The following is a 57,671-nucleotide window of genomic DNA, read 5'->3' on the forward strand; positions in this document are numbered from 1 at the left end:
GACGTCGTACTCGGCGGTCTCCGCCGAGGCGGCCGGGGTGGTCGCGGCGAGGGCCTCGGCCGCCGTCGGGGCGCCGGGCAGCAGCAGGGCGAGCAGCAGCACGAGCGCCCGCAGCCAGGTGTGTCCTGGCTGCGGGCGCCACGAGTTGGAACCGCTGCTCATGGCGGTCATCTCCCCACGCGGCGGACGGTGTTCATCACACCCGGCACGAGATCCGCTCGCCCGGCGTACCGGCGGGGCGCGAGGTCGACGCCGCTCACAGGGCCTGCGGGATGTGCTTGGCCCGGCTGCGGATGCCGAACGAGGAGATGATCTCCACGATGCCGACGACCACCAGCCAGATGCCGGCGACCAGCGTCAGCACGGCGACCGACTCGAACGGCGAGACGATCAGCACGATGCCGGCGATGAAGGTGACGATCCCGAGGAAGACCATCCAGCCGCGGGCGGGCATCCCGGGGTCGTGCACGGCGGCGATCGTCTGGGTGATCCCGCGGATCAGCCAGCCGATCCCGATCCACAGGGCGAGCAGCAGGATCGACTCCAGCGGGCCGCGGAAGCAGAACAGGCCCAGCAGGATCGACAGCGCGCCGCTGATGAAGGCCAGCACGCGCAGCGAGGTCGTCTTGTGCGTGCCGAACGCGGCGACCAGCTGGAAGACGCCGCTGATCAGCAGGTAGATGCCGAAGAGCACACCGGCGGCGAGCAGCGAGGCGCCCGGCCAGACGAGGACCAGGATGCCCAGGATCAGGGAGGCGATCCCGGTGACCAGTACGGTCTGCCAGGCCGCCTTCGAGAGGGCGTGCAGGGGCCCCTCGAAGGGCGGTTCGGGCTCATGCCGGTAGGCGGGCGTGGGCGCGGGCGCGGAGACTGACGCGGATGCAGATGCGGACGCCGGAACCGAGGCCGGGGCCGTGGCCGGGGCGGTGTGAGCCGTGCGGTCGTCGTCGGCGGGGCCGGTGCTGGGAGGCTCGCTCATGCCTCCAGCTGAAACCGGCGGGAGCGGCCCTGCCAGCAGGGCGGGGCTGATCGAGTGACAGCGCCCTCACTGGGCCGGCTGCTTTTCCCGTTTTCCCGGCCGCTTTCTCCGGGTGCTTTTCCCGCTGCTTGCTTGCCATGCTTGCGCAGCCTTGGCCGCGGTCCGCCGCCCACTTCTCCGGGCTGCTTCTTCGGGCTGCTTCTCCGGGCTCCGACCCCCGGCTGTTTACTTCTCCCCGGCCTTCGCCGCCTTCGCCGCCGCCTTCATCTCCTGCTTGTGTGCCCGCACCTTCGCGAGTGACTCGGGTCCCGTGATGTCGGCCACCGACCGGAACGACTCCGCCTCCCCGTACGCACCCGCCGCCTCCCGCCACCCCTTCGGCCGTACCCCCAGCTGCTTGCCCAGCAGGGCGAGGAAGATCTGCGCCTTCTGCTTGCCGAAACCGGGCAGTTCCTGGAGCCGCTTCAGCAGTTCCGCGCCACTGTCGACGTCGCGCCAGATGCCCTCGGCGTCACCGTCGTAGTGGTCGACGAGGTACTGACACAGCTGCTGGATCCTCTTGGCCATGGAGCCGGGGTAGCGGTGCACCGCCGGCTTCTCGGAGAGCAACGCGGCGAAGGCCTCGGGGTCCTGGGCGGCGATCTCGTGCGCGTCCAGGTCGTCCGTCCCCATCCGCCGGGCGATGGTCGCCGGCCCCTTGAACGCCCACTCCATCGGGACCTGCTGGTCGAGCAGCATGCCGGTGAGCGCGGCGAGTCTGCTGCGGCTGAGGAGTCCGTCGGCCTCGGGGTCCTGGGCGAGATGCAGAGTCGTGGCGTCGGCCCCGGTGTCGGGCCTGGCGTTGGCGTTGGCGTCCATGGCTCGATGATCCCGCGCGGGCATCCGCCCCGCGCGCCCGCGGTGGGGCGGCCTCCGCCGCTCCCGCATCCCTCGCGTACGATTCCCCCACGATTCAACTTAGGCAAGGCTAACCTTAGGCAAGAGGTGTCGCAGGGTGACCATCAAGACGTACCGAGACCCCTGGGGCATCCCGCACCTGCGGGCGCCCGACGCCCGTGAACTCGCCCGTGCGCAGGGCCGGGTGACCGCCCACGACCGGGCCTGGCAGCTGGAGGTCGAACGGCACCGGGCCCAGGGCACGTCGGCGTCCTTCCTCGGCTCCCCGGCCGTCGCCTGGGACGTGTTCGCCCGCCGGGCCCGCCTGGCGGATACCGCGAGACGCTGTTTCGAGGCGCTGGAGAGACAGGACCCGGAGACGGCGGAGTGGGTGCGCGCGTACGTGGCCGGGGTGAACGAGGGCCTGGCGAGCGGAGCCGCCCGCACGCCCGAGTTCGCCCGCACCGGCCTCGCCCCCGGCGTCTGGGAGCCCTGGCATCCCCTCGGCGTCTGGCTGGCCACCCACATCCTGTTCGCCGGCTTCCCGGCCAAGCTGTGGCGCGAGGAGGCGATACGGCACCTGGGGGAGGACGCGGTCCCCTTGTTCGCCACGGACGGGCCGGGCACCTTCGGCAGCAACGGCTGGCTGCTCGCGGGCCCCCGCACGACCACCGGCCAGGCACTGCTCGCCGGCGACCCGCACCGCTTCATCGAGGCACCCGGCGTCTACCAGCAGATCCGCCTCTCCTGCCCGGAGTTCGACGTGATCGGCCTGGCCGTCCCCGGGGTCCCCGGCATCGCCCACTTCGCCCACACGGGCACGGTCGCCTGGTCCATCACCAACGCGATGGCCGACTACCAGGACCTCTACCGCGAACGCCTGCGCTTCACGGAGACCGACGTGGAGGCCCTGAGTCCGGACGGGACCTGGCACCGGGCCGAACGGCACACGGAGACGGTGGAGGTGGCAGGAGAGCCACCGGTGCGCATCGAGCTGCTCGAGACCGAACGCGGCCCACTGATCAGCCCACCCACACCCACCCCACCCCCCGCTCCGACAGCCACCGACGGCGGTCAACAGGGGCCACCCGCACCCGCGCCCGACGACGGATCCCGCATCCGGCCCGGGTCACCCGCGCCCGACGACGGATCCCGCATCCGGCCCGGGTCACCCGCACCCGACGACGGATCCCGCATCCGGCCCGGGTCACCCGCACCCGACGACGGATCCCGCATCCGGCCCGGGGCTCCCGCGCCCGCCGCCGGTGGTCAGCCCCCGCAGGGGCCACCCGCACCCGACTGCGAAAGCCGCACGGGTGGTGCGGCTGGGGAGACATACGCCGATGGCGAAGCCGAGGCGTTGGCGTTGCGCTACCCGCCCCGCGTCACCGCCGACCTCGGCTTCAGCGCCCTCCTCCCCCTCCTCCGGGCCCGCCGCGTCGCCGACGTCGACCGTGCCCTCGACGCCTGGACCGAGCCCGTCAACGTCGTGCACGCCGCCGACACCGACGGAGGCCTCCTGCACCGCGTCGCCGGCCGCGTCCCCGTCCGCTCCCACACCAACCGCACCCGCGTCGCCCCGGCCTGGCTCCCCGGCCACGCCTGGCAGGGCTGGCACGAGATGCCGTACGGCGACCTCACCGACGGCGTGGCCGTGATGGCGAACCAGCGTGGCCCGGCCGCCCCTCTCGGCGTCGAGTTCGCCCCGCCCCACCGCGCCGACCGCATCCGCGCCCTCCTCGACGAGCGCCGCACCTGGTCCGCCGCCGACCTGCCCGCGATCCACACCGACACCCACCTCGCGTCCGCCGCCCCCCTCCTCGACCACCTGGCCGCCCTCGACGGCCTCACCCCCGGGGCCGCCGGACTCCGCGACCGGCTCCTCGCCTGGGACCGCCGGATGGACGCCGACAGCACCGGCGCCGCCGCCTACGCGGCCGTACGCACCGCGGTCGTACGACACCTCGCCGCCCACCCCGCCTTCGCCGCCCTCGCCGAACCCCCCGCCCACCCCGAGGTCCTGCTCCCCTGGCTGGCCCTCACCCCCCGCATCGCCTTCGCCCTGGAACACCTTCTGAGGGCGGAGGAGCTGTACGGCATCGACCGTCCCGCCGTCGTCCGTACGGCAGTCGAGGAGGTCGCCGCCGGCGGATCCGCCGGTACCGACACCGGCACCTGGGGCGACACCCACCGCCTCGCCCCCTGGCAGGCGCTGCCCGAGCCGTCGTACGACGGACCGGCCCTGTCCGGTGACCACGACTGCGTGCTGTGCACCTCGGCCGTTCCCGGTCTCACCGACCTCTCCGCGCGCGGCCCGGCCGCCCGGTACGTCTGGGACCTGGCGGACCGCGACAACAGCCTCTGGGTGGTGCCGCTCGGCGCCGACGGCGTCCCCGGCGCGCCGCACCACACCGACCAACTCGCCTTGTGGCTCAAGGGCGATCTGGCCCCGGTCAGTACCGACTGGGACCGACTGGAACTCGTAGAGGAAACCGATGTCTGAGCAACTGATCTCCGAGCAACTGATCTCCGAGCGGCAGAACGCCCCCGTCACCGCCCCCGTCTCCGCCCAAGTCCCCGTCTCCGACTCAGTCTCCGGCTCCGGCTCCGTCTCGGAACACCCCGTCGACGGCTTCGGCACCGTCTGTCTGCGTCCCCTCGACCCCGAGCGGGACGCGGACGTCGTCCACACCTGGGTCAGCGAGGAACGCGCCGCGTTCTGGGGCATGACCGGCCTCACCCGCGCCGAGGTCACCGAGATCTACGCCCATATGGCCACCCTCGACACCCACCACGCCTACCTCGCCGAGAGGGACGGCACCCCGGTCGCGCTCCTCCAGACGTACGAGCCGGAGGCCGATCGCGTGAGCGAGTGCTACGACGTCCGCCCCGGAGACATCGGTATGCACGTCCTCCTCGCCCCGGCCGGACCGGAAGGCCCCCGCCCCGGCTGGACGGACGTCCTCCTCTCCGCCTTCACGGAGTTCGCCCTGCACACCCTCGACCGCCACCGCATCGTCGTCGACCCGGACGTCCGCAACGTGAAGGCGATCGCCCGCTTCACCCGACAGGGCTTCACGCCCGGCCCGGCCGTCGTGCTCCCCGAGATCGACCTCCCCGACGTCCACCTGCCCGAAAAGCACGCTCAACTGGCTTTTCTCACCCGGTCGGTAGCCTTCCCGGACGCGCTCCCCGACGCTGACCCCCGATGACCTGATCGCCCACTACGGCCGGGGGTGCGCCGATGGCAGGAGGCGGTGCCGACGGGTCGCCCGGGCCGCCCCGAGGGCGTGGCGGACGCGGTGGTCTTCCTGGCCTCCCCGCCGGCGTCGTGGATCACCGGCCACGACCTGGTGGTGGACGGAGGGGTGTCCGCCCGGCCGACGCGGTGACGGCGCCCTTCAGCACAATGAGTGCTGCACGCCCCCCATCCGTATGACCCATGAACGCCTGCTTCCGAACTCAGGACGGTGACGTGAGCGAAGAACACGGCCGGCGGTGCACGACAACCCCCCACAAGGCGGCCCCACGCGGAACGTTGCGCACCCTCGCCCTCCTCGGCACCCTCCTCACCGCGCTCTTTCTCGCGTCGGCCGCCCCCGCCTCCGCGCACGCGGCCCTGCGCGGCAGCGACCCCGCCGACGGCGCCGTACTGAAGTCGTCGCCCGGGTCCGTCACCCTGACCTTCACCGAGTCCGTCGGACTGCTCGACGACTCGTTCCGGGTGTACGACCCCACCAACCACCGGGTGACCACCGGCGACCCCGAACACGGCCCCGCCGGCTCGGACACCGCCCGGATCACCTTCCCGAAGGAGCTCGGCACCGGCACGTTCACCGTGGCGTGGCGGGTCGTGTCGGCGGACAGCCACCCCGTCTCCGGTGCCCTCACCTTCTCCGTGGGCAAACCGTCGGCGACCACGGCGGCCGTCCCCACCGGCCCGGTCGAGAACCCGGCCACCGGCAGCCTCTACAACATCGGCCGCTATGTCGCGTACCTCGCCGTGGCTCTGCTGATAGGCACCGTCGCCTTCATAGCCGTCTGCCGTCCGCCGGACGCGGCCCCGCTGCGCAAACCGATCCGGACGGCCTGGTGGGCCCTGCTGGCCGCCACCCTCTTCCTCTTCGTCCTCCGCTCCCCGTACGAGGAGGGCACCTCCCCGGCGACGGCCTTCGACCTCTCCGCGCTCGCCAGGACCGCGACGGGCCGCCCGGGCCTGGTCCTGCTGGCGAGGGTCGCCCTCCTGGCGGTCACGGCAGGCCTGTACGCCTTCTTCCGCCGCGGGCGTGCGGACCGGCTCCGCCCGTCGTCCCGCCCGTTCCTGGTCACAGCCGCCGTACTCGCCGTCGCCCTGGCCCTCACCTGGGCGACGGCCGAACACGCCTCGGCCGGTATCCAGGTGCCCCTGGCGATGACGTCCTCCGTGCTGCACCTCCTGGCGATGTCGCTCTGGCTGGGCGGCCTCACGGCCCTCCTCACCACCCTCTACCGGGCCACCGCCACCCCCCTCCCGGCCGTCGTCGTCACCCGCTTCTCCCGGGTGGCCTTCGCCTCGGTGACGGTCCTCGTGGTCACCGGCGTGTACCAGTCCTGGCGCGGCCTGGGCTCCTGGCAGGCGCTCACCGACACGACGTACGGCCGTCTCCTGCTCGTGAAACTCGGTGCCGTGACCCTGCTGCTGGCGGCGGCCTCCCAGTCCCGCCGCTGGACCGCGAAGCCGGCGAGCGTCCCGGCCGCGGCCGCGGCGACGACCCGCGACCGCGTCCCGCAGACTGTCGGCGCACCGCTCACGGAGACCCCACCGGCCGCGGCGGAGCCGGCCCCCACGCCGGACCACCGGGCCCTGCGCCGTTCGGTCCTCGCCGAAGTCGCCATCGGCGTCGCCGTCCTGGTCATCACCACGATCCTGACCGGCACGCTGCCCGGCCGCGCGGCCGCCGAGGCGGCCGAGTCGGGCACGGGAACGGCAGCGGCCGGCGGCATCCCGGCGGCCTCCGTCGCGATGGTCCCCTTCGACGTCGGCACCCCGAACGGCCACGGCAAGGTGCAGATCACCCTGGACCCGGGCCGGGTCGGCGACAACTCCGTACAGGCGGTCGTCTTCGGCCCCGACAACGGAATCTCCGCCGTCCCCGAACTCCGCCTCTCCTTCACCCTCACCGCCCAGAAGATCGGCCCCCTCCCCGCCGACCTCACCGACCGGGGCGGCTACTGGGCCACCGACTCCGTCAACCTCCCCATCGCGGGCGAGTGGACGATGAACCTGACGGTCCGGGTGTCGGACCTGGACCAGGTGACGGTGGCGAAGAAGATCCGAATCACCGGGTGACCGAGACAGACGCGGGCCACGAGTGCGGCGGCTGCTCCACGAGGTCGTCGAGGGGCACATGGTGAAGCGGGACGTCCTCGCGGTCGCGGCCTGGGCGGAGTCGGTCGTCACCAAGGAGAGCGCCCCTGGTTGGTACTCCGCAGAAGCCGACTGAGACGGACGACGTCGAAGGGCCCCACCACGAACGGTGGGGCCCTTCGGCATCCGGAACTGCAGTCACAGGAGTGCAGCCATTGCTCACGCCCTGCGCCAGGCGCTGAGCAGTTCCTCGGGGCCGTACACCGCTTGAAGGCCGGAACAACCGACCCCGCTTCGGGAGACCGCGACGAGCGGTACGGGCTCGTCGGTGATCGCCGCCCGGTGCTTCTGCAGTGCGGCCAGGTCGTGGCTGTCGAACGCGGAGTTCTCCAGCCACTTGACCGAGCCGAGGAAGAGCAACTGTTTGGCCACCGGCTGCCGGTCGGCGCCCACCAGGTCGATTTCGACGTCGTTGCTGCGGGTCCAGTACCCGCCGATCGCTGGGGCCGCGGGTAGGAGCCCGTCCGGCAGGAGGCGGGCGAGGGATTCCCGGACGAGGGGTTCGATTCCACGGCCCCGCCAGCTCGTCCACTGTTCCTTGATCCGGCTCAGGGTGAGATCTCCCCGCATCCGCTCGATCTCCGCCATGTGTGGATCCAGAAACGCGAGCCAGAACCGGAGGTAGGGGTCGGCCACGCGGTAGCGGCGTTCCTTCGACGGCCTCAATGAGAGCGGCAGCTCGGCTGCCACCACCCGTTTCTCGGTCAGGACGTCCGTGGCTCGGGTGAGAGTGGTGTGGGCGATGCCGCCGGCCGCGCGCGCGATGTTGGTGAAGGTCCGCTCCCCGCTTCCGATGGCCCGCAGAACCTCCCTGCTCATCGCCTGCGGTGGAAACTCCGCGGCCAGTGAGCGCTCGGCGGAGACCAGCAGCGCAGAGATCGGGTTGTCCAGCGAGTCGCGGAGGAACTCCCAGATGTCGGCTCCGGCCTGCCACTCCGCGCAGATCAGCGGAAGACCGCCCGTGATCAGGGCGGCGTCGAACGCGGCTGCCGGCGACAGGTCGAGCATCTCGCCGATGTCGGCCGGGTTCAGCGGCCCCACGACCATTTCCCGGCCCCGCTGATGGAAGGGGCGGTCGTAGCTGTTCAGCGCCTCCATCATGGAGAGGTCGGATCCGACCAGGAGGAGGAGTACCGGCTTGCGGCTGAGCAGGCGGTCCCACGCCCGCTGGAGCATGCCCTCGAAGGCGTCGATGCGGTCCATGAGATAGGGAACTTCGTCGATGACGATCACGCTCGGGCTGTCGTCGGGAAGGATCTCCGCGAGCAGCCTGAACGCCGCGTTCCACTGTCCCGGCGCCTCCTCCGTGAACAGTTCCCGTTCCGGGAGTGTGGACCTGGCGACGGCGTCGAGCAGTTCCGTCAGCTCGTCCTCCGCGGTGCCGCCCGCCGCGGTGAAGAAGAGGTATGGCATCTCGGTACGCCGGAGGAACTCCTCGACGAGGCTGGACTTGCCGACCCGCCGCCTTCCCCGCATGAGGACGCACTGCCCCGGTTTCGCCGACCCGACGGCAGAGCGAACCGCTTGCAGGGCGTTGCCGAGCACGCTCAGTTCGCGATCCCGCCCGATGAAACGACGCACACAAGCCTCCCGACGGCAATAGTCTCTCCAGAGATACTATTGCCGTCGATACTATCCTGCCCCAGTTGGGCATGAGGCTCATGACGCCTTGGGTGCGAGAGAGGGTGACAGATGGTTCGCGTACCCGGCGTCGATCGATGCCCGTTGCGGAAGGCATCCGATGTCGAACGGGGTCGGCTTCCGATGCGCGCCCGCTACCCGCACGTGACCGGGACCACGCTCCGAAAGGTCGCGCCGCAAGTTGGCGATGCGCTCTGGGAGCTCCCGGAAACGAACTGAGACGGAAAGTGAGACGGACAACGTCGAAGGGCCCCACCGCAAGCGGTGGGGCCCTTCGACATCGTGCCCGGTGAGGCACTGGCGGAGGATACGAGATTCGAACTCGTGAGGGGTTGCCCCCAACACGCTTTCCAAGCGTGCGCCCTAGGCCTCTAGGCGAATCCTCCGCTCGGAACATTACATGACCGAGAGGAGTGCTCGCGAACTCGTTCCCACCCCCTGACGTCGGGTACTCTGTGCAGAGCCCCTCACGCGGCGCTATCTGACTGAACTCCCCCAGGGCCGGAAGGCAGCAAGGGTAGGTTGGCTCTGGCGGGTGCGTGGGGGGCGCTTGCGTTTGCCGGCGGGGCTGGTTGTCAGTGGGCGCCTATAACCTCGTATGCGTGTCGTCTCTCGCGCTGTACCGCCGCTATCGCCCGGAGTCGTTCGCCGAGGTCATCGGGCAGGAGCATGTCACCGGCCCGTTGCAGCAGGCGCTGCGGAACAACCGGGTCAATCACGCGTACCTGTTCAGCGGGCCGCGTGGGTGCGGGAAGACGACCAGCGCACGGATCCTCGCCCGCTGCCTGAACTGCGAGAAGGGGCCGACGCCGACCCCCTGCGGCGAGTGCCGGTCATGCCAGGACCTCGCCCGCAACGGGCCCGGATCCATCGACGTCATCGAGATCGACGCGGCCTCTCACGGTGGTGTGGACGACGCCCGTGAGCTGCGCGAGAAGGCGTTCTTCGGGCCCGCGGGCAGCCGCTACAAGATCTACATCATCGACGAGGCCCACATGGTCACGTCGGCCGGCTTCAACGCGCTGCTCAAGGTCGTCGAGGAGCCCCCGGAGCATCTGAAGTTCATCTTCGCCACCACGGAGCCCGAGAAGGTCATCGGGACCATCCGGTCGCGGACCCATCACTATCCCTTCCGGCTGGTGCCGCCGGGCACGCTGCGGGACTACCTCGGCGAGGTGTGCGGCCAGGAGAACATCCCCGTCGAGGAGGGCGTGCTGCCCCTCGTCGTCCGCGCCGGCGCCGGTTCCGTGCGTGACTCGATGTCCGTCATGGACCAGCTGCTCGCCGGAGCGGGAGCGGAGGGTGTGACCTATGCCATGGCCACCTCCCTGCTCGGCTACACCGACGGGTCCCTGCTCGACTCCGTCGTCGGGGCCTTCGCGACCGGGGACGGCGCCGCCGCCTTCGAGGTCGTCGACCGCATCATCGAGGGCGGCAACGACCCGCGCCGCTTCGTCGCCGACCTGCTGGAGCGGCTGCGGGACCTGGTGATCCTCGCCGCCGTCCCGGACGCCGCGGAGAAGGGGCTGTTCGACGCCCCCGCCGACGTTCTGGAACGTATGCAGGCCCAGGCCGGCACGTTCGGCGCCGCCGAGCTCAGCCGCGCCGCCGACCTCGTCAACGAGGGCCTGACCGAGATGCGCGGCGCCACCTCCCCCCGCCTCCAGCTGGAGCTGATCTGCGCGCGCGTGCTGCTGCCGGCCGCCTACGGCGACGAGCGGTCCGTGATGGCCCGCCTGGACCGGCTGGAGCGGGGCGTCAACTTCTCGGGCGGGGGCGGTGCGCCCGCGATGGGGTACGTCCCCGGACCCGAGGCACACCTGGCGGCGGCTCCGGCCCCGGTTTCCCCGGCTTCGGCCGCGGTTCCCCCGGCTCCGGTCCCGCAGGGTGGCGGGCCCGCGGCGGCCCGTGCGGCGGTACGAGGGGGAGCGGCACCCGAGCCGGCACCCGCGCCGGCCCCCGCACCTGCGCCGGTACAGGCATCCGCGCCGGTACAGGCACCCGCACCGGTACAGACCCCGGCCCCGGCCGCCCCTCAGCCGCCCGCCCCCACGCCGACCGCCCCGCCGGCTCCTCCTGCCGCCACGCCCGGTGCCTGGCCGACTGCTGCCCCCGCGGGTGGCGGCGCCGCCCGGCGTCCCGGCGGCTGGCCCACGGCCACCGCCACGGGTACGGCCACAGGCGCCCCGGCGGCCGGCCCGGCGCCGGCTGCCCAAGCCTCCGCCCCCGCCGCCCCCGCCCCCGTCTCCGCCCCCACCGGCGGCCCGGACCCCCGTGCCCTCTGGCCGAACATCCTGGAAGCGGTCAAGAACCGCCGCCGCTTCACCTGGATCCTGCTCAGCCAGAACGCCCAGGTGGTCGGTTTCGACGGCACCACCCTGCAGCTCGGCTTCGTCAACGCCGGCGCCCGCGACAACTTCGCGAGCAGCGGCAGCGAGGACGTGCTGCGGCAGGCGCTGACCGAGCAGTTCGGCGTGCAGTGGCGGATCGAGGCCGTCGTCGACCCGACGGGCGGCGGCGGCTCGGCCCCGGCCGGCCCCGGGTACGGCGGCGGACAGCCCGGCGGCGGTTACGGCGGCGCACCCGCGCCGTCGTCCGGGTACGGCGGCTCCGCCCCGGCGGCCCCGGCCCGCCCGGCGTCGTCCCAGCCCGGGCCGCCCACGGCCACACCCCAGGGTTCCCCCGCGTCCGCCTCGAGGACAGCGGCTGCCACTCCGCCGCCCGCGGCCTCCGAGCCGCCCCCGGTGTCCCCCGAGGACGACATCCCCGAGGAGGACGACCCCGACCTCGACGAGTCGGCCCTCTCCGGCCATGAACTGATCGTGCGGGAGCTGGGGGCGACGGTGGTGGACGAGTTCCAGAACGAGTGACGTGGGGGTGAGCGCGGGGGCGTCGCGACCGTGGGCCGTCGTGGGCCGTCGTGGGCCGGTCGTGGGCCGGTCGTGGGCCGGTCGCGCGGTTCCCCGCGCCCCTGGGTTTCTCGGCGCATCCGGCGTTGGAGAGCGACGGCGCCCAGCCGCATGAATCAGCCCGTCCGGCTGCTTGAGGGCGAGGCCGTCCAGGCTGAAGCGGGGTTTTCTGGGGCGGCAGCCCCCCAAGGGCGAGCGTTTCGACAGACGGCCACCCCTCAGCTGAGCCCCCTTGGAGGATCCTCCAGTCGGTGCATCCGGCTACGCTGGCCCCCGTGAAGGTCCTCGTCATCGGCAGCGGCGCCCGCGAACACGCCCTGTGCCGCTCTCTGTCCCTCGATTCCGACGTCACCGCGCTGTACTGCGCCCCCGGCAACGCCGGTATCGGCGAGGTCGCCGAGCTGCACCGGGTCGACGCCCTGGACGGTGCTGCCGTCACCGCCCTGGCCCAGGAGCTCGGCGCCGAGCTCGTCGTCGTGGGCCCGGAGGCCCCGCTCGTCGCGGGGGTCGCCGACGCCGTGCGCGAGGCGGGTGTCCCGGTCTTCGGCCCCTCCGGGGAGGCCGCGCAGATCGAAGGGTCCAAGGCGTTCGCCAAGGCCGTGATGGCCGCGGCCGGAGTGCCCACCGCCCGTTCGTACGTTTGCACAGACGCCGACGAGGTCGCCGAGGCCCTCGACGCCTTCGGGGCGCCGTACGTCGTGAAGGACGACGGACTCGCCGCCGGCAAGGGCGTCGTCGTCACCGACGACCTGGCCGCCGCCACGGCGCACGCCGCCGAGTGCGACCGCGTCGTCATCGAGGAGTTCCTCGACGGCCCCGAGGTCTCCCTCTTCGCGATCACCGACGGTGTGACGGTCCTCCCGCTGCAGCCCGCCCAGGACTTCAAGCGCGCCCTGGACGGGGACCAGGGGCCGAACACCGGCGGCATGGGGGCCTACTCCCCGCTGCCCTGGGCCGACCCCAAGCTGGTCGACGAGGTCATGGAGACCGTTCTCCAGCCGACCGTCGACGAGATGCGGCGGCGCGGCACCCCGTTCTCCGGTCTCCTCTACGCCGGCCTCGCGATCACCTCGCGCGGTGTCCGGGTCATCGAGTTCAACGCCCGCTTCGGCGACCCCGAGACCCAGGTGGTCCTCGCCCGCCTGAAGACCCCGCTGGCCGGCGTCCTGCTCGCCGCCGCGAACGGCACCCTCGACGACCTCCCGCCGCTGCGCTGGCGTGACGACGCCGCGGTCACCGTGGTGGTCGCCTCCCACAACTACCCGGGCACCCCGCGTACCGGTGACCCCATCACCGGTCTCGACACGGTGGCCGCCGAGGACGCCCCGCACGCCTATGTCCTGCACGCGGGGACGAAGCGGGACGGCGACGCGGTGGTCAGCGCCGGTGGCCGCGTTCTCTCCGTGACCGCGACCGGTCAGGATCTGACCCAGGCGCGCGAGCGGGCGTATGCGGCCGTGGCGCGGATCGGGCTCGACGGCTCCCAGCACCGTACGGACATCGCGGCGAAGGCGGCGGCCGAGGCGGTCGAGACGGCCGAGGCCTGAGCGCCCTCCCAGCGTGCTCGAAGCTGCACCACTCCTGTTCAGGCCCCGGATCCCGAAAATCCGGGGCCTGATCGTTGCTGTCTGTCGATCACCTCTGACCAAAGCCATTCCATCGAGTGACCGATGCCCCAACCGGCTGACGGGGGCCGAGGCCCCAACTAGGGTGCGGCGCAAGCGTTCCGGCACTTGGCCCACCGGCATTGCGATGTCAGTGGCGGGTGCCACAGTGGGGGAGTGAGCAACAGCCAGGACGGCACCAGGACAGCAGGGAGGGGGTGAGGTCCGGACGTGACCAGTACCGGTATCGGTGTGGAGGCGGGAGCGCAGGCAGCGCGTACCCGGGCCCTCGCCGTGCTGCGCATCCGCGGCCGGGCCCTGGCCGTGGCGCTGCTGCCCGCGGCGGCCACGGTGATCCTGCTGTCCGGCGGTTCCACCGGTCACTTCGTGGGCCGGGGCTGGGACACGGCCCGCTGGGTCGTCGGCGTGCTCGCCGTCGTCGTCCTGCTGGCCGCCGCCGGTATCGCCCTGGTCGTGGCCCGCGCCCGGCCGGCCGTGAGCCCGACGGTCCCGATCCCCGAGAACTCCGCCCCGGACCTCTACCGGATGGTGCGCGACCTCGCCGACCGCCTCGACGTCCCGGTGCCCTCCGCCATAGCGCTCACCCCGGACTGCGACAGCTGGCTGGAGGACCGCACCCATCCGGCGCACGGGCCGCCCGCGGCCAAGGGCGGCGACGAGCTCGGCAACCCGGGCCCGCACCGCCGTGTCCCGGCCGCCCCCGTGCTCGTCATCGGCTCCCCGTTCCTGTGGTGGATGCGCGTCGGCGAGCTGCGTGCGGTCCTCGCCCCGGTCGTCGCCGGTACCGGACCCTCGGCGCAACCGGACATAGCCGCCGCCCGCCGCTTCGTGCGCGGGCTGGACGCGGCGGTCGCCGTCTCCTCCACGACCGGCCGATGTCCGGCCACCCGCCTGGTCTGCGCGGGCCTCGGCTGGGTGGCCCGGGTGCTGCTGCGAGGCTGCCGGGAGCACGCGGCGCTGATGGAGCGCGGGGTCGCGGCCGCGGCCGCCGAGCGCGCCCAGGCCGTGGACTACGGACTGCGGATCGTCGCCCAGGAGCAGGTCGGCCTCGCCTACGCCGGCTGGGACCGCCTTCTCACCCGGGTCGCGCTGCCCGCCTGGCGGATGGGCCGCTGGCCGTCCCGGCTGGACGCGGGCGTGGTCGCGGCGCTCACCGAGCTGTCCCGGCGCGACCGGCTGGCCGAGGGCTTCGCCTCCCGGCTCGGTGAGCGGCCCGCCTGCGACCTGCTGGAGGAGCCGGGCCTGGTGGACGAGGCCGCCTCGCTGCTCGCCGCCCGCCTCTTCCACGGCGGCCCCGCCGAGCCGGGCCCGGACTGGTCGCCGGTGGCCTGGCAGGAGTATCCGGACGAGGTCGTCGACCGCACCTGGCGCACCGAGGCGGCCCGGCTGCACCGCGTCCTGGACTCCCTCGGTGTCCGCGCCACCCTCGACCCCGCCGCTCCCGACCCCGGCGGCCCCACCCTGGCCCGGGTCATGGACCACCTGACCGACCCGGCCGCCCACCGCAGGCCCAAGGAGCTCCCGGCCTACGACGAGGACGCCGAGGAAGCCACCGGTACCGAGCGCGGTGCTGCCCTGGCCGCCGGCCTCACCGCGGCCCTCGCCCGCGAGGAGGCCGCCGTGGTCCCCCCGGACCCCGGCGCGCCCGCAGCCGCCGGGCAGGGCCCCGACAGCGCGCTCTGGGACGACTGCGCGCTGCCCCTCTTCCCCCTCCAGCCCCCGCGCACCGCCCGCGAACTGCTCGCCGACCACGTCCGCGCGATGGTGTGCTGCGCGGCCGTGGACACCGCCGGAGCCACTCCCGGCCTGGACTGGCTCGACGGCCCGTCCCTGCTGGTCGACGGCGAGCGGGCCGCCGACCTGACGCCCAGAGTCCTCAGCCTCGTCGAGGAAGGAGACCCGGCCCCGCTGCGGGCCTGGCTGGTCGAGTCCGGGATACGTCCCGAGAAGCCCGTACGGCTGGTCTGACCTCGGCGTTTCGACGCTTTAGCGGAGTGAACTGTTCCACTTCAGGCAAATTCGCAACGAACCGTGACCGTACGCGTGCGTTATGTGATGTGCTGGGACCGTTCGGTGGGAATGGCAAGCGCATCCGACATAAGACAGACGCCACAGTCGCAGCGCAGGCAGCACTTCGACCGAGACCGAAACCACGCACGGACCAGGCACGAACCACGCACGAACCAGGCTCGACCAGAACAGAACAAGCTCGGCCACGAGCAACCGCGTCACCGCGTCACCGCGTCACTGCACCACCGCTTCACCGCACAGCGACTCGTATCAGCACACTTCACGGGGGCATGAGGGAGGGGAGCCACCATGGCATCGGACCACATCCGCCGCTGGGAGTCGGGAGCACTCGCGCACGCCGTCACGGACCCCTTCGGCCTGGGTCCCGTCCCCTGGCTGCGTGGCAGCGAGACCTATTTCGACGACACCGGTCATGTCGTCCCCTGGTACGTCGACCCGAGCCGGGCGCAGCCCACCGGCGAGAACCCGCGGATCCCCGCACCCCGCAGTGCGGTCGGCCCCCGCTCGGCGGACGACGTGCACCGGCAGATCAAAGGTTTCACCTCGACCGGCGCGGTCTCCCCGGGCGAGGCCGTGGACTTCCACATCACCGTCGACCCGCCGCAGGAATTCAGCGTCGACATCTACCGCATCGGCCACTACGGCGGCGACGGCGCCGCCAAGATCACCACCAGCCCGCGGCTGTCCGGCATCGTGCAGCCGCCGCCGCTGGCCGCCGACCGTACGGTCTCCTGCCACCACTGGTGGCTGTCCTGGCGGTTGCAGGTCCCCTCGTACTGGAGCAACGGCGCGTACGTCGCCGTGCTCACCACGGCCGACGGCTACCGCTCCCACGTGCCCTTCACGATCCGCGACAACCATCCGGCCGACCTGCTCCTGCTGCTGCCGGACATCACCTGGCAGGCCTACAACCTCTACCCCGAGGACGGCCGCAGCGGCGCCAGCCTCTACCACGCCTGGGACGAGCGGGGCCGGCTGCTCGGTGAGGCCGACGCGGCGACCACCGTCTCCTTCGACCGGCCGTACGCGGGCGCGGGCCTGCCCCTGCACGTCGGCCACGCCTACGACTTCATCCGCTGGGCCGAGCGCTACGGCTACGACCTCGCCTACGCCGACGCCCGCGACCTGCACGCCGGCCGCGTCGACCCGGCCCGCTACCGGGGCCTGGTCTTCCCGGGCCACGACGAGTACTGGTCCCCGCGGATGCGCCGCACGGTCGACCTGGCCCGGGACAGCGGCACCTCGCTGGTCTTCCTCTCCGCCAACACCATGTACTGGCAGGTGGAGTTGGGGCCGTCCCCGTCCGGGGTCGCGGACCGCCTGCTCACCTGCCGAAAACGCAAGGGCCCGGGCAAACCCGTGCTCTGGCGCGAGATCGACCGGCCCGAGCAGCAGACGGTCGGCATCCAGTACGCGGGCCGGGTGCCCGAGCCGCGTCCCCTGATCGTGCGCAACGCGGGTCACTGGCTCTGGGAGGCCACCGGAGCGCAGGAGGGCGACGAACTGCCGGGCCTGGTGGCCGGGGAGGCCGACCGCTACTTCCCGCGCACCACGCTGCCCGAGCACGAGGAGCGCATCCTGCTGGCGCACTCCCCCTACACCGACAGCGACGGCGCTCTGCGCCACCAGGAGACCTCCCTCTACCGCGCCCCTTCCGGCGCCCTGGTCTTCGCCTCCGGGACCTTCGCCTGGTCGCCGGCCCTGGACCGGCCCGGCCATGTCGACCCCCGTGTCCAGCGCGCCACCGCCAACCTCCTGGACCGCATCTGCAAACGGGACTGACCCCGTGTCCGACGGCAACCCGGCATACGGGAGAATCGGGGGCACCTGTACAGAACCACGGGGAGGAACCGTGTCCGGATTCGTCGAAAAGCCCGAGCCCGTCGAGGTGCCGGGCCTGGTGCATCTGCACACCGGCAAGGTGCGCGAGCTGTACCAGAACGCGGCCGGGGACCTCGTGATGGTCGCCAGCGATCGCATCTCCGCGTACGACTGGGTGCTGCCGACCGAGATCCCCGACAAGGGCCGGGTGCTCACCCAGCTCTCCCTGTGGTGGTTCGACAAGCTCGCCGACCTCGCCCCCAACCACGTCATCAGCACCGAGCTGCCCGAGGGCGCCCCCGCCGACTGGGCGGGCCGCACCCTGGTCTGCAAGTCGCTGAAGATGCTCCCGGTCGAGTGCGTGGCCCGCGGCTACCTCACCGGCTCGGGCCTGGCCGAGTACCAGGAGTCCCGTACGGTCTGCGGCCTCGCCCTGCCCGAGGGCCTGGTCGACGGCTCCGAGCTGCCCGCCCCGATCTTCACCCCGGCCACCAAGGCCGAGGTCGGCGAGCACGACGAGAACGTGTCGTACGAGGAGGTCGCCCGGCAGGTCGGTGCCGAGACGGCCGCCCAGCTGCGCCAGGCCACCCTCGCGGTGTACGGGCGGGCCCGGGACATCGCCCGCGACCGGGGCATCGTGCTGGCCGACACCAAGTTCGAGTTCGGCCTGGAGCGGGGCGCCGACGGCGACCTCTCCCTGGTCCTCGCCGACGAGGTCCTCACCCCGGACTCCTCCCGCTTCTGGCCGGCCGACGAGTGGGAGCCGGGCCGGGCCCAGCCGTCGTTCGACAAGCAGTTCGTGCGCGACTGGCTGACCTCGGCCGAGTCCGGCTGGGACCGAAAGAGCGAGCAGCCCCCGCCGGCGCTGCCGCAGCGAGTGGTCGAGGCGACCCGGGCGAAGTACATCGAGGCGTACGAGCGGCTGACCGGCCAGAGCTGGAGCTGACCGCACAAAGAGCCGCACGGAGAGCCGCACGAAGAGCCGCACGAAGAGCTGCACAAACGGTCACACAATGAGTCGTACGAAGGGTCGTACAAAGGCCGTACAAAGGACCGCGTAAAGGCGAGGGGGCCCTGCACCGCAGGGTCCACGCGAAAGGCCCCCGGTGGAAACCGGGGGCCTTTTTCGGAGCGGACGACGAGGCTCGAACTCGCGACCTCAACCTTGGCAAGGTTGCGCTCTACCAACTGAGCTACGTCCGCATGCGCCGTGGCGCGAGAGCAACTATACCCAACCTCGCTCCCGAGCGAGACGCACTGCCGTATGACGGTTCTCCGCACCGAGCTTGGTGACGGCCGAGGAGAGGTAGTTCCGTACGGTTCCCGGTGACAGTGCGGCCCGCTCGGCGATCTCCGCGACCGGCGCCCCGTCGGCCGCCAGTTCCAGCACCTCGGCCTCCCGGGCGGTCAGCGGCGAGTCCCCGGCGGAGATCGCGTCGGCGGCCAACTCGGGGTCGACGTAGCGGTTTCCCGCATGCACGGTACGGATGATCTCCGCGAGCCGCTGGGCACTGACCGTCTTCGGGACGAACCCCCGCACACCGGCGGCCAGGGCCCGCTTCAGGTGCCCGGGGCGGCCGTGACCGGTCACGATCAACACCTGGCAGCCGGGCAGTTCGGCCCGCAGTGATGTGGCGACCTTCACACCGTCCGCCCCCGGCATCTGCAGATCCAGTACCGCCACGTCCGGCCGATGGGCCCGCGCCATGGCGAGCGCCTCGGGCCCGGTGGCCGCCTCCGCGACCACCACGAGGTCGTCCTCGAGGCCGAGCAGGGCGGCGAGCGCGCCCCGGATCAGATGCTCGTCGTCGGCGAGCAACAGCCGTACCGGAGAGGTCATGAGGTGACTCCGCTCACATTCGCATCGACCGTACGGCCGGTCAGCGGCACCGAAGCCACCACCCGGAACCCGTCCGCCCCCACCGGCCCCGCCTCCAACGTCCCCTCCACCATCGCGAGCCGTTCCCGCAGCCCGGCGATCCCGGACCCGCCACCCCCGGTGTTGCCGCCGGCCCGCACAGCGACCCCGTCGTTCTCCACCGTCAGCACCACGCGCCCCTCCAGTACCCGCAGGCCCACCGTGCACTGTCCCGCTTCTCCGTGCCGCAGGACGTTGGTGGTCGTCTCCCGCACCACCCAGCCGAGGGCCGACTGCACCTCGGCGGGCAGGCCCGCGGTGTCGCCGGTCACCGTGCAGTCGATGCCCGCCGCCGCCAACACGCCCTGTGCGCCGGCGAGTTCGGTCGCGAGGTCGGCGTCCCGGTAGCCCCGTACGACGGCCCGTACCTCCCGCTGCGACTCCTGGGCGATCCGCTGCACCTCGATCATCTGCTCCACGGCCTCGGGTCGTTCGCGGCGGGCCAGCTGCACGGCCAGTTCGCTCTTGAGGGCGATGACGGCGAGGTTGCGGCCGAGCACGTCGTGCAGATCGCGGCCGAACCGCAGCCGTTCCTCGGCGACGGCGAGCCGGGCACGGGTCTCCCGGGCCTCGTCGAGTTCGTAGACGGCGTTCAGCAGCCAGACGGAGAAGACCGAGGTGGCGGCGAGGCCGCCGCCGCCCATGAACACCGCGACCGCCGTGACCAGCGCGGCGATCCCGGGCACGCCCAGCGGGACGGAGACCACGGCCGCCCCGCACGCGAAGCCCGCGATCAACGCCACCGCCCGCCGCCGGTCGCGGACGCCGAGCGCCGTGGTGCCGGTCCCGAACGCCAGGATCCCCACGAAGACGGTGGCCGCCGCGCTGTGCGTGTCGTCGCCCGGCCCACCGTGCTCGCGCAGCACCAGGGCGGTGACGGCGAAGACGTACGTGGCCGCGCCGAGCGCCCACAGCAGCCGCACCGGCTGCTCCCGGCGGCCCCGCGTCCAGTCCAGCGTCCGGGAGGCGGTCAGCGCGCAGAGCACCGCGTGGACGACGACCATCGTGATCAGCCAGCCGGAGAGCGCCGTCCCCGTCTCCCCGAACACCGGGAGTCCGATCGCGGTGACCTCGATCACCGCGAAGAAGTGGAACGACCAGCGCGTGTACGTCTCGACCTTGGCGGGCGTGGTCTTCGCCCGCCACCAGCCACCTGCCCCGCTCATCCCCGGTCCCGTCCCGTCCTGTCTGTGCCGTTCTGGCCCGTCCGTACTCAGCGCCGGGGTTCCCAGCGGAACCAACGCCGTACAGCAAACACCGCGACCACGGTCCAGGCCAGCGCGGTGAGGACCGCGCCCGTCGCCTGGTAGGCGCCGAGCTCGCCGGTCCAGCCCGCGCGGACCAGCCGGACGGCCGGGGAGAGCGGGAGGAGTTCACAGACCGAGGCGACCCGGTCGGGCAGGACGTCCGTGGGTACGGCGATGCCCGAGCCCAGCATCGAGACGAAGACCAGCGGCAGCGCGGTGACCTGGGCGCTCTCGGTGGTCCGGGTGACAACCGAGGTGAGCGCGGCGAGCGCGGCGCTGAGCAGCAGGCCCAGGAGCAGCCCGAGCAGGGCGAGATACGGCGCCTTCGGCGGGCCGGCGTCGAGGAGCACCGCGCAGCCGACGGCGAGCACCAGCGCCTGGGCCAGCCCCAGACAGAGGGCCGGCAGGGCGGTGCCGGCCAGGATCTCGGCGTCGGCCGCCTCGCCGCCGCGCAGCCGCTTGAGGACGAGCTCCTCGCGGCGGGCCACGTACGCGCTCACCAGGGACGTGTACACGGCGAAGAGGAAGGAGAACCCGGTCGCCGCGGTCAGCATCAGCGTGCCGACGTTCAGCCCGTGGGTCTTCAGGTCGATCTGGTCGATGGCGGGCCGCACACTGAACGGCAGTGCGAGCGGCACCAGCAGTGCGGTGAGCACCGCACCGCGGTTGCGGCCGAGGAGCAGCAACTCGGCGCGGCCGAGCGCACCCAGCCGGCGCCGGGACGCGGCGCGCGCCGCCCGGCGCCGGGCGGTGGCGGGCATCGCGTCCCGGCGCCCGCCGAGGTCCACCGTGCTCATACGACCGCCTCCTTCGCGATGCCCAGGAAGGCCTCCTCCAGCGAGGCCGACCGCACCTCCAGCCGGTCCAGCTCGACCCCGGTCCGCTGGGCCCAGGTCAGCACCCCGGTGGCGGTCCGCTGCACCTCGCGGGTCCGCAGCCGTACGGCCCTGCCGTCGGTCTCGTGACCGCACACGCCCAGGGCGGCGAGCGGCGGCAGGTCGCCCACGAAGTAGCCGAGCGGCAGTTCGAAGGAGATCCGTGCGGGCCGGTCCGCGGTCACCTCGCCCGGTGTTCCGGTGGCCGCGATCCGTCCCTCGTGCAGGATGGCGAGCCGGTCGGCGAGGTCCTCGGCCTCTTCCAGGTAGTGCGTGGTGAGCAGGACGGCCGTTCCGGCGTCGCGCAGGGATCGCACCAACTCCCAGGTGTCCCGGCGTCCTTCGGCGTCGAGGCCGGTCGTCGGCTCGTCCAGGAACAGCACCTCGGGCCGGCCGAGCAGCGCGAGCGCCAGGTCGAGGCGGCGCCGCTCACCGCCGGAGAGCTGCTTGACCCGGACGTCCGCCTTGCCGGCGAGCCCGACCAGGCCGAGCGCCTCGGCCGTGGGCCGGGCTCCGGTCGTACAGCCGGCCCACATCCGGACGGTCTCGCCGACGGTCAGCTCGGACGGGAAGCCGCCCTCCTGGAGCATCACGCCGGTCCGCGGCCGTACGGCGGCCCGCTCCCGGTGCGGATCGTGGCCCAGCACCCGGACCCGGCCCCCGGTCGGCGGTGCGAGGCCCTCCAGCAGTTCGACCGTGGAGGTCTTGCCGGCGCCGTTGGTGCCGAGGAGCGCGAAGATCTCCGCACGGCCCACGGAGAAGGTGATTCCACGGACCGCCTCGAAACCGCCCCCGTAGGCACGCCGGAGGTCTGTGACCTCAATCACGTGTTCGTTGTCTTCGATGGCTTCCATGGAATGAGCGTCCCCGGGGACCGGTCCCGGCAGCAGTGCGTGGTGTCATCACTCCCCATGACAAATGTCAGAGCGCGCGTGACGGGGACCGAAGGCGCACGAAAAAACCCCAGTCGCATGACTGGGGTTTCTCCTACTGGCTGGAGCGGACGACGAGGCTCGAACTCGCGACCTCAACCTTGGCAAGGTTGCGCTCTACCAACTGAGCTACGTCCGCACTGCCCCCGACCGGCTCCCACCGATCGGTGCGAGCACCAGCCTACCTGATCCACAAGCATGACCAGGACCGGCGGTGCAGAGCGGGTGACAGGAATTGCACACTGCGCCTTCCCCCTGGAAGGGGGATGTTCTGCTACTGAACTACACCCGCATGTACTCCGTGGGTTTCGACCTTTCGGCCGCGCCCCTCGGCGTGCTCCAGACATTAGCTGATCAGCAGGGGGGTAGCGCAAGTCGGTTGCCCTCGGGGGCCGGTGACGGTCCCTGAGGGCAACCCGGGCCGCGCCTCACTGCGCGGCGCTGAACGCCTCGTAGACCTTCTTCGGGATGCGACCGCGTGCCGGGACATCCATCTTGTTCGCCTGCGCCCAGGCGCGGACGGCCGCCGGGTCGGGGGCGACCTCCGTCTGCTTGTACGCCTTGCCCGACTTCGACCGCTTGCGGCCGGCCGTCACGTACGGCTCCAGGGCCTTGCGCAGTTCCTTGGCGTTGGCTTGATTCAGATCGATCTCGTACGACTTGCCGTCGAGTCCGAAGGCGATCGTTTCCGCCGCTTCCGAGCCGTCGATGTCGTCAAAGAGAGTGACCACGACCTTCTGCGCCACGAATATCGGTCCCTTCGTGTGGCACGTCTATACAGCTCACCGGCGATGACGCGATGGCGGAGATGACGTGCCGAGTATCGGCTATTGCCAATTCATTTGTACAGTGCCTGGCAATACAAAGTGAAGCCCGACTAAATCCGTCCGCGTGTCCCGGACGCAATAGATGTCATGGGCGAACCCGGGGAACTTTCCCAGAACTTTTCGTGTGGATCCCCCGCTGTCACCCGATCGTGATGCGGCTCACGTAGTTTCCTACAACTCTACCCGCGTAGAAATTTTGTGCGGGTAGTCTGAAGACGCCTGTCGGAGACACCGCCGGGTATCTGCTCAGCAGCCAGCACCACAACACCGGGAGTGCCAGTGGCACGCGTCGTAGTCGACGTCATGCTCAAGCCGGAGATCCTCGACCCCCAGGGCCAGGCGGTCCAGCGTGCGCTGCCGCGCCTGGGTTTCGAAGGCATCTCCGATGTACGTCAGGGAAAGCGATTCGAACTGGAAGTTGACGGGCCCGTCGACGAGGCCACGCTCGCCCGCATCCACGATCTTGCGGAATCCTTCCTCGCCAACACGGTGATCGAGGACTTCACCGTTCGGGTGGATGAAGTCGCGGAGGCGGCCAAGTGACCGCTCGTATTGGCGTCGTCACTTTCCCGGGAAGTCTCGACGACCGGGACACCCAGCGTGCGATCCGGCTCGCGGGTGCCGAACCGGTGGCCCTCTGGCACAAGGACAAGGACCTCCACCAGGTCGACGCGGTGGTCCTCCCCGGTGGTTTCTCCTACGGTGACTATCTGCGGGCCGGTGCCATCTCCCGTTTCTCGCCGGTGATGGAGACCGTCATCGAGCAGGCGAAGGCCGGCCTCCCGGTCCTCGGTATCTGCAACGGCTTCCAGGTCCTCACCGAGGCCCATCTGCTCCCGGGCGCGATGCTCGGCAACAACCACCTCCACTTCATCTGCCGCGACCAGAAGCTGCGGGTGGAGAACGCGGGGACCGCCTGGACCAGCGACTACCGCGAGGGCCAGGAGATCCACATTCCGCTGAAGAACATGGACGGCCGGTACGTCGCCGACGAGTACACGCTCGACAAGCTGGAGGCCGAGGGCCGGGTGGTCTTCCGTTACCTCGACCTCAACCCCAACGGCAGCCTCCGCGACATCGCCGGCATCACCAACGAGGCCGGGAACGTCGTGGGCCTGATGCCGCACCCGGAGCACGCCGTCGAGCCGCTCATCGGCAGCGGCCGCACCGACGGTCTGCCCTTCTTCACGTCGATCCTCAAGAAGCTGGTCAACGCATGAGCCGGACGCCTCTGGACACGGTCGAGCACGCGGCCGCGACCCCCGACGTCGAGCTGCCCTGGGCCGAACTCGGCCTGAAGAAGGACGAGTACGAGCGGGTGGTGGAGATCCTCGGCCGCCGTCCGACCGGCGCCGAACTCGCCATGTACTCGGTCATGTGGTCCGAGCACTGCTCGTACAAGTCCTCCAAGGTCCACCTCCGCCAGTTCGGCGAGAAGGCCCCGCAGAGCGACGCGCTGCTCGTCGGCATCGGTGAGAACGCGGGCGTCGTCGACGTCGGCCAGGGCTACGCGGTCACCTTCAAGGTCGAGTCGCACAACCACCCGTCGTACGTCGAGCCCTACCAGGGCGCCGCGACCGGTGTCGGCGGCATCGTCCGCGACATCATCGCGATGGGCGCCCGCCCGGTGGCCGTGGTCGACCCGCTGCGCTTCGGCGCCGCCGACCACCCCGACACCAAGCGCGTCCTCCCGGGCGTCGTCGCCGGCATCGGCGGCTACGGCAACTGCCTGGGCCTGCCCAACATCGGCGGCGAGGTCGTCTTCGACGCCTGCTACCAGGGCAACCCGCTGGTCAACGCCGGTGCCATCGGTGTGATGCGGCACGAGGACATCCACCTCGCCAAGGCCTCCGGCGCGGGCAACCAGGTCATCCTGTACGGCGCCAGGACCGGCGGCGACGGCATCGGCGGCGCGTCGATCCTGGCCAGCGAGACCTTCGACGACGCGAAGCCCTCCAAGCGCCCCGCCGTCCAGGTCGGCGACCCGTTCCAGGAGAAGCTGCTCATCGAGTGCACGCTCGAAGCCTTCGCCGAGAAGCTGGTCGTCGGCATCCAGGACCTGGGCGCGGCCGGCCTGTCCTGCGCCACCTCCGAGCTGGCCTCGAACGGCTCCGGCGGCATGACCGTCACCCTCGACGACGTACCGCTGCGTGACTCGACCCTCTCGCCCGAGGAAATCCTCATGAGCGAGTCGCAGGAACGCATGTGCGCGGTGGTCGAGCCGGCGAAGGTCGACCGCTTCCTGGAGATCTGCGAGAAGTGGGACGTCATCGCCACGGTCATCGGTGAAGTGACCGACGGCGACCGGCTTGAGATCTTCTGGCACGGCGAGAAGATCGTCGACGTCGACCCGCGCACGGTCGCGCACGACGGCCCGGTCTACGAGCGCCCGTACGCCCGTCCGTCCTGGCAGGACGCCCTCCAGGCGGACGACGCGAACAGGCTGGCCCGGCCGGCCACCGCCGAGGAGCTGAAGGACCAGGTCCTCAGGCTGGTCGGCTCCCCCAACCAGGCCTCCAAGAAGTGGATCACCTCGCAGTACGACCACTTCGTGCAGGGCAACACCGTCCTCGCCCAGCCGGAGGACTCCGGCATGATCCGTGTGGACGAGGAGACCGGCCTCGGTGTCGCCATCGCGACGGACGGCAACGGCCGCTTCGCCAAGCTGGACCCGTACGCGGGCGCGCAGCTGGCGCTGGCCGAGGCCTACCGGAACGTGGCGACGACGGGCGCCAAGCCCCTCGCCGTCTCCGACTGCCTGAACTTCGGTTCGCCGGAGGACCCGGCGGTGATGTGGCAGTTCGCCGAGGCGGTGCGCGGTCTGGCCGACGGCTGTCTGCAGCTGGGCACCCCGGTGACCGGCGGCAACGTCTCGCTCTACAACCAGACCGGCGAGGCGGCCATCCACCCCACCCCGGTGGTCGCCGTCCTCGGCGTGATCGACGACGTCGCCCGGCGCACGCCGGTCGCCTTCCAGGAGGAGGGGCAGCTGCTCTACCTCCTCGGTGACACCCGTGAGGAGTTCGGCGGTTCGGCCTGGTCCCAGGTCGTCCACGACCACCTGGGCGGCCTGCCCCCGAAGGTCGACCTGGAGCGCGAGCGCCTCCTGGCCGAGATCCTGATCTCCGCCTCCCGCGACGGCATGATCGACTCGGCGCACGACCTGTCCGACGGCGGTCTGATCCAGGCGGTCGTGGAATCGGCGCTGCTCGGCGGCAAGGGCGCGCGTCTGGTCGTACCCGACGGGCTCGACGCCTTCACGTTCCTCCTCTCCGAGTCGGCCGGGCGCGCGATCGTCGCGGTGCCGCGCTCGGAGGAGGTCCGCTTCAACGACATGTGCGGCGCGCGCGGCCTGCCGGTGTCCCGCATCGGTGTCGTGGACGGCGAGTCGGTGGAGATCCAGGGCGAGTTCGAGCTCTCGCTGACGGAACTCCGCGAGGCTCACGAGGGCACGATCGAGGCGCTGCTCGCGTAGTCGAGGTCCGGTCGTACGGCCCTGCCCGTTCCTTGCGGACGGGCAGGGCCGTTTTCCATGTACGACGTCCTCGGGCACCTCATCCTTCTGACATGTACTTGCGTGATGTCACCCCGGACGACGTGGCCGCCTATGTCCGCATGCGCTGCGATCCCGTCATGATGAAGGACCTCGGCGGGCCGTTGCCCAGCGACGGCATGAAGGACAAGGTGCGCCGGGACGCCGAGGCGGCGGCGGCCGGTACCTCCTGGATCAAGATGATCGTCCCCGATCCGGGTGCCCCCGAGGTCGTCGCGGGCCATGTGTGCGTCTGGGCGCACGACGAGGACGGGCAGCCGATCTCGGAGATCGGCTGGATGGTCCTCCCCGAGTTCCAGGGCCGCGGCCTCGGCAAGCAGGCCACCCGCGCCCTCCTCCGACAGGCCCGGGACGAGGACCGCTGGGGAGACATCCACGCCTTCCCGGCGACGGCCAACGGCCCCTCGAACGGCATCTGCCGGTCCCTCGGCTTCCGGCTTCTCGGCGAGGTCGACGTCGACTTCGCGGACCGGGTCATCCACAGCAACCACTGGGTGATCACCCCGGCTGCCGACCTCGCCCCCACCACCGGGGTCTGACAAGTGTTCCTTCGTCAGACCGGGGGAATACGCTCACCGCCATGCCTCCCGCCAAGAAGCGCACCAGGACGTACGACCCGGCCAGAACCCGTACGGCGGTCCTCGCCCAGTTCGCGCACGTGCGGGACGCCGTCCGTACGCTCACCCCCGAGCAGCTCGCGCTCCCCACCCGGCTCGGCGAGTGGACCGTACGGGACCTCGTCGCCCATATCGGGATGGCGGTCACCGCCGTCCACCGGGCCCTGGCCGAGCCCGCGCCGGCCGCGGCGGACGCGGCTCCTCTCGACTGGCCCTTCCGGACCGCCGCCAACTCCTCGGCGATCTCCGACTTCACCCGGCGGCTCGCCGACGGCCACCCCGACCTCGACGCCTACCTCGCCGAGGCCGACGACAGCCTCCGCGCCCTGCTCGCCGCCCACCCCGGCACCCGGCTGCTCGCCACCAGCGCCGGCGCGATGTCCCTGGACGACTACCTGGTCACCCGGACCGTCGAACTGGTCGTCCACACCGACGACCTCAACGCGGCCGTCGCGGGACCGGAGGTGCCGTTCGACCGGCAGGCGCTGGCCGCCTGCACCCGGCTGCTCGCCGACGCGCTCGCGGTCAAGGCGCCCGGCGGCTCCACCGAGGTGCGGGTGCCGCCGTACGCCGTGGTGCAGTGCGTCGAAGGCCCCCGGCACACCCGCGGCACCCCGCCGAACGTCGTCGAGACCGATCCGCTCACCTGGATCCGGCTGGCCACCGGACGGCTGGGGTGGCAGGACGCTCTGGCGGACGCCAAGGTCAGCGCCAGCGGGGAGCGGGCGGACATCGGGGCCCTGCTGCCCCTGATGAGCTGAGGGAACCGATCACCCGGGGTGTTCCGTCGAACCGGCATGTACGGGTACAAGCAGCGCACGCAGCGCAGGACCCTGACCATGACGGCGGCCGCCGTGCTCGTCCCGCTCGCGGTGGCCTGCGGCGGTGAGAAAGCCGGTGTCTCCGTGGGATCCCAGCCACCGGTGACGGGGGTCGCGTGGACCGTCGACAGCGTCACCGTGGACGGCACCACCCGGCGCGCCCCGGCCTCTGCCCACGTGAAGATCGACGACGGCAAGGCCGCCGGCAGCTTCGGGTGCAACCAGTTCAGCGCCACGGCGCAGGTCACGGACGACCGGATCCGGCTGAGCAACGCCCGCACCACCCGCATGGCCTGCGACAACGCCCGCATGACCTTCGAGCGCGCCCTCGCCCGCACCCTCACCGCGGGGCCGCTCACCACCCGGGCCGACGGCAGGGAACTCACCCTCACCACGGCCGACGGCGACCGGGTCGAGCTGTCCAGGAAGTGACCTCCGGCGCCCCGAATGATGTGCGACACCTCACTCAGAGATACGGTGTGAGGGGGTTGCGCGGGCGCGGGTCCGCACGAACGTGCCCCGGCTGGAGATTCCTCTCACCGCGTTGACCAGCGGAAATGGAGAAACCCACAACCGCGTCCGGGGTCGTAGATCCATTACGGCCGGGTATCCCCAATTCGGACCAGTGGTCGATCTCGCCTACACTCGGTGCCGTGCCACGTGGTGACGGTCTCCTCAATCACGATCTGCTCCCCGGTGAGAAGGGCCCCCAGGACGCTTGCGGCGTCTTCGGTGTCTGGGCTCCGGGCGAAGAGGTCGCCAAGCTCACGTACTTCGGGCTGTACGCCCTCCAGCATCGGGGCCAGGAATCCGCGGGTATCGCGGTCAGCAACGGCTCCCAGATCCTCGTCTTCAAGGACATGGGGCTGGTCTCCCAGGTCTTCGACGAGACCTCCCTCGGTTCGCTCCAGGGACATATCGCGGTCGGTCACGCCCGCTACTCGACCACCGGTGCCTCCGTGTGGGAGAACGCCCAGCCGACGTTCCGTGCCACCGCGCACGGCTCGATCGCGCTCGGCCACAACGGCAACCTCGTCAACACGGCGCAGCTCGCCGAGATGGTCGCCGACCTCCCCAAGGACACCCACGGCCGGTCCACCCGGGTCGCCGCCACCAACGACACCGACCTGCTCACCGCGCTCCTCGCGGCCCAGGTCGACGCCGACGGCAAGCCGCTGACCATCGAGGAGGCCGCGCACGCGGTCCTTCCGAAGGTCCGGGGCGCCTTCTCCCTCGTCTTCATGGACGAGCACACCCTCTACGCCGCCCGCGACCCGCAGGGCATCCGCCCGCTGGTCCTCGGCCGCCTGGAGCGCGGCTGGGTCATCGCCTCGGAGTCCGCCGCCCTCGACATCTGCGGCGCCAGCTTCGTGCGCGAGATCGAGCCGGGCGAGTTCGTCGCCATCGACGAGAACGGTCTGCGCACCTCGCGATTCGCGGATGCGAAGCCCAAGGGCTGTGTCTTCGAATACGTGTACCTGGCCCGCCCCGACACCGACATCGCCGGCCGGAACGTCTACCTCTCCCGGGTGGAGATGGGCCGGAAGCTGGCCAAGGAAGCCCCGGTCGACGCCGATCTGGTGATAGCGACCCCGGAGTCCGGTACTCCCGCCGCCGTCGGATACGCGGAGGCCTCGGGTATCCCGTTCGGCAACGGTCTGGTCAAGAACGCCTATGTCGGCCGGACCTTCATCCAGCCCTCACAGACCATCCGGCAGCTCGGCATCCGACTGAAGCTGAACCCGCTGAAGGAAGTCATCAGGGGCAAGCGGCTGGTCGTCGTGGACGATTCGATCGTGCGCGGCAACACCCAGCGGGCCCTGGTGCGCATGCTGCGCGAGGCGGGCGCGGCCGAGGTCCACATCCGGATCTCCTCGCCGCCCGTGAAGTGGCCCTGCTTCTTCGGCATCGACTTCGCCACCCGCGCCGAGCTCATCGCCAACGGCATGACCATCGACGAGATCGGCACCTCGCTCGGCGCCGACTCCCTGGCCTACATCTCCATCGACGGCATGATCGAGGCGACCACCATCGCCAAGCCGAACCTCTGCCGTGCCTGCTTCGACGGCGAGTACCCGATGGAGCTCCCGGACCCCGAGCTGCTGGGCAAGCAGCTCCTGGAGACCGAACTGGCCGCCGGTCCGGCAGCCACGGCCGCGGCCGACGCGATCCGTCGCCCGTAAGCCCCGTAGCAACCAACCCGAAAGATCCCAGGCAATGTCTGCTGCAGACAATCAGTCACCTCCGGCGACGGGTGCAGTTCCCGGTGCTTCCTACGCGGCTGCCGGCGTCGACATCGAAGCGGGCGACCGCGCCGTCGAGTTGATGAAGGAGTGGGTGAAGAAGACCCGGCGTCCCGAGGTCCTCGGCGGCATCGGCGGCTTCGCCGGCCTCTTCGACGCCTCCGCCCTCAAGCACTACGAGCGCCCGCTGCTCGCCTCCGCCACGGACGGCGTGGGCACCAAGGTCGACATCGCCCGGCAGCTGGGCGTGTACGACACCATCGGCCACGACCTGGTCGCCATGGTCATGGACGACATCGTGGTGTGCGGCGCGGAGCCGCTCTTCATGACCGACTACATCTGCGTCGGGAAGGTCCACCCCGAGCGGGTCGCCGCGATCGTCAAGGGCATCGCGGAGGGCTGTGTGCTGGCCGGCTGCTCCCTGGTGGGCGGCGAGACCGCGGAGCACCCGGGTCTGCTCGGCGCGGACGACTTCGACGTGGCCGGCGCCGGTACGGGCGTGGTGGAGGCCGACCTGCTGCTCGGCGCGGATCGTATCCGTACGGGTGACGCGGTGATCGCCATGGCGTCCTCCGGGCTTCACTCCAACGGGTACTCCCTGGTCCGGCATGTTCTGCTGAACCAGGCGGGGCTCGCGCTCGACGCGCACGTCGAGGAACTCGGCCGCACGCTCGGAGAGGAGCTGCTGGAGCCGACCAAGATCTACTCGCTGGACTGCCTGGCCCTGATCCGCACCACCGAGGTGCACGCCTTCAGCCATGTGACCGGCGGTGGACTCGCCGCGAACCTGGCCCGGGTCATCCCGGACCACCTGCACGCGACCGTCGACCGGGCCACCTGGACGCCGGGTGCGATCTTCGACCTGGTCGGCCGGACCGGCAAGGTCGAGCGGCTCGAGCTGGAGAAGACGCTCAACATGGGCGTCGGCATGATCGCGATGGTCCCGCAGGAATCGGTGGACGTGGCGCTGGCCACACTGGCCGACCGCGGGGTCGATGCCTGGGTGGCCGGCGAGATCACCGAGCGCGGCGAGCACACCACGGGCGCCGAGCTGGTCGGCGACTACGCGCCGAACTAGCCCCTCCGCGTGCGAGGAGCGGGGTCCGGGGCCGCGCCCTGTGAGACCAGCACAAAACCCGGTCCGGCGTCAGAACCCCGGACCGGGTATGTGAACGGCTAAGCAGCCGCAGGCGTTACGCACCGCGACGATGTTGAGACTGGGGACCGGACTGGTCGTCCTCGTCCTCGTCGTCATCGTTGTAGAGATCCGCGTACTGGGCGTACGGGTCGTCATCCTCGTCATCGTCCTCGAACGGCTCGCCATTCGGCGGCTGGCTCGAAGTCGAAGCGCCCAGCTCGCTGGCCAGACGTGACAGGTCAGTCCCACCGCTGTTGTACTTCAGCTGGCGGGCGACCTTCGTCTGCTTGGCCTTGGCCCGGCCGCGCCCCATGGCTCGACCCCCTCGGTGACGGGGCTCGACGGCCCCAGAGTCTGACACGCGTTCATGATCCGGAACGGACTCTCCTCGGAGAGACCGGTCCGTAGGGCTTCCACGGTACCTGAGCCCGCGCCCATACGGTACGTCGCCCGCACCACGCGCCTGGCTGCACGACCCGCGGGGCGCCCCGTCCCCGCTGGTCAACGACGATTTTAACCACTTCCTGGCGAGCGACCCGCCGACGAACGTGAGAGTTCTCTCCAACTGCCCGCCGGCGGGTACCGGAAATCCGTGCGGAAACCCGGCGTTCGGTCAGCGTGTACCCGCCGTTGCCGCTTCGTGCATCCGCTGTTCGGCGATCCGGTCGGCCGCCGCGGCAGGCGGAATCCCGTCATCCTTCGCACGAGCGAATATGGCCAGCGTGGTGTCGAAGATCTTCGCCGCCTTGGCCTTGCACCGGTCGAAGTCGAACCCGTGCAGCTCGTCGGCGACCTGGATGACCCCGCCGGCGTTCACCACGTAGTCCGGCGCGTAGAGGATCCCGCGGTCGGCGAGGTCCTTCTCGACGCCGGGGTGGGCGAGCTGGTTGTTGGCCGCGCCGCACACCACCTTGGCGGTCAGCGCCGGCACCGACGTGTCGCTGAGGGCGCCGCCGAGCGCGCAGGGCGCGTAGATGTCGAGGCCCTCGACCCGGATCAGGGCCTCGGTGTCGGCGGCGACCTGGACCTGGGCGTGCCGGTCGGAGATCCGGCCGACGGCCTCCCGGCGCACGTCGGTGATCACCACCCGGGCGCCTTCCTCCAGCAGGTGCTCCACCAGGTGGTGGCCGACCTTGCCGACGCCCGCGATGCCGACGGTGCGGCCCCGCAGCGACGGGTCGCCCCAAAGGTGCTGGGCACTGGCCCGCATGCCCTGGTAGACGCCGTACGCGGTGAGCACGGAGGAGTCGCCGGCGCCGCCGTTCTGCGGGGAGCGCCCGGTGGTCCACCGGCACTCGCGCGCCACGACGTCCATGTCGGCGACATAGGTACCGACGTCGCAGGCGGTGACGTAGCGGCCGCCGAGCGAGGCCACGAACCGCCCGTAGGCGAGCAGCAGCTCCTCGGTCTTGTCGCGGTCGGGGTCGCCGATGATCACGGCCTTGCCGCCGCCGTGGTCCAGACCGGCCATGGCGTTCTTGTACGACATCCCGCGCGCGAGGTTGAGGGCGTCGGCGACGGCCTCCTCCTCGTTGGCGTACGGGTAGAAGCGGGTGCCGCCGAGGGCGGGGCCCAGCGCGGTGGAGTGGATGGCGATGACGGCCTTGAGGCCGCTCTTGCGGTCCTGGCAGAGCACGACTTGCTCGTGACCGCCCTGGTCCGAGTGGAACAGGGTGTGCAGGACGCCGGTGGAAACGTCGGTCACTGTGGTGACTCCCGGTTGTGTTCGCGGCGAGTGGAAGCGGGGGCTCCCGTACGGGTGGCGGGAGCCTGGCATGAGCGTAGAGCTATTGCCCGCCCACCATCCGCGCCGTGTTCAGGATCACTCTCCCGCGCCGTGTGCGCACGTATGAGCGTGGGACGATTTGCTGTGGTTTCGCGGCTGCTCCGTAGTGGCTTCCGCTGGTTTCGAGCCCGGTCCGATGGGGAGGGAGCAGGCGTGCCCAAGGTGTCCTCGGTGGTCGTCCCCTACGCGACGTACCTGCGTGTGTACGAGCCGCTGGCCGCCTTCCCGGAGCCCGAGCGCGGCCACTGGACGCGCTACGCCCGCCGCTCCGACCGGCCCTCGTATCAGGACGAACTCCGGCGCGCACTGGCCGACTTGCTGCCCACCCCGCCGATCCCGGTGCCGGTGCAGGAGAGCGCCGACGCCTTCGTCCTGGAGGTCGACGGTGTCGTGTGCGTGTGCCCGTGGCGGACCCGGCTGCGCGGCTGGCAGGCCCTGCAGGAGCTGCCCGACGAACTGCCGAACACGGTCCTGGACGCGATGCTGCCCCCGGTCGTCCGCCGACAGGCCGCGATGGACTACGAGCGGTGGCTGGCCCGCAACCCCGACTCCCGGCCCTGGATCCGGACGGCGACCTGGCAGGTGCCGCTGAACTGGTTCGTGCTGGTCTCCGACGAGGAGCGCCGGTACGAGAAGGGCACCGGCGAGATCCCGCCGATGCTGCGCTACCGCACGCCGATGGTGCAGGCCCGGCGCCGGGTGGCCCGGGCGCTGCGCACGCTCAAGGACACCATCGACGAAGGGCCGCTGATCGACGGCCTGGTGGACGTCGGACGCTGGCTGGAGGAGTTCCATCCCCGCTCGCTGGTCGAGCTGGACTACGGCGGCCTGGTGCACGCCGTTCCGGCCGGCGCCCTGGAGGACGACCATTCGGCGGCCGACGTGGCGGCCGGCATCGAGGCGCTGCGGCAGGGCGACGGGGCCGCGGCCGGGGAGGCGTACGGGCGGCTGGTGGAGCGCTGGCGGGCGGTACGGGACCGGCGGTCCGCGAACTGAGCACGGTTGCCGACTGCTCCGTACTGAGTGTCAGGTCATCTGATGGTGTGACAGTCGGATGACACCTCGGTGACGTATGGGTGCTGAGTGATGTAGGTCACGGCCCAGATGCCATGAAACAACGTACGTTGACGGCACTTCAGTGAACGCACGGGACGTTGGTCCCGATCCGGGCTTTTGCGTCAAGGGTGACGGACCGCACTTACACGGCTCTTGCGCCTCTTGCCACTCCTCGTGCCAAAATAGGACAAGGAGTCCGGGGAGGGCTCCTTCCGTCCACTTGTGGTGCACTGTGGGCGGAATCTCAGCATTGCACTCGCTTTGGGGGGTCTGACGACTCCTGATCGCCATGTGACTGATCGTCACAGTGGCGTGACTGTCCGCTATGGCATGGTCCATCGGCTTCCGCGGCTGATGACTACCTGGGAGGGCAATTCCATCGGTTTGGCCGACGCGGCTGGACGGATGGTGTAGTTGTAGTGCCGAGGACAAGCCGTTCGTCCTATAACCGACTCGACTCGCGTCCGCCATTTCGGGCAACGCGGGTCAAGGTGCAGAATTTAGAGGAAAGAACCGAGAAGGTTCGGTTCTCCCGAGGAGGCCGCTCATGACCGCTCGCACCCCTGATGCCGAGCCGCTGCTGACCCCGGCTGAGGTCGCCACGATGTTCCGCGTCGACCCCAAGACGGTCACGCGGTGGGCGAAGGCCGGCAAGCTCACGTCGATCCGCACGCTGGGCGGACACCGACGCTACCGCGAGGCTGAGGTCCGCGCGCTGCTCGCGGGTATCCCGCAGCAGCGCAGCGAGGCCTGACCAACTGAATAGCGGGCAAACCGACCGGTCCCCCAACTGGCCGAGATGCTCGCAAACCCTAGCTCCGAGCGACGCGGGACCTGCCCCAACAGGGCCCACGCCCAAGCCGACAGAACTTCTCAGGCAGCGACACAGGGTGCGTCGTAGATCGCGCTGGACTCCGCCGGGTTCAGCGCGATCTTTTTTGTGCGTCCATGGGGCCCGATCGACCATGACCGGCGACTCTGTGAGCAGCCTTGTCGGAGTCTGGGGAGGCCTGTCGGATCTGCTGTGAACGCGCGCGGAGAGCGGGCGGGAGCGGGTCCGGGGGGAGCTCGCGGGCGTGCCGCGGGAGGTGTCTCAGGGTGGTGCAATTGCACATATTAAATTGACTTGTTGTAGGCGGGGTGTAAGTACCGTTGTTTCAGGAACTTATGCGGTGACTCCCGTCACATACCGCACGGGTTGTTTGTACTGCCCCGGGTGCGCTAATGGAGCCGGAGGCTCCACCGTCCCACAGGGGAACGGCCGTTGGGGCCGGCACCGCTCAGGCGCCGACGGGGTCTTCGTCCTCCGTGGCTTCCTCGGGGGCCTCCGCGGCGCACGGGGCGGAGGCCATGGCCAGCCGCAGCAGCCGATGGCAGACCGGGCAGTGGCGGGTCAGGTGCCGGTACGACGAGGCGGCCGCCAGGTGGGCCCGCAACAGGGCTCGCGTCTCATGCCGCACCGAAGCCGCCATGCGCCACCTCCAGAAGGGGTCCGAGGGGAAGCGAGCCCTGTCTTCTGGGTACCGACCGAATGTGACCCCGTCAAGAGCGCACCCTCCGCACCCGGCCAACGTCGAGGAGGGCGGTCCTGGCGGGATTTGCCGCATCCGATCGCGGCCGCGCCGCGGGCGCGGCCTCCGCTGCGACGGGTTGACGTGCGAGAGGCCCGCATCCCTTGAAGGGTTGCGGGCCTCTCGCTTGTGCGGTCCTGACGGGATTTGAACCCGCGGCCTCCACCTTGACAGGGTGGCGAGCACTCCAAACTGCTCCACAGGACCAGGTTTTGCGGCACTTTGTCTTCGCTGTGCTGCGAGAAGGACTGTACAGGAGGGTGAGGGTCCTGGTCGAACTCACGCAGCGTGCCCGGTCGGTTACGGTAGTGCGGAGTCGATCGCCTTCACGATCCGCTTGTCGGAGATCGGATACGCCGTGCCCAGCGCGTGCGCGAAGTAGCTGACCCGCAGCTCCTCCAGCATCCAGCGGATGTCCAGCACCTGCTGCGGCACCGGCCGCCCCTTGGGGAGCTGCTCCAGGAGCCAGGCGTACTCGTCCTGCATCTCGTGGACCTTCTCCATCCGGGTGGTGTCCCGCTGGACGTTGGTCGGCATCTGCTGGAGGCGCCGGTCGGCGGCCACCAGGTAGCGCATGAGGTCGGGGAGCCGTCGTATACCGGCCCACGTCACGAAGCCCGGCTTCACCAGGGCGTCCAGCTGCTTGCGGACGTCCGTCAGGTTTGCCAGCAGCGCGGGGCTCCCCACGGCCTTCAGACGGCGCTCACAGGCCTGCCAGGCGGCCAGTACCTGCTGCACCTGACCGACCGTACGGACCGTCGTGTCGACGATCTCGGCGCGCACCTTGTCGTACAGCTTCCGGTACGACTCCTCGTCCCACACCGGCCCCCCGAAGTCGGCGATCAGCTTGTCCGCCGCCGCCATCGCGCAGTCGTCGAACAGGGCCTGGATCGTGCCGTGCGGGTTGGCGGACAGTGCCAGCTTCTGGGCGTTGGTGAGCTTCTCCGAGGCGAACTTCGCGGGATTGACCGGGATGTTGCGGAGGATCAGCCTGCGCGTGCCCTTCCACATCGCCTCGGCCTGCTCCTCCTCGGTGTCGAAGAGGCGGACCGAGACCGTGTCGCCGTCGTCGACGAGCGCCGGATACGCCTTCACCGGCTGGCCGGCCCGGCGGGTCTCGAAGACGCGCGTGAGGGAGCCGATCGACCAGTCCGTGAGGCCAGTGCGCTCCAGCGACTCGCCGCCCTCGCGCTCCGCGGTGGCCGCGGCGGCCTGCGAGATGGCCTGGCGGGCCTTCGGCTTCAGCCGGAGCTTCAGCGCCTCCAGGTCCTTGTCCTCGGCCAGCTTCCGGCGCCGTTCGTCGACGATCCTGAAGGTGATCTTCAGATGGTCCGGGACCTTCGCCCAGTCGAAGTCCTCGGCCTCGAAGGGCACCCCGACCATCCGCTTCAGCTCGCGGGCCATGGTCGTGGCCAGGGGCTCCTGGAGGGGGACCGCCGTGTCCAGGAAGCGCTTGGCGAAGTTCGGTGCCGGGACGTAGTTGCGGCGGATCGGCTTGGGCAGGGACCGGATCAGTTCCGTGACGACCTCTTCCCTGAGGCCCGGGATCTGCCAGTCGAAGCCCTCGTCCCTGACCTGGTTGAGGACCTGGAGCGGGATGTGCAGGGTCACACCGTCGGCGTCCGCGCCCGGCTCGAACTGGTACGTCACCCGGAACTTGAGCTGCCCCTGCTGCCAGGAGTCCGGATAGTCGGCCTTGGTGACCGCCTCCGCCGACTCCCGGATGAGCATCTCGCGCTCGAAGTCGAGGTACTCCGGCTGCTCCTGGCGCTTGTGCTTCCACCAGGAGTCGAAGTGTGCGCCGGAGACGACGTGTTCGGGCACCCGCTGCTCGTAGAAGTCGAAGAGCGTGTCGTCGTCCACGACGATGTCCCGGCGCCGGGCCCGGTGCTCCAGCTCCTCGACCTCGCTGAGGAGTCTTCGGTTGTCCGCGAAGAACTTGTGGTGGGTCCGCCAGTCGCCCTCGACCAGCGCGTTGCGAATGAAAAGCTCGCGGCTGGTCTCGGGGTCGATCCGGCCGTAGTTGACCTTCCGCTGGGCGATGATCGGCACGCCGTACAGCGTGACCTTCTCGAACGCCAGCACGGCCGCCTGGTCCTTCTCCCAGTGCGGTTCGCTGTAGGTCCGCTTGAGGAGGTGCTCGGCGAGGGGTTCGACCCATTCGGGCTCGATCTTGGCGTTGACCCGGGCCCAGAGGCGCGAGGTCTCCACCAGCTCGGCCGACATCACAAACCGGGGAGTCTTTTTGAAGAGCGCCGAGCCGGGGAAGATCGCGAACTTGGCGCTGCGGGCGCCGAGGTACTCGTTCTTCGCGCCGTCCTTCACGTCCTTCATGCCGATGTGCGAGAGCAGACCCGCGAGCAGCGAGACATGGACGCGGTCGCCGGGGGCGTCCTCCTCGTTGAGGTGGATGCCCATCTGCTTGGCGACCGTGCGCAGCTGGGTGTAGATGTCCTGCCACTCCCGGATGCGCAGGAAGTTCAGGAACTCCTGCTTGCACATCCGCCGGAAGGACGACGAGCCGCGTTCGCGCTGCTGTTCGCGGATGTACTTCCAGAGGTTGAGGAAGGCGAGGAAGTCGCTGGTCTCGTCGCGGAAGCGGGCGTGCTGCTGGTCTGCCTGGGTCTGCTTGTCGGCAGGGCGTTCGCGCGGATCCTGGATGGAGAGCGCGGCGGCGATGACCATGACCTCACGGACGCAGCCGTTCTTGTCGGCCTCCAGGACCATGCGTGCCAGGCGCGGGTCGACGGGCAGCTGGGCGAGCTTGCGGCCGGAGTCGGTGAGCCGCTTGCGGGTGTCCTTCTCGTCCGGGTTCAGGGCGCCCAGTTCCTGGAGCAGCTGCACACCGTCGCGGATGTTGCGGTGGTCCGGCGGGTCGATGAAGGGGAACTTCTCGATGTCGCCGAGGCCGGCCGCGGTCATCTGCAGGATGACGGAGGCGAGGTTGGTCCGCAGGATCTCGGCGTCGGTGAACTCCGGGCGGGCGAGGAAGTCGTCCTCGTCGTACAGCCGGATGCAGACACCGTCACTGGTACGGCCACAGCGGCCCTTGCGCTGGTTGGCGCTGGCCTGGCTGATCGGCTCGATGGGCAGCCGCTGCACCTTGGTGCGGTGGCTGTAGCGGCTGATCCGGGCGAAGCCGGGGTCGATGACGTACTTGATGCCCGGGACGGTCAGCGAGGTCTCGGCGACGTTGGTCGCCAGAACGATCCTGCGACCGGTGTGCGGCTGGAAGACGCGGTGCTGCTCGGCGTGCGAGAGCCGGGCGTACAGCGGCAGCACCTCGGTGAACCGGTAGTTCTTCTTCTCCAGTGCGTCCGCGGTGTCCCGGATCTCCCGCTCGCCGGAGAGGAAGACCAGGATGTCGCCCTTGCCCTCGGTCTGGAGCTCCTCGACCGCGTCGCAGATCGCGGTGATCTGGTCCCGGTCGGCGTCCTCGGCGTCCTCTTCGAGGAGCGGCCGGTAACGCACCTCCACGGGGTACGTCCGGCCGCTGACCTCGACGATCGGGGCGTCTCCGAAGTGCCGGGAGAACCGCTCGGGGTCGATGGTCGCGGAGGTGATGACCACCTTCAGGTCCGGCCGCTTGGGCAGCAGCTGGGCCAGGTAGCCGAGCAGGAAGTCGATGTTGAGGGACCGCTCGTGGGCCTCGTCGATGATGATCGTGTCGTAGGCGCGCAGCTCGCGGTCGGTCTGGATCTCGGCGAGCAGGATGCCGTCCGTCATCAGCTTGACGAAGGTGGCGTCCGGGTTCACCTGGTCGGTGAAGCGGACCTTCCAGCCGACGGCCTCCCCGAGGGGCGTGCGCAGCTCCTCGGCGACCCGCTCGGCGACGGTGCGGGCGGCGATCCGGCGGGGCTGGGTGTGACCGATCATTCCCCGGACACCGCGCCCGAGTTCCAGACAGATCTTCGGGATCTGGGTGGTCTTCCCGGACCCGGTCTCACCGGCGACGATCACGACCTGGTGATCGCGTATCGCCTCCGCGATCTCGTCCTTCTTCTGACTGACGGGCAGCTGCTCGGGGTACGACACGGCGGGCACGACAGCGCGTCGGCCGGCCATCCGTTCCTCGGCCCTGGCCACCTCGGCCTCGATCTCCGCGAGGACGGCGGCCCGGGCCTCCGGCTTACGGATCTTGCGTGCACCTTCCAGCCTGCGCCCGAGCCGGTGCGCGTCGCGCAGCGAAAGCTCGGTCAGGCGGGGGGCGAGAGCGCCGAGGGCGGGGGCGGGATGCGTAGACATACGCGGTCCAGGATCTCACCTCGGGGAAATTCATGGCGAACGCTTTTGCCTCCGGCGGTTCGGCCGGGGTTCGGCTACTGGCCGCGCTGGGCGGGAGGGGCGCCGGCCGGGGTGGGACCGGCGTCGGCCGTGGAGGTCGCCGGGGTGGTGGAAGGGGCCGTGGTGGCCGGGTCCGGGGCGGCGGACGTGACCGGTGCTGCCGGGGCCGCGGAAGCGGCGGGGGCCGGAGCGGCGGGGGCCGGAGCGGCGGGGGCCTGGGTGGCCGCGGCTTGGGTGGCCGCGGCTTGGGTGGCCGCGGCTTGGGCCGCCGTGGACGATGCGATCGACTGCGCCGTGTTCGATACGGCCTTGATCCCCAGGTATGCCGTGGTCATGCTGCTCACCGCCGTGAAGGCCGCGGTCAGGACGCCGATGATCACGGATTCGTTGCCGTTGAGCCGCCAGACGCCGAAGACCGCGACCGAGGCGATCGCGAGGTTGCTGACGACGACGGCGAGGAGGCCGTATCGCGCACGGTCCTTCTCCAGCTGTATGTCCTGATCCCGGCTCATCTTCCCCACCCTGGTGACGTGTCGACCCGCCAGAACCTAGCGTCGGCGGGCCGCGCCGCCAAGGAGATTCAGGAGTGTCCGCCGGCCGCTGTCGGCCCGGCCAGCCGGGTATCGACCTGGGCCCGGTCGTATCCGCGGCGCACGATGTCGAAGACGGGCGGCGCGTCCGGGGCCGTACCCGCGGCCAGGAGTGCGAGGTAGGCGTCGACCTGGGCGCGGTCGTAGCCGCGCCGGACGATCTCGAATCCGTGGTTCTCGGGTGTCATCCTGTCCCCCTGTCGGGTCAGCCCGCCGGGAAGACGTCGTAATCGCCCAGCAGGTCGGCGTAGACGTCCACCGGGCCGGTGCCGGCGTTGTAGAGGTCGATCCTGCCGTCGGTGCCGACCTTGACCAGTGCGCGGTTGGCCGCGGTGTGTCCCTTGGTGAAGTTCAGGGAGTACACGCCGGGGCGCGGTGTGCCGTCGGCGTAGGCGACAAGGTAGCCGTTGCCGGACGGGGAGGGCACCGTGAGGTTCAGTTCGACGGCGGTCACCCCGGTCGCCGGGACGCCGTGGGCACCGGTGACCTTGAGCTTGAGGGTGGCGTGGGCGGCGAGCCTGGCGACCTTGCCGGTGCCGGTACGGGTGTTGAGGACGCGGGCGGGTGCGGTGGGCAGGAACTCCGAGCCGCCCGCGGTGGTGCCGTACCAGCCGACGAGGTCCGCGACGAGGTTCGCCGAACCCTTGCCGGCGTTGCGCAGTACGACCTTGCCGTCCTTCAGGGGGAGCACGATCTGGGCGGAGGCGGTCTGCCCGGTGGTCCAGTACGGGCCGGTCAGGCTGGAGCCGGTGGTGCCGTGCGTGGAGAGGACGAGGCTGCCGGCCGACTTGGTGGTGGTCGCGGTGACATCGAGGACCACCGCCTCCGCTCCCGCGGGGACGCCGTGGGCGCCGGCGACCGTGAGCGTGACCGAGTGGTTGCCGGCCACCGGGCCGGTGACGCCGCCGGTGTGGTTGCGGGTGTCGAGCAGCCGGGCCGGAGTGGCCGGGTGGTAGGTGTCGGCGTACTGGCCGTGCGACTGGAGGCCGACGGTGGCGACATTGACCGTCACCGCGCCGGAACCGCTGTTGTAGAGGTCGACCGCACCGGTCGGGGTGACCTTCACGGTCGCCTCGTTGAGGGCCGTCCTGCCCTTCTCGAAGGTGATGGTGGAGGTGCCCGGACGGGTGGTGCCGGCGGTGTAGAGGGTGAGCGAGCCGTTCGCCTTGGCGTCGCTGGTGACGATCTGGAGCTGGGCGGCGTCGACACCGTCGGAGTCGGCGCGCAGGGTGGCCGCCGACAGCTTCAGGACCCCGTGGGCGGCGATGGTCTTCTCGGTGTCGTGCTGCGGGGTCGTCGCGACGTAGGTGTCCGCGGCGTGGAAGGCCGTCGTGGCGGTGGTGGTGCGGCCCAGGCGGTCCGTCTGCGTCAGCGTGGCGGTGTAGGTGCCGGGGGCCGGGTACTGGTGCAGCGTCCGTTCGACGCCGTCGCCCAGGTTCTCCTGGCTGCCGTCGCCGAAGGTGAGGACCCGGCTGAGAACCTCCCACGAGTCGGCCGGTTCCGGAACGGTGAACTGCGCGGACCCCGCGTTGATCTCGCCGTCGTTCGTGGTGTCGGCGGCTGCGGACAGTGCCGCGGCCGGCGGCGTGGTCGTACCTGCCGTCGTCCAGTTGGCGCCGAGCGCACTTGTCCCGTCGCTGTCGGTGACCGTGATGCGGGTGAGGTACCGACCCGGTGTGGTGTAGGTGTGGGTGATCGGGGCGCCCTTTGCGCCGGTGGCCGGGGTGCTGCCGTCCCCGAAGTCGACGGAGTACGTGAGTGCCTTGGCCCAGTTGCTGACGGCGTCCGTCTTCACCGAGGTGTCGAACGGTGCGACGCCACTCGACGGGTAGGCGTCGGCGGGAATCGTGATGACGTCCTGCCGCTCGGTGGCGCCCCGGTCGGGAGCGGGCGTGCCGGTGCCGGTGTTGTCGACGATGGGGTCGTCGGCCCGCGGGTGACCCGCGGCGTCGGTGGTGAGTTCGCCGGGCGCGGCGGCGTCGGCGGAGTCGACGAGGGGGGAGTGCTCGGGCGGTTGGTTCCCGGGGGTCACCCAGAACCCGCCGATGTCGTGCGTGCCCTGCCCGGTCCCGGCCCGGAACGCCGCGCTGGTGGTGTACGAGGTGCCGGCCCAGGAGTACTCGGTGCGCGCCGGGGCGGACGGGCCCGCGTCGTTCGCCGCCACGTTGTAGTCGGCGGTGACCTGGCCCGCGGAGTCGGCCGACACCGCGTAGAGCGGAGCGGTCGGCGTCGGGCAGGTGCTGCTCTGCGCCGACCCCGCGGTGATGGCTATGTTGTTCTCCACCACCCCGGAGCTTCCGCCGTCCAGCGAGATTCCGGTGGCACACGGCGCCAGGACGGTGTTGCTCGTCACGTCCGCGTCGGACGTTCCCGTGACCACGATGCCGCCCTGCCGCATCGTGGTGATCACGTTGGTCGTCACGGTGACCTGCGCGGCTCCCGGTTCCGTCCGCACGCCGTACGCGTACGAGGGGCCTATCGAGCTCCGTGACACGGTCACGCCCGAGGACGTGCCGTCCACGCTGACCGCGGTCCCCGTGGCGGGGACCGACAGGGCCGGGTGGTTGATCGCCAGCCGGTCGAGGGTGACGTCCTTGGACCCCGTCACCGCCACGCTGTTCTCGCCGCCGTTGGTGAAGGCCAGTGATTCCACGTGCACGTCGTGGACCGCGTCCAGCGCCAGTGCGGGTGCGGAGCCGGGCCACGAGAGCACCGCCCGCGAACTGGCCGAACCGGGTTGCACCCCCGTGAACGTGATCGGCGCGGCACTGGTCCCTGACCGTGTCAGGGTCACCGCTCCGGAGTACGGGTCGTCGTCCGGCGACAGGATCCGCACCGTGTCCCCCGGCTCCACCACATCCGCCGCGGCCTGCACGGTGCAGAAGGGCAGGCTCTGCGTCCCTGTCCCGCTGTCGCTGCACGCGACGTCATGGTTCACGTACAGCGTCCAGCCGGCCCCTGGCTCCGCCACCGCAGGCCCGCTGCCCAGGCCGCTCATCACCCCCGCCACGACGACCACGGCGAGGGACAGCCCGACGGCGGGGCGGGGTCTGTGCATCAGGTCTCCACGGAGCGTTCGCGGGTGCGGTCACCAGAACGCCGGAGGGGGCGAACAGCCCGGGGGACACGACCGATTGGGGCCTGGGGCGATTCAGCTCAGCGTTGGCATGCAGCCGTCATGTTCGCAGCCCGATCCTAAAGGAACGCCATGTTCCACCCCGGTCTTGCCCAAACCGGAGCCGGTCGGAAGAGCACCGGATCGGCGAGGCCGTGGGGCATGAAAACAGCCCCTCCGGAATCCCGGAGGGGCTGTTCATTGTGGCTGGGGCCGGGGTCGAACCGGCGACCTATCGCTTTTCAGGCGATCGCTCGTACCAACTGAGCTACCCAGCCACGAGGTTTCACGTGAAACCCCAGCGGTCCTGACGGGATTTGAACCCGCGGCCTCCACCTTGACAGGGTGGCGAGCACTCCAAACTGCTCCACAGGACCAAGCTTTGCGTGCAACAGTGTCGCACACGATCTTGCGTGCCCCCAACGGGATTCGAACCCGTGCTACCGCCTTGAAAGGGCGGCGTCCTAGGCCGCTAGACGATGAGGGCTATCGGCCCGCCTGGGCGCTTCTCAGCGCGTCGGGGACGTGAGAAGCATATGGGATGGCGGGGAGTATCGCCAAAACGGTTTACGGCCCCGAGGGCGTCGCGGTGTCCGGTGTGCTCCCTGAGGGTGACGGGCTCTCCGAGGGGGAGGGAGTGGCGCCGGGTTGGTTCTCTTCGGGGAGGTGACGGCTGACCTCGGCCGTCGTCTCGCCCAGACCGCCCAGTCTGATCTCGTCCCAGGCCTGGAGTCGGCGGGTCTCGCGGTCGAAGTAGAGGATCGAGGCCTCGATGGGGTCCGGGTACTTGCCCTCGACCGCGCGCAGACCGCTGCCGCCCGTGGAGCCCTCCACCCGCAGACGGGTGCCGTGCGGCAGGACCTCGGTCTGTTCGTGGTGGATGTGGCCCGCCAGGACCAGGGGCACCTCGCCGTCCGTCATCCGCGCGGCCGTCGGTTCATGGGCGATGGCCACGTCCACCGGGGTGTCGGCCGCCCGCTGCTCCCGCAGGGCCGTGGACAGACGGTCCCCGGCCTGTTCCTCGGCCGTGTCGCCGCCCGGCACGGCCGAGCGGTCGGGCGTGAACTGGGGATCACCGATCCCGGCGAAGCGCAGCCCGGCGATCGTCTCGGCGTGGCCGTCGTCCAGGACGTGCACGTTCTTCATCCGGGACAGATAGCGCTGGGTGAGGTTCGAGTCATGGTTGCCCCGGACCCAGACGTACGGCACGCCCAGGTCGGCGATCGGATCCAGGAAGCCGTTCTCGGCCGCGGTGCCGTGGTCCATGGTGTCGCCGGAGTCCACGATCACATTCACCTTGTACTGCTCCACCAGCGAGGCGATGATCTTCCAGCTCGCCGGGTTGAGATGGATGTCGGAGACATGCAGGACGCGCAGGGTGGTCGGGTCCGGTGTGTAGGCGGGGAGCGTGGAGGTGGCGTCGTACAGCTTCGTCACATTGGTCACCAGGCGCGCCAGTTCCTTCTGGTAGACGTCGAATTCGGTGACGATGCTGCGCGCGTTGCCGACCAGGGCGGGGGCCGAGGAGAGCAGGCCGGAGAACCTCGGTTCCAGGACCGACTCGGGGTTCCAGGTGGCGTACGCGGTCACGCCGGAGGTGGCGAGCAGGGCGAGGGCGAGGCCGCCGGCGGTCAGGGCACGGCGCGGGCGGCGGTAGACGGCTAGCCCGAGGGCGGTGGCGCCGCAGACGACGGCCACGCAGGAGCGTACGGCCACGTCGAGGGTGCCGTGCGCGACGTCCTGGGCGACCTCGTCCTGGAGACCGGCGAGGCGCTCGGGGTGGTCGACGAGCGCCTGGGAGCGGACCGGGTCGAGCTGGTCGACGTTGACGTCCAGGCGGACCGGCGCGGAGTGGGTGTCCAGGTAGAGGGCGCCCAGCGGGGAGACGTTGATCTTCGTGCCGCCGTGGAGGGACGGGCGCAGGGTCATCGTCGTGTCCATCGGGCCGACCTGGGCCCGGACGTTCCCGACGACCAGCAGGCCGAGCCAGGCGCCGACGACCACGACGGTTATCAGGCCGAGGACGCGGATCCAGACGGGCGGTGCGTGCGCGTCGGGGGCGAGTTCCAGATCGGGCAGGCGGGCATGGGCACGGGCTCGGACGCGGGCCATTGGTGCCGTATGCCCAGGATTGCGGGCGCGTATGCGACGGTGGTTGGCCGGATGTCGGCGGCCCGCGGCTCGCCTGTCGGGGGTTCGTGGCCCGGATGCCAGGGGGTTCGTGGCCCGCCTGGCGGGGGCCCGCGGCCCGGATGCCGGATGGTTCGTGACTCTCGTACGGGCGTTCTGTGCCGGACAATGGGCCTGTGCTGGAGATGACGCGCGAGGAGTTCGAGGAACTGGTCGCCGAGGCGCTCGACCGGATCCCGCCGGAGCTGACCCGGCTGATGGACAACGTGGCGGTGTTCGTCGAGGACGAGCCCGACGACCCGTCCGACCCTGAGCTGCTCGGGCTGTACGAGGGGACTCCGCTGACCGACCGCGGGGAGTGGTACGCGGGCGTGCTGCCGGACCGGATCACCATCTACCGCGGGCCGACGCTGCGGATGTGCACGTCGCGCGAGGAGGTCGTCGCGGAGACCGAGGTGACCGTGGTCCACGAGATCGCCCATCACTTCGGCATCGACGACGCGCGGCTGCATGCGCTGGGGTACGGGTGAGGGGTGAACCGGGGGCGGCGGGGCCGGTGCGCGCCCTTGTGCGCGGGTGACGCCTCGACGCGGGTGATGCACCGGTGCGGGTGACGCCTCGGTTGCGTGTCCTCTTGTGGGCGGCGGGAGTTGGGGAGGTTGACTCCTTTCTTCGCCCCCGGAGGTGGCCGCAGTGCGCCCCTTGTACGTACCCGTCCGTCTGGCCGTCACCGTGATGGCCGTCGCGGCCGCCGCGGGCTGTGTGAACGTCGGGGACGACGCGGGGAAGGCCAAGCCGTCGCACTCCGCAGGGCACCGGGACGGCGACGAGGCCGACGGCGGTTCCGGGGTGTCCGGCGAGGGCGGCGCGGGGTACGGCGGTGAGATGGCCGACGGGAAGCGGGGGCATGGGGGGAAGCCGAAGCCGGGGGAGTCCGGGTCGGCGTCCGCCAAGCCGACGAAGGGCGCGAGTGCGGGGCCGACGGTGCCGGTGAAGCCGGGGAAGAGCGTGGCGCCGGGGGTGCCGGCCGGACCTTCGGGGGCGCCGGCGTCGCCCACGCCGCCGGCGGCCTCCCCCACGCCACCGCCGGACTCACCGACACCGCCACCGCCGGCCACAGATCCGCCGTCCGCCGAGCCGTCCTCGTCGGCGCACGAGGACACGGGGCCGCAGCTGGTGCAACGGGAACCGGCACCGCAGGCCGGCACACCGGCGTAGGTCGCCGTCGGCCTGCAGAGCGCCGGTGGCTCAGCCGCGACAAGCGACCGCTTGGCCTTGGCCGCGACCAGCACCGGTGGGTCCGGCACCGCCGGAGAGCGCCGTGGGGGCCGAGCGCCGTCGCGGCGGGCAAGAAATCAAGAAACTGGGCGGCGGAGGAAGAGCTGCGCAAGAAGCCGCCGAGGGAAGAGGCCGAGGGAAGAGGCCGGGGGAACGGGCCGAGGGAGTGGCCAGGGAAGGGATCGGGGGCGGGTCCGGGGGCGGGTCCGGGGGAGGGGCCGGCGGAGGGGTGTGGGGGTGTGTGAGCTGCGGGTTTGGGGGGCGGTTTGCCTTGAGGGGTGTTGGGTGCGTATGGTGGTAGATCGTTTGATCCCATTTGCCCGGCGCCACCGCAGAGCGCGCCGTGTGGCGCGTACTCTCCCTTGCCGTGGCGGACCGCATTGAGGCGGTCGTGAGCGAATCACGGAGTTGACGGGCGCGTGCCGAAGAGACTCCGGAAGGTTTCGCATTCGCATGTCCGTGTCCAGTACTGATCAGTTCGTCGTGTCCGAGAACAACGAGGACAACGAGCTGGTGACCCAGGTCTCCGAGGAGACCGCTGACACCACCGACACCACTGACACCACCGACACCCCTCAGATCACCTTCGCCGACCTCGGTCTCCCCGAGGGCGTCGTGCGCAAGCTCGCGCAGAACGGTGTGACGACCCCCTTCCCCATCCAGGCCGCGACCATCCCGGACGCCCTGGTCGGCAAGGACATCCTCGGCCGTGGCCGCACCGGCTCCGGCAAGACCCTCTCCTTCGGTCTGCCCACCCTGGCCACGCTGGCCGGCGGCCGTACCGAGAAGAAGCGGCCCCGCGCCGTCATCCTCACCCCGACCCGTGAGCTGGCCATGCAGGTCGCGGACGCCCTCCAGCCGTACGGCGACGTTCTCGGCCTGAAGATGAAGGTCGTCTGCGGCGGTACGTCCATGGGCAACCAGATCTACGCCCTGGAGCGCGGCGTCGACATCCTCGTCGCCACCCCCGGCCGTCTCCGCGACATCATCAACCGCGGCGCCTGCTCCCTGGAGGACGTGCAGATCGCCGTCCTCGACGAGGCCGACCAGATGTCCGACCTGGGCTTCCTGCCCGAGGTCACGGAACTGCTCGACCAGATCCCGGCCGGCGGCCAGCGCATGCTGTTCTCGGCCACGATGGAGAACGAGATCTCCACGCTGGTCAAGCGCTACCTGACCGACCCGGTCACGCACGAGGTCGACAGCGCCCAGGGCAACGTCACGACGATGTCCCACCACATCCTCATCGTGAAGCCCAAGGACAAGGCGCCGGTCACCGCCGCGATCGCCTCCCGCAAGGGCCGCACGATCATCTTCGTCCGCACCCAGCTGGGCGCCGACCGGATCGCCGAGCAGCTGCGCGACGCCGGTGTGAAGGCCGACGCGCTGCACGGCGGCATGACCCAGGGCGCCCGCACCCGGACGCTGGCCGACTTCAAGGACGGCTACGTCAACGCGCTCGTCGCCACCGACGTCGCCGCCCGCGGCATCCACGTCGACGGCATCGACCTGGTCCTGAACGTCGACCCGGCCGGCGACCACAAGGACTACCTGCACCGCGCCGGCCGCACGGCCCGCGCCGGCCGCACCGGAACCGTCGTCTCCCTCTCCCTCCCGCACCAGCGCCGGCAGATCTTCCGGCTGATGGAGGACGCGGGCGTCGACGCCGGCCGTCACATCATCAACTCCGGTACGGCCTTCGAGCCCGAGGTCGCCGAGATCACCGGCGCCCGTTCGATGACCGAGGTCCAGGCCGAGTCCGCGGGCAACGCGGCGCAGCAGGCCGAGCGCGAGGTCACCCAGCTCACCAAGGAGCTGGAGCGGGCGCAGCGCCGGGCCGCGGAGCTGCGCGAGGAGGCCGACCGTCTGGTCGCCCGTGCCGCCCGCGAGCGTGGCGAGGACCCGGAGACCGCGGTGGCCGAGGCCGCTGCCGTCGCCGAGGCCGTCGCCGAGGCCGAGGTGGCGGAGCAGGCGGCCGTCGAGGCGCCGGCCCGTCAGGAGTCCTCGTCGTACGAGCGTCCGCGTCAGCAGCGCGACGAGCGGGGCAACTACGAGCGCCGTGACCGCCGTGACGAGCGTCCCTCCGGTGGCTTCCGCCGGGACGACCGTCGTGACGGTGACCGTGGTGGCCGTTCCTTCGAGCGTCGTGACGAGCGTCCGTCGGGTGGTTTCCGCCGGGACGACCGTCGTGACGGCGGTGACCGTGGCGGCTTCCGCCGCGACGACCGTCCGTCGGGCGGCTTCCGCCGGGACGACCGCCGCGACGACCGCGGTGCCCGTTCCTTCGAGCGTCGTGACGAGCGTCCGTCGGGTGGCTTCCGCCGGGACGACCGCCGGGACGACCGTCGTGACGGTGACCGTGGTGGCCGTTCCTTCGAGCGTCGTGACGAGCGTCCGTCGGGTGGTTTCCGCCGGGACGACCGTCGTGACGGCGGCGACCGTGGCGGCTTCCGCCGCGACGACCGTCCGTCCGGCCACCGGGGCAGCGACCGTCCCTTCAACCGCGACCACCGCGACGACCGTCCGGGCTTCCGCAGCGGCGGCCACGACCGCCCCTACGGCCGCCGTGACGACCACCGCGGCACCGGCTCCGGCTCCAGCTCCTTCCGCCGCGACGACAAGCCGCGCTGGAAGCGCAACGGCTGACACCGAGTGAGCTGAGGAAGGGCCCGTACGACGACCTGTCGTACGGGCCCTTCGCCATGACGCGTCCGGAATGGCTGGGTGCGAACCTGTGAAGCGCCTGTAAGATCAGCACACTTGTGTGACGGGTGGGTAGGCCGGGGGGCCGAGGGCGTCGGAGTGAGCGGCGCCGAACCCGTCTCCGTTCCTGGGGAGGGACTCTTCGTGGTGCGTCATGCCCCTGCACGCCTGCGCCTCATCGCCGCGACCGCCGTACTGGCGGCAGCCCTGAGCCCACTGCTGCCGGCCCCGTCGGCGACGGCCGGCACCGCACAGGAGACGGTCGTACCGCCGACGCTGCGCGGCACGTACACGTCCGGGGCGCTCTACGGGAAGTCGACGTACGGCGGCCACGACGGCGCCGGTGACCAGGGCGTGTTCCACAGTCTGGAGGGCGCCGGGCTGGTCTGGACGCGCTACTCCACCGGCGTCTCGGTGCCGGTGGTCCACCCGTCCGGCTACACCAGTTACTCGACCGCCGGCGGCGACGTCCTCGCGTACAGGTACGCCGACGGCCGGGTCGACCTGTGGAACGCGGCCGACGGCACCACCCGGACGATCCACACCCCCGAGGGGCTCTCGCTGCTCACCGCCTACGCCGACCTGGCGGTCGCCTACCGGCAGGTGCCCGACGGGAACGGCACGGTGACCCGCGAGATGCATCTGCTGCTGCCGCAGGACGACGGCAGCACGCGTGACGTGCCGGTGACCGGGGTGCCCGACGGATACGTGCTCGGGCAGCCCAAGGGCGGCGACGCGGACGGGCTGCTCTTCCTCGCCGGACGGACCGGCGGCGGGTCGTACACCTCGGTCATGGTCGACCGGCACACGGGGCAGGTGCGGGCGTGGACCCCGCCCACCGCCAAGGTCTACCTCAACGCGCAAGTCACCCCCGCCCATGTCGTCCTCTTCAACACGAACGACCCCACGGTCCAGGTGTACTCCCGCACCGACCTGTCCGCCGCCCCGGTCGCGGTGACGCTCGGCGGTAGCGGCATGCTGCCCGCGACGGGCCTCGCGGTCGTCGGCGACTGGCTGCTGACCCAGCCCGGTACGGCGGTGATCGCCAAGCCGATCGCCGGCGGTCCTTCGAGGACCCTGCTGCCCGCGTCGAACGGCGGCGTCGCCGCCGCCTCCGACGGCGGTGCCCTGGTGGTCGGCCGTACCGGCGCCGCCGCGGACGACTGGGGTGTCCAGCGCATCCAGCCGGGCCCGGGCGGCGAGCCGACGGTGACCCAGGTCAAGGCGCTGCCCAAGCCGCCGTACAAGATCCAGGGGCTGTCCCTGGACCAGGGGACGCTGGTCGTCGGCGACGCGAGTGTCCTCGAAGTCCGGGACGCCTTCGCCCGGACCGTCGCCGCGACCGGGACGCCGACGTTCGGGGCGCGCACCTCGCTCGACGGGATCACCACCCGGCTGGGTACCTGCGCGGAGACGGACCTCGGCTGCTCGCAGCTGTTCGGCATGCCGGGCGGGCGGGTCGCGTCGCTCCAGCGCGGTGCGAGCGGGTCGGACCGGATCACGGTCGCCGAACCCCGTCAGCACTGGGAGACCCAGGTCCCGGCCGGCGGACGGATCACCGACGCCTCCGGCACGTACCTGATCCACACGACGTCCGACCGGCAGTCCGTCTACGGGATCGTCGGCGGCAGCCTCACCCCGGTTCTCACCCGCACCCCCGGCCCCGCCGCCCTCTCCGGGGACACGCTGTGGACGCCGGGCGCGACCCCCGGCACCGTCACGGCGTACGACCTGACGCAGCGGAAGACGGTCGAGACCATCACCACCGATGCCGGCTGCGCGCCCACCGAACTCCAGGCGCTGGGCCGCTGGCTGTACTGGAACTGCGGGGACAGAGCCGGGGTGTACGACCGTACGGCGAAGAAGTCCGTGTCCGTCCCGGCCGACGAGGCCAAGCTCGGCGACGGGTATGTCGTCACGCACGACAAGGCGGCCGGGAAGCTGGTGTCGACGACCGTCGCCGACGGGACCCCCGTCAGCCGGGTGATCGGCGACCTGCCCGACACCGGGGTCTCGCAGCGGGACGTGCGCTGGACGGTCGACGAGTCCGGCGCCAACGCGGCCTATGTGGACGCCAGGGAGCAGGTGCGTCTCGTACCGTCCGGGGTGCCCCAGCAGCCCCTGCGGCTGCTCTCGCCCGCTCGGAGCGCGACGACCGTCGCCCCGCGCACGGTCGACACGACGCCGGACACGCTGACGAGCGTGCTGTTGTCGAAGCCGGCGTCCGGCTGGAAGCTCACCGTGCGTTCCAAGGCGACCGGCGAGGTCGTCGACACGGCGGACGGCGGTGAGACGCGAGGCGCGCTGACGGTGGGCTGGTCCGCGATGGACCGGAAGGCGCCCGGGGATGTGCCGGTGGCGAACGGGGCGTACGAGTGGACGCTGTCCGTCACCCCCGCCGACGGCGCCGGGGCGCCGCTCCAGGCGACCGGCTCGGTGCGGGTCAAGATGGGGACTCCGGTGCAGCACGACCACGTGGGCGCCGATGGCTTCGGTGATCTGCTCACGCTCAACTCCTCGGGCACGATGACCTTCCAGAAGGGGACGGGCAAGGGCGGTTTCGCCGGGAAGGTCTCCGGGAACGGCTGGTCGACGAAAACGGTCGCCGTGCCGTTCGGTGACCTGAACGAGGAGCGCTGCAACGATGTACTGGTGCGCCTGCCCAGCGGTGCGCTGCGCGCCTACTTGCCCGACTGCGGCGCGGCACTCACCCCGTCGACGGGGTCCTGGAGCCTCGGCACGAGCGGCTGGAACCAGTACGACGTCCTCACCTCGCCCGGCGACCTGAACAAGGACGGCCGCCCCGACCTGATCGCCCGCAACTCCGCGACCGGCGCGGTGTACCTGTACAAGGCGACCAGCACCGGCAAGCTCTCCGCCCGCGTGAAGCTGTACGACAACTGGAAGACGTACAAGAAGGTCGTCGGCGCCGGGGACCTGAACGGCGACGGGGTCGGGGACCTGGTCGCGCAGGACAAGGCCGACAACCTGTACCGGTACTACGGCACCGGCAAGGGCGGCTTCGGCGGCCGGGTGAAGATCGCAACCGGGTGGGGCTCGTCGTACAACGCGGTCGTGGGCGTCGGGGACATCACCGGGGACGGCAGGAACGACCTGGTCATGCGGGACACCGCGGGCAACCTGTACCGGCAGACCGGGACCGGCAAGGGGTCGTTCGCGGCCCGGGTGAAGATCGGGACGGGCTGGCAGGGCTACAAGGGCCTCTTCTAGCCCTGTTTCCGGTGGGTTCCAGAAGGTTTTCAGCCATGCTGTGACGCATGTCACGCCCCCGGTGAGGGAATCGCTGGGGGCATGACAGATGACGCGATAGGCACAGCGACCTCCGACGAGGAGCGGCTGGCCCAGCTCGGCTACACCCAGGTCCTGGCCCGCCGTATGTCGGCCTTCTCGAACTACGCGGTCTCCTTCACGATCATCTCGGTCCTCTCCGGCTGTCTCACCCTCTACCTCTTCGGCATGATCACCGGCGGTCCCGCGGTGATCACCTGGGGCTGGGTGGCCGTGGGCCTGATGACCCTCTTCGTAGGCCTCTCCATGGCCGAGATCTGCTCCGCCTATCCCACCTCGGCGGGTCTCTACTTCTGGGCCCACCGTCTGGCCCCGCCGCGCAGCGCGGCCGCCTGGGCGTGGTTCACGGGCTGGTTCAACGTGCTCGGCCAGGTGGCGGTGACCGCGGGCATCGACTTCGGCGCCGCGTCCTTCCTGGGCGCCTACCTGAACCTGCAGTTCGACTTCAAGGTGACCCCGGGCCGCACGATCCTCCTCTTCGCCGCGATCCTGCTCCTGCACGGCCTGCTGAACACCTTCGGCGTCCGCATCGTCGCCCTGCTCAACAGCGTCAGCGTGTGGTGGCACGTCGTCGGTGTCGCGGTCATCGTCGGCGTGCTGACCTTCGTCCCCGACCACCACCAGTCGGCGTCCTTCGTCTTCACCGAGTTCGTGAACAGGACGGGCTGGAGCAGCGGTCCGTACGTGGTCCTGCTCGGGCTTCTGATGGCCCAGTACACCTTCACCGGGTACGACGCCTCGGCGCACATGACGGAGGAGACGCACGACGCGTCGACGGCGGGCCCCCGGGGCATCGTCCGCTCGATCTGGACGTCGTGGATCGCCGGCTTCGTCCTGCTCCTCGGCTTCACCTTCGCGATCCAGTCGTACGACAAGGAACTGGGGTCCCCGACGGGGGCACCGCCGGCCCAGATTCTCCTGGACGCGCTCGGCGCCACGACCGGCAAGCTCCTGCTCCTCGTCGTCATCGGCGCCCAACTCTTCTGCGGAATGGCGTCGGTGACGGCCAACAGCCGGATGATCTACGCGTTCTCCCGCGACGGCGCGCTCCCCTTCTCCCGTGTCTGGCACACGGTCAGCCCGCGTACCCGCACTCCGGTGGCGGCGGTCTGGCTGGCGGCCTTCGCCGCGCTCGCCCTGGGCCTTCCGTACCTGATCAACTACACGGCCTACGCCGCGGTGACGTCGATCGCGGTGATCGGGCTGTACGTGGCGTACGTGATCCCGACGCTGCTGCGGGTCAGGAAGGGCGCCGCGTTCGAACGCGGGCCGTGGCATCTGGGCCGCTGGTCCGGGGTGATCGGCGTGATCTCGGTGGCCTGGGTCGGCGTCATCACCGTCCTCTTCATGCTCCCGCAGGTCTCCCCGGTCACCTGGAAGTCCTTCAACTACGCCCCGGTGGCCGTCCTCGCGGTCCTCGGCTTCGCCGCGATCTGGTGGCAGGTGTCGGCCCGGCACTGGTTCCTCAACCCGGACAGAGCACGCCACGAGGACACCGCCAAACTGGTCGATCTCTGACGCTCCGGGCCACTTCTGCCTCACGACGCGGCCGCCACCCCGATACCCGATCGGCGACACGGCTCCGTCCGGCTATGCTCGGGGAGGCAACATCGCCTGGGCCGTTAGCTCAATTGGCAGAGCAGTGGACTTTTAATCCATTGGTTGTGGGTTCGAGTCCCACACGGCCTACAGGTGGTGGGCGGGGGATTTGATCCCCGACCTGCCGTGCAGCGTCCGGGTCGGCTTCGGCTGACTCGGACGCTGCGGTGTTTCGGGAGTGGCGGTCAGTCAACTTCCTGGCCGGCGACGCGACGAGCAGGTCGATCAGGCCGGAGCCGTCGGCGAGGTGCTCGATGGGCTCCCGGCCGCTGCCCCACGCGTGAACGCTTCCCTCGGGCAGGCGCAGGGAGACGACGGACAAGGGCTCGGTGCTCTCGGGGTCCGCGTACCAGGAAGGTTCGAAGGTCTCGAACCAGCCCGGCGGACGGGTCAGGTCCCCACCCGGTTGGCGGCCCAGTGCGAGTAGTACCGCTGCCAGGCGCCGTTCTCGACCACCACGTACTGCGCTCGTGCTCCCATGGCCGGCGAGGCCAGCGCCGCCGCGCGACGGACGACGGACGACGAACGAGTTTCGGGCGACCGGGTGGGCCGTACCCGGCGCGACTGTTTCATGGCCCACCCATGTAACCGTCCGGATGTCATATTTCCAGACATAACCCTCGTGAACAGAACCTCCGTGAAAGGCACGCCATGAAGATCGCAGTCATCGGCGGCACCGGGCTCATCGGGTCGCAGGTCGTCAGGAACCTGACCGCCGCCGGGCACGAGGCGGTACCGCACTCGAAGTCCACCGGTGTCGACGTCCTCAGCGGCCAGGGGGTGGACGAGGCGCTGGCCGGAGCCGACGTCGTCGTCAACCTGACGAACTCCCCGACCTTCGACGAGGCCTCCCCGGCCTTCTTCCAGACCTCGATGGACAACCTCGTGGCCGCGGCCCACCGGGGCGGCGTCGGCCACTTCGTCGTCCTCTCGATCGTCGGCGTGGACCAGGTGCCGGAAATGGCCTACTACCGGGCCAAGACGCTCCAGGAGCACATCCTCGCGACCGGACCGGTCCCCTACTCGATCGTCCGGGCGACGCAGTTCATGGAGTTCATGGACGACGTCATCTCCTGGGGCTCCGACGCCGACACCGTCCGGCTGCCCGCCACGCCCATCCAGCCCATCGCCGCCGCGGACGTGGCCGCGGCGGTGGCGGAGGTCGCCACGGGCGCCCCGCTCAACGGCATCCGTGACATCGCCGGACCCGACGTCTTCACCCTGGACGAGCTGGGCCGGTTCACCTTGTCCCGCAAGGGCGACAACCGCACCGTCGTCACCGACCCCACCGCCGGCCTGTTCGCCGTGGTCAAGGGCGACGTCCTCACCGACAAGGACGCCCATCTCGCCCCCACCCGCTACACCGACTGGCTCGCCTGATCAATCCGGCGCGGGGCGAACGCGATGGCCGCGCTCCGTGACGGTTCGGCCGTTCCGCCAGGCGACGGCCGGTCGTTCCGTCAGGCGTCGGCCGGTCGTCCCGCCTTCCCACTCAGCCCGCGTTGAGTTCCGTCAGCTCGGCGAGCGGGAGCGTGTGCTGGGTGTGCAGGACCTTCGCGCGCAGGTAGCGGACGTTGTGCGCGGTGCGGAAGACACCGGTCGGGACGCGGTCCCGGACGGTGACGCCGAGGCCCCGCAACTGCTCCGCCTTGTCGGGGTTGTTGGAGAGCAGGTCGAGGTCGGTGACGCCGAGGGCGGCCAGCATCTGGGCGGCGGCGGTGTAGTCGCGGCCGTCCTCGGGGAGGCCGAGGGCGGCGTTCGCCTCGTAGGTGTCGAGGCCCTGGTCCTGGAGGGCGTAGGCGTCGAGCTTGTTGTAGAGGCCGATGCCGCGCCCCTCCTGGCGCAGGTACAGCAGCACGCCACCGCGCTCCGCGATGCGCTCGACGGCCTCGCGCAGCTGGGGTCCGCAGTCGCAGCGGGCCGAGCCGAAGACGTCGCCGGTCAGGCACTCGGAGTGCAGCCGGACCAGCGGGAGGGTGCCGGGCGCGGGGTCGCCGAGGACGACGGCCACGTGTTCCTGGCCGTCGGTGAGGCCATGGAACGTGACGAGTTCGGCGTTGACGCTGTAGCCGTCGGTGAAGCGCAGCGGTACCCGGACGCGGGCGCGCTGGGTGGCGGCGGGGAAGTCGGGCATCGGGTTCTCCTGTGTCCGGGTGCAGGACGTTAGCGGCCTCTGCTTCAGATTTGAAGCAGATCCACCGCTGGAACCCTACCCATGTTTTAAATTTGAAGCAACAGGGTTTTACGGGAATATCCACGAGGCCCCACCGCGAGACCTGCCGGCAGGCCGAGGCCTTACGAGGGGCCGGAACAGGGCGACGACCGCCGCCGCCAGGGAACCTCGTCGGAGGTCGGCCGCGGGGTCGACGCGTCACCCTCCAGCGCCCGTGCGATCGCCGAGCTGATCTCCTCCAGCTGGTCCACCTGCTCCGGGGAGAGATGGTCGAACACCGCCGCCCGTACGGTCTCCACATGGCCCGGCGCCGCGCGCTCCAGCACCGCCATGCCCTCGTCGGTCAGGGCTGCGAAGCTGCTCCGCTTGTCCCACTTGCAGTCCTCGCGCCGGATCAGCCCGTCCTTCTCCAGCCGGGTCACCGCGTACGTCAGCCGACTCCGGGTGATCTTCGACTTCTCGGCGAGGTCGGTCATGCGCAGCTTGCGCTCCGGCGCCTCGGAGAGACTGACGAGGATGCCGTAGTACAGATGCGGCATGCCAGCGTCCTGCTGGAGCTGCCGGTCCATCGCATCGTCCAGGAGGTGTGTCGCCGAGATGTAGGCGCGCCAGGCGCT

General features: G+C 70.9%; 43 protein-coding genes, 9 tRNA genes, 1 other RNA gene and 2 pseudogenes (2 of these 55 running past the window's edge). 28 read left to right on the forward strand and 27 right to left on the reverse strand.

Annotated elements, in window-relative coordinates; genetic code table 11:
• From ABZ642_RS12040 to ABZ642_RS12050, 3 genes are all read right to left on the reverse strand, one after another.
• Window positions 1-162: the 5' portion of a hypothetical protein gene (locus ABZ642_RS12040; protein WP_360481115.1), read on the reverse strand. The gene continues 180 nt to the left of window position 1, outside the view; the window shows 162 of its 342 coding nt (coding positions 1-162); the start codon lies at window positions 160-162; the stop codon falls past the left edge of the window.
• 94 nt (window positions 163-256) lie between these two features.
• Window positions 257-979, reverse strand: coding sequence for an HdeD family acid-resistance protein (locus ABZ642_RS12045; RefSeq protein ID WP_360481118.1), 723 nt, complete (start codon window positions 977-979; stop codon window positions 257-259).
• A gap of 225 nt (window positions 980-1,204) precedes the next feature.
• Entirely contained in the window at window positions 1,205-1,837 is a 633-nt protein-coding gene (locus tag ABZ642_RS12050) for an HhH-GPD-type base excision DNA repair protein (protein ID WP_360481121.1), read from the reverse strand.
• A gap of 136 nt (window positions 1,838-1,973) precedes the next feature.
• Between ABZ642_RS12050 and ABZ642_RS12055 the strand changes: the two genes are divergently transcribed.
• The 5 genes and pseudogenes from ABZ642_RS12055 to ABZ642_RS12075 all read left to right on the forward strand — a co-directional run bounded on the left by ABZ642_RS12055 (window position 1,974) and on the right by ABZ642_RS12075 (window position 7,338).
• Window positions 1,974-4,358 (forward strand): penicillin acylase family protein, encoded by a 2,385-nt coding sequence (locus ABZ642_RS12055; RefSeq protein WP_360481124.1) that lies wholly within the window; start codon window positions 1,974-1,976, stop codon window positions 4,356-4,358.
• Window positions 4,351-5,067 carry a GNAT family N-acetyltransferase gene (locus tag ABZ642_RS12060; protein WP_360481127.1) on the forward strand — a complete coding sequence of 239 codons (717 nt, stop codon included), beginning with the start codon at window positions 4,351-4,353 and terminating at the stop codon, window positions 5,065-5,067. The genes ABZ642_RS12055 and ABZ642_RS12060 overlap by 8 nt, the downstream gene beginning before the upstream one ends.
• Before the next feature lie 21 nt (window positions 5,068-5,088).
• A pseudogene (locus tag ABZ642_RS12065) lies at window positions 5,089-5,247 on the forward strand (SDR family oxidoreductase); the annotation flags it as partial.
• A gap of 146 nt (window positions 5,248-5,393) precedes the next feature.
• Window positions 5,394-7,184: a copper resistance protein CopC gene (locus ABZ642_RS12070; RefSeq protein ID WP_360481338.1), complete on the forward strand. Its 1,791-nt coding sequence runs from the start codon at window positions 5,394-5,396 to the stop codon at window positions 7,182-7,184.
• 22 nt (window positions 7,185-7,206) lie between these two features.
• Complete coding sequence (locus ABZ642_RS12075) at window positions 7,207-7,338, forward strand: hypothetical protein (RefSeq protein WP_360481130.1); 132 nt, start codon at window positions 7,207-7,209, stop codon at window positions 7,336-7,338.
• An 83-nt stretch (window positions 7,339-7,421) separates the two neighbouring features.
• On the opposite strand, the gene ABZ642_RS12080 is transcribed toward ABZ642_RS12075, so the two are convergent.
• Window positions 7,422-8,843 (reverse strand): ATP-binding protein, encoded by a 1,422-nt coding sequence (locus ABZ642_RS12080; protein WP_360481133.1) that lies wholly within the window; start codon window positions 8,841-8,843, stop codon window positions 7,422-7,424.
• A gap of 358 nt (window positions 8,844-9,201) precedes the next feature.
• Window positions 9,202-9,289: transfer RNA gene (locus ABZ642_RS12085), tRNA-Ser, on the reverse strand.
• A gap of 72 nt (window positions 9,290-9,361) precedes the next feature.
• On the opposite strand from ABZ642_RS12085, the gene ffs reads away from it, so the two are divergent.
• The 6 genes from ffs (at window position 9,362) to ABZ642_RS12115 (ending at window position 18,235) form a co-directional block, all read left to right on the forward strand.
• An RNA gene (gene ffs / locus ABZ642_RS12090) (signal recognition particle sRNA small type) lies at window positions 9,362-9,460 on the forward strand.
• A 45-nt stretch (window positions 9,461-9,505) separates the two neighbouring features.
• Complete coding sequence (locus ABZ642_RS12095; RefSeq protein WP_360481136.1) at window positions 9,506-11,773, forward strand: DNA polymerase III subunit gamma and tau; 2,268 nt, start codon at window positions 9,506-9,508, stop codon at window positions 11,771-11,773.
• A 314-nt stretch (window positions 11,774-12,087) separates the two neighbouring features.
• A complete protein-coding gene (gene purD / locus ABZ642_RS12100; RefSeq protein WP_360481139.1) occupies window positions 12,088-13,359 on the forward strand; it encodes a phosphoribosylamine--glycine ligase in 1,272 nt (423 codons plus the stop codon).
• 288 nt (window positions 13,360-13,647) lie between these two features.
• A complete protein-coding gene (locus ABZ642_RS12105; protein ID WP_360481141.1) occupies window positions 13,648-15,405 on the forward strand; it encodes a hypothetical protein in 1,758 nt (585 codons plus the stop codon).
• A gap of 351 nt (window positions 15,406-15,756) precedes the next feature.
• Window positions 15,757-17,250 (forward strand): N,N-dimethylformamidase beta subunit family domain-containing protein, encoded by a 1,494-nt coding sequence (locus ABZ642_RS12110; protein ID WP_360481144.1) that lies wholly within the window; start codon window positions 15,757-15,759, stop codon window positions 17,248-17,250.
• Between the two features lie 70 nt (window positions 17,251-17,320).
• Window positions 17,321-18,235: a phosphoribosylaminoimidazolesuccinocarboxamide synthase gene (locus tag ABZ642_RS12115; protein WP_360481147.1), complete on the forward strand. Its 915-nt coding sequence runs from the start codon at window positions 17,321-17,323 to the stop codon at window positions 18,233-18,235.
• A 184-nt stretch (window positions 18,236-18,419) separates the two neighbouring features.
• Here ABZ642_RS12115 and ABZ642_RS12120 read toward each other — a convergent pair.
• The 8 genes from ABZ642_RS12120 to ABZ642_RS12155 all read right to left on the reverse strand — a co-directional run bounded on the left by ABZ642_RS12120 (window position 18,420) and on the right by ABZ642_RS12155 (window position 23,007).
• Window positions 18,420-18,492 (reverse strand) — tRNA-Gly (locus ABZ642_RS12120).
• Window positions 18,493-18,514: 22 nt separating this feature from the next.
• Window positions 18,515-19,129 (reverse strand): response regulator transcription factor, encoded by a 615-nt coding sequence (locus tag ABZ642_RS12125; protein WP_351744512.1) that lies wholly within the window; start codon window positions 19,127-19,129, stop codon window positions 18,515-18,517.
• Window positions 19,126-20,373 (reverse strand): histidine kinase, encoded by a 1,248-nt coding sequence (locus ABZ642_RS12130; protein ID WP_360481150.1) that lies wholly within the window; start codon window positions 20,371-20,373, stop codon window positions 19,126-19,128. Before ABZ642_RS12130 ends, ABZ642_RS12125 begins: the two co-directional genes overlap by 4 nt.
• A 47-nt stretch (window positions 20,374-20,420) precedes the next feature.
• Window positions 20,421-21,215, reverse strand: a complete 795-nt coding sequence (locus tag ABZ642_RS12135) for an ABC transporter permease (protein ID WP_360481341.1) — start codon at window positions 21,213-21,215, stop codon at window positions 20,421-20,423.
• A gap of 32 nt (window positions 21,216-21,247) precedes the next feature.
• On the reverse strand, window positions 21,248-22,183 hold the full coding sequence (locus ABZ642_RS12140; RefSeq protein WP_360481153.1) for an ABC transporter ATP-binding protein: 936 nt from the start codon (window positions 22,181-22,183) through the stop codon (window positions 21,248-21,250).
• 141 nt (window positions 22,184-22,324) lie between these two features.
• Window positions 22,325-22,400, reverse strand: a tRNA-Gly gene (locus ABZ642_RS12145).
• An 81-nt stretch (window positions 22,401-22,481) separates the two neighbouring features.
• Window positions 22,482-22,553 (reverse strand) — tRNA-Gly (locus ABZ642_RS12150).
• A gap of 136 nt (window positions 22,554-22,689) precedes the next feature.
• On the reverse strand, window positions 22,690-23,007 hold the full coding sequence (locus tag ABZ642_RS12155) for an Lsr2 family protein (RefSeq protein ID WP_351695523.1): 318 nt from the start codon (window positions 23,005-23,007) through the stop codon (window positions 22,690-22,692).
• A 360-nt stretch (window positions 23,008-23,367) separates the two neighbouring features.
• Between ABZ642_RS12155 and purS the strand changes: the two genes are divergently transcribed.
• From purS to purM, 8 genes are all read left to right on the forward strand, one after another.
• Window positions 23,368-23,631 carry a phosphoribosylformylglycinamidine synthase subunit PurS gene (gene purS / locus ABZ642_RS12160; RefSeq protein WP_360481157.1) on the forward strand — a complete coding sequence of 88 codons (264 nt, stop codon included), beginning with the start codon at window positions 23,368-23,370 and terminating at the stop codon, window positions 23,629-23,631.
• Window positions 23,628-24,308 carry a phosphoribosylformylglycinamidine synthase subunit PurQ gene (gene purQ / locus ABZ642_RS12165; RefSeq protein ID WP_360481160.1) on the forward strand — a complete coding sequence of 227 codons (681 nt, stop codon included), beginning with the start codon at window positions 23,628-23,630 and terminating at the stop codon, window positions 24,306-24,308. The genes purS and purQ overlap by 4 nt, the downstream gene beginning before the upstream one ends.
• Window positions 24,305-26,563 (forward strand): phosphoribosylformylglycinamidine synthase subunit PurL, encoded by a 2,259-nt coding sequence (gene purL, locus ABZ642_RS12170; protein WP_360481163.1) that lies wholly within the window; start codon window positions 24,305-24,307, stop codon window positions 26,561-26,563. The genes purQ and purL overlap by 4 nt, the downstream gene beginning before the upstream one ends.
• Window positions 26,564-26,655: 92 nt before the next feature.
• Window positions 26,656-27,180, forward strand: coding sequence for a GNAT family N-acetyltransferase (locus tag ABZ642_RS12175; protein WP_360481165.1), 525 nt, complete (start codon window positions 26,656-26,658; stop codon window positions 27,178-27,180).
• Window positions 27,181-27,221: 41 nt separating this feature from the next.
• Window positions 27,222-28,019: a sterol carrier family protein gene (locus ABZ642_RS12180; protein ID WP_360481168.1), complete on the forward strand. Its 798-nt coding sequence runs from the start codon at window positions 27,222-27,224 to the stop codon at window positions 28,017-28,019.
• 18 nt (window positions 28,020-28,037) lie between these two features.
• Window positions 28,038-28,511 (forward strand): META domain-containing protein, encoded by a 474-nt coding sequence (locus tag ABZ642_RS12185; RefSeq protein WP_360481171.1) that lies wholly within the window; start codon window positions 28,038-28,040, stop codon window positions 28,509-28,511.
• A 221-nt stretch (window positions 28,512-28,732) separates the two neighbouring features.
• A complete protein-coding gene (gene purF / locus ABZ642_RS12190; protein WP_360481173.1) occupies window positions 28,733-30,262 on the forward strand; it encodes an amidophosphoribosyltransferase in 1,530 nt (509 codons plus the stop codon).
• Between the two features lie 34 nt (window positions 30,263-30,296).
• A complete protein-coding gene (gene purM, locus ABZ642_RS12195; protein ID WP_360481176.1) occupies window positions 30,297-31,400 on the forward strand; it encodes a phosphoribosylformylglycinamidine cyclo-ligase in 1,104 nt (367 codons plus the stop codon).
• Window positions 31,401-31,515: 115 nt separating this feature from the next.
• On the opposite strand, the gene ABZ642_RS12200 is transcribed toward purM, so the two are convergent.
• A complete protein-coding gene (locus ABZ642_RS12200) occupies window positions 31,516-31,773 on the reverse strand; it encodes a DUF3073 domain-containing protein (RefSeq protein ID WP_360481178.1) in 258 nt (85 codons plus the stop codon).
• Between the two features lie 300 nt (window positions 31,774-32,073).
• A complete protein-coding gene (locus tag ABZ642_RS12205; RefSeq protein ID WP_360481181.1) occupies window positions 32,074-33,165 on the reverse strand; it encodes a Glu/Leu/Phe/Val dehydrogenase dimerization domain-containing protein in 1,092 nt (363 codons plus the stop codon).
• A gap of 234 nt (window positions 33,166-33,399) precedes the next feature.
• On the opposite strand from ABZ642_RS12205, the gene ABZ642_RS12210 reads away from it, so the two are divergent.
• Entirely contained in the window at window positions 33,400-34,242 is an 843-nt protein-coding gene (locus ABZ642_RS12210; RefSeq protein ID WP_360481184.1) for a hypothetical protein, read from the forward strand.
• A 607-nt stretch (window positions 34,243-34,849) separates the two neighbouring features.
• Window positions 34,850-35,056, forward strand: a complete 207-nt coding sequence (gene bldC, locus ABZ642_RS12215; protein WP_003949541.1) for a developmental transcriptional regulator BldC — start codon at window positions 34,850-34,852, stop codon at window positions 35,054-35,056.
• Between the two features lie 526 nt (window positions 35,057-35,582).
• Here bldC and ABZ642_RS12220 read toward each other — a convergent pair.
• The 10 genes and pseudogenes from ABZ642_RS12220 to ABZ642_RS12265 all read right to left on the reverse strand — a co-directional run bounded on the left by ABZ642_RS12220 (window position 35,583) and on the right by ABZ642_RS12265 (window position 45,974).
• Complete coding sequence (locus ABZ642_RS12220) at window positions 35,583-35,774, reverse strand: DUF6274 family protein (protein WP_360481187.1); 192 nt, start codon at window positions 35,772-35,774, stop codon at window positions 35,583-35,585.
• 231 nt (window positions 35,775-36,005) lie between these two features.
• Window positions 36,006-36,080 (reverse strand) — tRNA-Asp (locus ABZ642_RS12225).
• Between the two features lie 93 nt (window positions 36,081-36,173).
• Window positions 36,174-40,118 (reverse strand): ATP-dependent RNA helicase HrpA, encoded by a 3,945-nt coding sequence (gene hrpA, locus ABZ642_RS12230; protein ID WP_360481190.1) that lies wholly within the window; start codon window positions 40,116-40,118, stop codon window positions 36,174-36,176.
• A 317-nt stretch (window positions 40,119-40,435) separates the two neighbouring features.
• Window positions 40,436-40,669 (reverse strand): annotated as a pseudogene (locus ABZ642_RS12235) (hypothetical protein); the annotation flags it as partial.
• A gap of 68 nt (window positions 40,670-40,737) precedes the next feature.
• Complete coding sequence (locus ABZ642_RS12240) at window positions 40,738-40,935, reverse strand: DivIVA domain-containing protein (RefSeq protein WP_360481193.1); 198 nt, start codon at window positions 40,933-40,935, stop codon at window positions 40,738-40,740.
• 17 nt (window positions 40,936-40,952) lie between these two features.
• Window positions 40,953-43,805, reverse strand: a complete 2,853-nt coding sequence (locus ABZ642_RS12245; RefSeq protein WP_360481196.1) for a PKD domain-containing protein — start codon at window positions 43,803-43,805, stop codon at window positions 40,953-40,955.
• A 261-nt stretch (window positions 43,806-44,066) separates the two neighbouring features.
• Window positions 44,067-44,140: transfer RNA gene (locus ABZ642_RS12250), tRNA-Phe, on the reverse strand.
• 24 nt (window positions 44,141-44,164) lie between these two features.
• Window positions 44,165-44,239: transfer RNA gene (locus ABZ642_RS12255), tRNA-Asp, on the reverse strand.
• Window positions 44,240-44,276: 37 nt separating this feature from the next.
• Window positions 44,277-44,349 (reverse strand) — tRNA-Glu (locus ABZ642_RS12260).
• A gap of 80 nt (window positions 44,350-44,429) precedes the next feature.
• Window positions 44,430-45,974 carry a metallophosphoesterase gene (locus ABZ642_RS12265; RefSeq protein ID WP_360481199.1) on the reverse strand — a complete coding sequence of 515 codons (1,545 nt, stop codon included), beginning with the start codon at window positions 45,972-45,974 and terminating at the stop codon, window positions 44,430-44,432.
• Between the two features lie 194 nt (window positions 45,975-46,168).
• Here ABZ642_RS12265 and ABZ642_RS12270 point away from each other — a divergent pair, with 194 nt between their 5' ends.
• The 7 genes from ABZ642_RS12270 (at window position 46,169) to ABZ642_RS12300 (ending at window position 56,261) form a co-directional block, all read left to right on the forward strand.
• A complete protein-coding gene (locus ABZ642_RS12270) occupies window positions 46,169-46,522 on the forward strand; it encodes a metallopeptidase family protein (protein WP_360481202.1) in 354 nt (117 codons plus the stop codon).
• Window positions 46,523-46,685: 163 nt separating this feature from the next.
• Complete coding sequence (locus tag ABZ642_RS12275; RefSeq protein ID WP_360481205.1) at window positions 46,686-47,210, forward strand: hypothetical protein; 525 nt, start codon at window positions 46,686-46,688, stop codon at window positions 47,208-47,210.
• Window positions 47,211-47,723: 513 nt separating this feature from the next.
• Entirely contained in the window at window positions 47,724-49,916 is a 2,193-nt protein-coding gene (locus ABZ642_RS12280; protein WP_360481208.1) for a DEAD/DEAH box helicase, read from the forward strand.
• 204 nt (window positions 49,917-50,120) lie between these two features.
• Window positions 50,121-53,204, forward strand: a complete 3,084-nt coding sequence (locus tag ABZ642_RS12285) for a VCBS repeat-containing protein (protein ID WP_360481211.1) — start codon at window positions 50,121-50,123, stop codon at window positions 53,202-53,204.
• An 81-nt stretch (window positions 53,205-53,285) separates the two neighbouring features.
• On the forward strand, window positions 53,286-54,800 hold the full coding sequence (locus tag ABZ642_RS12290) for an amino acid permease (RefSeq protein WP_360481214.1): 1,515 nt from the start codon (window positions 53,286-53,288) through the stop codon (window positions 54,798-54,800).
• A 98-nt stretch (window positions 54,801-54,898) separates the two neighbouring features.
• Window positions 54,899-54,971 (forward strand) — tRNA-Lys (locus ABZ642_RS12295).
• A 561-nt stretch (window positions 54,972-55,532) separates the two neighbouring features.
• Window positions 55,533-56,261 carry an NAD(P)H-binding protein gene (locus tag ABZ642_RS12300; RefSeq protein ID WP_360481217.1) on the forward strand — a complete coding sequence of 243 codons (729 nt, stop codon included), beginning with the start codon at window positions 55,533-55,535 and terminating at the stop codon, window positions 56,259-56,261.
• A 112-nt stretch (window positions 56,262-56,373) separates the two neighbouring features.
• On the opposite strand, the gene ribA is transcribed toward ABZ642_RS12300, so the two are convergent.
• Both ribA and ABZ642_RS12310 read right to left on the reverse strand, forming a co-directional pair.
• The gene (ribA, locus tag ABZ642_RS12305) at window positions 56,374-57,015 is read right to left on the reverse strand and encodes a GTP cyclohydrolase II (protein ID WP_360481220.1); all 642 of its coding nucleotides are present in this window, start codon (window positions 57,013-57,015) and stop codon (window positions 56,374-56,376) included.
• A 161-nt stretch (window positions 57,016-57,176) separates the two neighbouring features.
• Window positions 57,177-57,671: the 3' portion of a MarR family transcriptional regulator gene (locus ABZ642_RS12310; RefSeq protein WP_360481223.1), read on the reverse strand. The gene runs 33 nt beyond the window's last position; only the last 495 of its 528 coding nucleotides appear in the window; its start codon lies off the right edge, out of view; it ends in the stop codon at window positions 57,177-57,179.

The organism is Streptomyces sp. NPDC007157, from assembly GCF_040634235.1.
GTDB lineage: Bacteria > Actinomycetota > Actinomycetes > Streptomycetales > Streptomycetaceae > Streptomyces.

Bases quoted from the DNA above. Each gene is read 5' to 3' on its own strand.
- ABZ642_RS12060 (WP_360481127.1), top strand. From the start codon at position 4,351: ATGTCTGAGCAACTGATCTCCGAGCAACTGATCTCCGAGCGGCAGAAC.
- ribA (WP_360481220.1), bottom strand. From the start codon at position 57,015: ATGCCCGACTTCCCCGCCGCCACCCAGCGCGCCCGCGTCCGGGTACCG.
- ABZ642_RS12245 (WP_360481196.1), bottom strand. From the start codon at position 43,805: ATGCACAGACCCCGCCCCGCCGTCGGGCTGTCCCTCGCCGTGGTCGTC.
- ABZ642_RS12125 (WP_351744512.1), bottom strand. From the start codon at position 19,129: ATGACCTCTCCGGTACGGCTGTTGCTCGCCGACGACGAGCATCTGATC.
- hrpA (WP_360481190.1), bottom strand. From the start codon at position 40,118: ATGTCTACGCATCCCGCCCCCGCCCTCGGCGCTCTCGCCCCCCGCCTG.
- ABZ642_RS12180 (WP_360481168.1), top strand. From the start codon at position 27,222: ATGCCTCCCGCCAAGAAGCGCACCAGGACGTACGACCCGGCCAGAACC.
- ABZ642_RS12265 (WP_360481199.1), bottom strand. From the start codon at position 45,974: ATGGCCCGCGTCCGAGCCCGTGCCCATGCCCGCCTGCCCGATCTGGAA.
- ABZ642_RS12175 (WP_360481165.1), top strand. From the start codon at position 26,656: ATGTACTTGCGTGATGTCACCCCGGACGACGTGGCCGCCTATGTCCGC.
- ABZ642_RS12220 (WP_360481187.1), bottom strand. From the start codon at position 35,774: ATGGCGGCTTCGGTGCGGCATGAGACGCGAGCCCTGTTGCGGGCCCAC.
- ABZ642_RS12300 (WP_360481217.1), top strand. From the start codon at position 55,533: ATGAAGATCGCAGTCATCGGCGGCACCGGGCTCATCGGGTCGCAGGTC.
- ABZ642_RS12045 (WP_360481118.1), bottom strand. From the start codon at position 979: ATGAGCGAGCCTCCCAGCACCGGCCCCGCCGACGACGACCGCACGGCT.
- ABZ642_RS12280 (WP_360481208.1), top strand. From the start codon at position 47,724: ATGTCCGTGTCCAGTACTGATCAGTTCGTCGTGTCCGAGAACAACGAG.
- ABZ642_RS12130 (WP_360481150.1), bottom strand. From the start codon at position 20,373: ATGAGCGGGGCAGGTGGCTGGTGGCGGGCGAAGACCACGCCCGCCAAG.
- ABZ642_RS12110 (WP_360481144.1), top strand. From the start codon at position 15,757: ATGGCATCGGACCACATCCGCCGCTGGGAGTCGGGAGCACTCGCGCAC.
- ABZ642_RS12135 (WP_360481341.1), bottom strand. From the start codon at position 21,215: ATGCCCGCCACCGCCCGGCGCCGGGCGGCGCGCGCCGCGTCCCGGCGC.
- ABZ642_RS12290 (WP_360481214.1), top strand. From the start codon at position 53,286: ATGACAGATGACGCGATAGGCACAGCGACCTCCGACGAGGAGCGGCTG.
- bldC (WP_003949541.1), top strand. From the start codon at position 34,850: ATGACCGCTCGCACCCCTGATGCCGAGCCGCTGCTGACCCCGGCTGAG.
- ABZ642_RS12200 (WP_360481178.1), bottom strand. From the start codon at position 31,773: ATGGGGCGCGGCCGGGCCAAGGCCAAGCAGACGAAGGTCGCCCGCCAG.
- purM (WP_360481176.1), top strand. From the start codon at position 30,297: ATGTCTGCTGCAGACAATCAGTCACCTCCGGCGACGGGTGCAGTTCCC.
- ABZ642_RS12140 (WP_360481153.1), bottom strand. From the start codon at position 22,183: ATGGAAGCCATCGAAGACAACGAACACGTGATTGAGGTCACAGACCTC.
- ABZ642_RS12050 (WP_360481121.1), bottom strand. From the start codon at position 1,837: ATGGACGCCAACGCCAACGCCAGGCCCGACACCGGGGCCGACGCCACG.
- purL (WP_360481163.1), top strand. From the start codon at position 24,305: ATGAGCCGGACGCCTCTGGACACGGTCGAGCACGCGGCCGCGACCCCC.
- ABZ642_RS12240 (WP_360481193.1), bottom strand. From the start codon at position 40,935: ATGACACCCGAGAACCACGGATTCGAGATCGTCCGGCGCGGCTACGAC.